The sequence below is a fragment of the Pontibacter sp. CAU 1760 genome, assembly GCF_054482735.1.
On the sequence record NZ_JBTLRL010000022.1, the window covers coordinates 1 to 41,975 of the forward strand.

Sequence of the window (41,975 nt, forward strand, 5' to 3'; positions counted from 1 at the left end):
GCTTTGGAGAAAGAAGAGCCTATCGTAGCAGACACCACTTCCGCCGCCCTTACTAAACTACTTACGTTCCGGCCATGGATCCCGTCAAACCTTACCCCAAACTCTGCTGATGCCCACATAAGCCAATTGTTTCAACCGAAACAATTCCACCCCGATTTCCTTCCTTTTTTCCCTACAAGATTAGCCTCGGAGGGGCAGGGGTGGGGCATTCTCTGTTTCCACTGAATATCAAACCTACAAACCTTCAGTTATACCTGCCTTAAAAGCACTATTGGGCTAACTTACTGGATGAATCGTATAATCTAATATGCTCCACAGGTGCTACGGCACATGAAGGTGATGCTTGTTAGAAGGTTTTGGAGTTGACACTGTATGCAGTTTCAGCCTTTGCCTCCCCGCCAACCGCTTATATGTTTCGTGACCATGAAACAGCCCCTTTTACTCTCGCTTATCTTATTATTAGTATTGGCATGTGGCCGTCCGCAAGTGCAGGAACCGGAGGCGGTTGCCACCACAACCACGGTGCCAAAGCCAATTACCATGTGCGCGCCGCCAGCCACTGTGGACACGCTCTGGTATACCCAAAACACCAAAGCGCCGCTTTTTGATGGCTTAGATGGTATAGATTTCAAGATTACCACCACAAACCCAGAGGCGCAGCGCTATTTTAACCAGGGGCTGATGCTGGCCTACGGCTTTAACCATGCCGAGGCGGCTCGCTCGTTTTACGAGGCTACCCGCCAGGACTCTGCCTGCGCTATGTGCCATTGGGGCTACAGCTATGTGCTCGGCCCGAATTACAATGCCGGTATGGAGCTGGATAACTTTACCCGTGCCTACCGTGCCGTGCAGAAGGCAAAGCGGTTTGCACCTAATACCTCCCCTAAAGAGCAGGCCCTGATTGCGGCGCTTGAAAAGCGCTATCCGCCCCAGCCAGTGGACGACCGCTTAGCCTATGATGTTGCCTATGCCGACGCCTTGCAGCAAGTGTATACCCGCTACCCCACAGACCCGAACATTGGGGCGATGTACGCGGAGTCGCGCATGAACCTGCACCCCTGGGACCTCTGGGAGAAAGACGGCAAACCCAAGCCCTGGACCGGCGAGATTTTGCAGGTGCTGGAAGGCGTGATGAAGCAAGCACCCCGCCATGCAGGGGCCAACCATTTCTACATTCACGCCACCGAGGCCTCGCATCAACCTGAAAAAGCCAACAAAAGCGCGCAACTCCTGGAAACGCTCGTGCCGGGGGCCGGGCACCTGCTACACATGCCTTCTCATACCTACATCCGCACGGGCAACTACCACGCGGGCACGCTTGCTAACCAGCGGGCCGTGCAGGCCGACAGCGCCTATACCTCTGCGTGCCATGCCCAGGGCGCCTATCCGCTGGCCTATTACCCACATAATTACCATTTTATGGCTGCTACGGCAACGATGGAAGGCAACGGGGAACTGGCGCTGTTTGCGGCTAATAAACTCGCGGAGCACGTGAACACGGAGGTGATGAAAACGAAGGGCTGGGAAACGCTACAGCACTATCATACCATCCCGTACTTTGTCGCTGTTAAGTTTGGCAAATGGGACCGCATCCTGCAGTTGAAGAAGGAGGACGTGGACCTGACTTATCCTAGCCTGATCCGGCATTACGCGCGGGGTATGGCCTATGTTGGAAAAAATGATTTGCCGAAGGCAAAAGCCGAACTAGCCCAATTGGAGAAACTGGCGGCAAAGGAGGATGAACTGAAGGAGATGACCATCTGGGAGTTGAACTCGATGTATGACATTGGCCAGATCGCGAAACTGGTGCTGCAGGGCGAGGTGCTTGCCAAAGAAGGGAGCTACGACCAGAGCATCCGGGTACTGCGGGAGGCCATCGCGATAGAAGACAACCTCAACTACAACGAGCCACCGGATTGGTTCTTTTCGGTGCGCCACCATTTAGGGGCCGTGCTGCTGGCGGCAAAACAATATCAGGAGGCTGCCAGCCTGTATACCCAGGACTTAGCGATGCTCCCTAAAAACGGCTGGGCGCTCAGCGGCCTGGCCCAGGCCTACGCCGGAACAGGTGAGGCCACAAAAGCCAGCGCAACGCAAAAGCAGTTTGAAGATGCCTGGCAATGGGCCGATGTGCAGTTACATGCGTCAAAAGTGCAGGAGCAATAAAGTGCTAACCTAAGAAGGGCTGTTTATACCCCAAACTGGCTCAGGTGATGGTTGAGGAGCTTGTATAACAGGTTGTTCCACTCCTGGCTGGTCAGGGGGCCGAAGGAGTGCGAGCCCTTGCTCTCGAAGTGCGCCGCTCCCAATTCCTGCGTTTTTTTGATGTAGGCGATGAGCCTGTTTTTCTCCACCTCAAAGTTTTTATTCTCCTTCACGATAAACTCAGGTGCCGTTTGGCTATTGCGCTTATAGGGTTTTTCGCCTACCACATAGCGTTTGACCAGTAGCCTCAGCAGCCGTTTTTAAAGGCATTCGGCTTGGGATGAATGTCGTCATAAACAAACTCATAGCTCACGTTGCAATGGGCCAGCATCTGGCTAACCGTCATTTTCCCCCAAAGCCTTTGCGTTTCTGGTGTCAGCTTGTTAATGCGGCTGATAAGCGTTGCCGTGTCTGCGGGGTTGAATACGCTTTTCATGATGGTATTGCTCGAGAGTAGCTGTCCTGGCTGTACTGGGTAATGAATTTATTCCGCGTCAGCCATACTGCTAAACTGTTTTATACAGCGCTCCTGCACTGTGCCCCACATGCATTTCGTTCAAATCAGGCGCTTTACTTTTACTGTTGCCGGTTACTTCTGTAGCGACAAAATGAGTGGCCTTTGCAGGCTATTCCCTGCAGTATTTGCATTCTCGTTCGCGGCTGAGTAAATTCCCTGAGCATTAGCGAGACGTTATCCAAACAGAGCAAACACTTATCCATGAGCAACAGACGCAAATTCATAAAGCTATCGGCGCTAAGCGCGACCATATTGGGTACTGGCTTCCGGTTCGAGAACGCCTTCGGCGGTAACTTAGGGGCGGCAAAAGCCAACAAGCCGATCGTGATCTCTACCTGGGACCATGGCATGCCGGCTAACGAAGCAGCCTGGAAAGTGCTGTCGGGGAAAGGGAATGCGCTGGATGCCGTGGAAGCCGGTGTGCGCGTACCCGAGGGCGACCCCAATGTGCGGACCGTAGGGTATGGCGGCTACCCCGACCGGGAGGGCCATGTCACGCTGGATGCCTGTATCATGGACAAGGACAGCAACTGCGGCTCGGTGGCGTTTCTGCAGCACATCAAGCACCCCATTTCGGTGGCCCGCAAAGTGATGGAAGACACGCCCCATGTGATGCTGGTAGGAGAGGGCGCCTTGCAGTTTGCCCTTTCCAAAGGTTTTCAGAAAGAGAACCTCCTGACACCCGCCTCGGAGCAGGATTGGAAGAACTGGCTGAAAGAATCGAATTACAAGCCGGTCATCAACATCGAGAACCACGACACCATCGGGATGCTTGCCTTGGATGCAAACGGCGACCTGGCCGGTGCCTGCACCACCAGTGGGGCATCGTTTAAGATGCACGGCCGTGTGGGCGATTCCCCGATCATCGGCGCAGGTTTGTTTGTAGATAACGAGATAGGGGCAGCCACGGCCACTGGTCTGGGCGAGGCCGTGATGCGGACGGTAGGAAGCCATTTGGTGGTGGAACTGATGCGCCAGGGCAATTCCCCGGAAAAAGCCTGTCGCCTGGCAGTGGAACGCATTATCGCCAAGCAAAAGGATGTAAAAGACCTGCAGGTAGGCTTTATTGCCCTGAACAAAAACGGGGAGTATGGCGGCTACTGCATCCATAAAGGGTTTAACTATGCCGTGCAGGATGCCTCAGGTAAAAAACTGATTGATGGAAAATACAAACTCTAATAAGGTGACGCTTGAAATCTGCATCGACTCTGTTGCCTCGGCCTTAGCAGCCGAGCAGGGAGGGGCCCAGCGGGTAGAATTGTGCGACTACCTGATAGGGGGAGGCACTACACCCAGCGCCGGTATGATTGAGGTCGTCCGGGGGAGTATAGCCCTTGGCCTGCATGTGCTCATACGTCCCCGCCGGGGCGACTTCCTATACTCTAGCCACGAGTTTGAGGTGATGAAACGAGATATAGCGGTATGCAAAGCGTTGGGTGCTGATGGCGTGGTGCTTGGGGTGCTGACGGAAGACGGGAAAATAGATGTCGCCAGAACGCAGGAGTTAATTGCCTGTGCTGAGGGTATGGCCGTTACCTTTCACCGCGCTTTCGACCTGACGCCTGACCCTTTTGAGGCACTGGACACCTTACTGCAGCTGAATGTAGAACGCTTGCTTACGTCGGGCCAGCAGGAAGCGGCCTTACAGGGAGTGAACCTGATCCGGGAGTTACAGGAAAGAGCAGCCGATAAATTGCTTCTAATGCCCGGAAGCGGGATAAACGCTGGCAATGTGCGTGAAATCGTGGATAAAACCGGTGTGAAAGAAGTCCATGCCTCTGTGCGCCGCAAAGTAGACAATGGTATGGTTTACCGGAAAGATTACCCGCCTATGTCGGGCGGCAGCCAATTGTCTGAGTTCGAGCAGCTTGTGGCAGATGCAGCGCAGATCACGGCCATGCGGGAAGTATTGCTGTAAAGGTTGTTGCGGCATTTTCAATCATTTCTAAAGGCTTGGGATATCTAAGCGATAAATTTAAAACAAGGTTTTACTTCAACCTTTAGGAGAGGTCCGAAAGGATGCACTTCACTTTTGAGTGATAATACCTGGCACACCAGTTTAAGATTTTCTATACCGTATCAAACCACCCCTACCCCTCCTTGTCCAAGGAGGGGAGTTTACTGTATCAAGTTTTCCTTTACTAGTTTTATAGAATTGGGGGGGTGGACGAGGTATAACTTTTCGGTTTCAGTCTGTAGACCTAAAGTCTCCCTACAGTTTGAAATACCTTCGCCTACACGTAATTCCCCTCCTCGGAGGGGTAGGGGTGGGTTGTTTTTTCACCACAACAACACATCACACTCAAATACACAAACGCTGTTTAGTAATGGAATTTGATTTCTCCCTGGGCTCAAAATGACAATAGAAACATGAGGGCTTGATGAAGAATTATATGAGTTACTAAAGAAATTGCCAGCCACTAAAATGCGTGGTATAACTTTAAAGTGCAAATTCATTTTTGCGGTGCCTGAACGTCCATAATCTTCACTAAATATAACTTGGCTTTGGCATGAGTTATAGTTGTTTTTGCACACATAAAGTGTTATAGTGTAAATTAAAGTTTTTAAATCACTATAATAAACGTTTAATTAGCGGGCTTGCTTTGCTGTAGGCAGGTCTGTTCTTCTTCCGTAGTGCTGCTTTGCTCCTGTGCCACTGGTTCCATACAGGTATAAGCAGCTGCACAAGGCCTTGTTATAATGCCAAACCAATGGCGGCGACATGCTGCGTGCTTTGCCTGATGCGCTGTGTTAATTTTTCTTAAAGTATACGACGATGATCGAGAATGCTGAGGAAGTGAAATATCGTTTCGCGGAGAATACGTGCTTCCTGTGTAATAAAGCAGAATGGTGGTTGCCTTTGCTCGTTTTGATGGTATGGCTCGGGGCCAACCCGGCGACTCTCCGGGCGCAGTCTTACAGCGGGCCTTTGGTTATCACGAAAGGCGGCACATACACGGGCAACTGGCAATCCAAGGACTCTGAGGTGCCTGCCGTGGATATCCGCACCAGTGAGCCGGTGGTGATTGTAAACGCGAATATCCGCGGGGCTGGCTACCTGATCAAAAGCTGGCAATATAGTGCAAACGTGACCGTGCGCAACACTAACGGGTATGGCCTTCCCCCAACACCCTGGAGCAATTACAAAAAGCCCCGCCGCTTTGTAACACTGAACAACTTCAAGAACCTAGTAGTGGAGAACTGCTACCTGGAAGGAACCGCAGGCATTTACCTGGGTACCGCGTACGAAGGCAATGGTTCTGCGAGCCAAACGGTCGTGATTCGCTATAACAAGGTAAAAAACATTGATGGCCGCGTGTACGGGAGTTATGAAAAGTCGCAGTTTGTCCAGTTCAACTTCTTGGGTAGTCTGCCAAACGCCGAGATTTCCTGGAACCAGGTTATCAATGAGCCAAACAAGTCGTTGGTGGAGGACAATATCAATATCCATAACTCGCGCGGCACGCCTGGATCACCTATCCGCATCTCCGACAACTACATTAAAGGGGCATACCCCATTCCGGCTAATGGCGCTTCCTATTCCGGAGGCGGTATAATTTCTGAGGGCGATGGCGATATCACGAACTGTACCGCCTATGTAAACGCCTCGGGCAACCAACTGGTGAACCTGGGCAATTACAGTATGGGCATTGCCGGCGGCAACAACATCCATTACTACGACAATCGGGCAATTAACTCAGCGCTGTTCAGCGACGGCACCCGCTTTGCCATGTATACCTCCGGGCTGTGGAGCAAGGATTATTATGGCAGGAACACAACGTTCAATAACCTGGTCAATTACAATACGGTGGGCGTGACATATTGGAACTCGCCCAGTAAGCGGAATGACATTTCGGTGGCGGAGAATGCCGTTTTCGAAAACAACACCTTTCTGCCCGGCGGTGCGGTTTCACAGAAGACAGAAGACGACGAATACAGAAGATGGACCAAGAAGCTACAGGCCAACGGTATCGTGCTGGGCCCCAGGAAAAATATCTCCACAACCAGTGCCCAGGCAATAACCAGCGCGCAAGCTATACCGGAAGAAGTGGGAGAGACCTTTTACAGCTACCCCACTGCCTTCTCTGACAGGGCCACCATTGCCTTCTCGCTGGAACGCCAGGAGTCTTTTGTGCTGGATGTGTATGACATGAAAGGCGCTTTGGTGAAGCAGGTCGCAAGTGGAGAGGCCGAAGCAAACCGACTATACCAGTTCGAACTCCTGCGCAGTGGCATAAAAGACGGTATCTACCTCACCCGCCTAACGACATCAAAAGCGGTAAAGAGTTTAAAGATGGTTATTACCAGGTAGCGTGCTGAACGGGTTATTGGGTAGCCTCGGTTTTGGGCTAATCAACTCCTGTTTGAACTGCTGTTTGTAAACCCACCCCTGCCCCTCGGAGGAGGGGAATTATCCTAGTGTAAAAAAAACTCCTCGCAGCAAGACCGTTTCATACTCGCCTTGCCTTCGCTCACGTCTCGCGAGAGTAAGGTATAATTGGGCCTCTGGCCCAGTCGGGTTACAAACCCGACATCGTTTTTAGACACCCCGAAAGCATTCGGGGCGCCAGTTAAATGGAAGAATGCAATTCCCCTCCTTGGAGGGGCTAGGGGTGGGTTCCTTTAACTTCTTCCCCAAAGTGAAAAATCCATTTGAGAATGGTATAAGCTAGTTCGCTGCCGTCTGTGCAGGCGACGCAGCCTGTTTTTGCTTTCCCTTTTTCTGAAACAATACAGCCTCTTTCCAGATTTCTACCTTCACGAAAGTGCCTTGCAACTTGGGGTTGCTGGAACTGATCGTGCCGGAGGCATTTAGGAAGATGTCGCGGGGCTGCCCCCTGCTTGTCAGTTTTGCGAAGAAGGCCCGAAACACTTCGCCTACACCCAAACCGATGGGGACGCTCACCACATCGCGGCCTTGGGCTACCTGGTAAGTGCGGTTTACAGTGCCGCATGCATCCAGCAGGTTCTCCACGCAGATATTGTAAGTCAAACCGCTTACTTCCAGTTTTTGCACATTCAGGTTCTTTACCTCTGCCAACACCTTCATCACAACTCCTTTACTCAGGCTGATGCCCGCTAACTTTACGTCGTGTAGGGCGGCTACAGGTGTATCAGGCGTGGGCGTCCGAAGCGTGAGTTGGAAGGTGGTGCGCTGTCCTGGCAGGTCCTCCAGTTGGTATGCCAACGTAATTGTTTCGGTCAGTTCCAGGCTGTCGAGGTGTTGATGCTGCTTTTTAAACCGCTGCCAACGCCCATAATTTATACCTAAGGTTATCCAGGCCGACTGCTCACCCTCTGCGGACAGCACTTTGCCGATAGGCTCGCGGCTTACCGCAAAAGTATCCGGACCGTTGCGAAGCGTCAGGAGCAGACTGTCTACCCGGAACGCGACGGGCAGCGGGTTCTTTACGTTGATTTTGAGATCTACCCAAGCGGTATCAAAGTGGAGGTATACATTCAGGCTGTCGATGTTGCTGATCTGGGGCACGAACTGACTGCCACTACCCATACCCTTGCTCATCTCCAATTCACCGCTGAAGTCAAAGTCCAGACGGGTGGGGCCAATCATGTCGTTGGTGCTTTGCAACAGGGCAGAGGCCTGCAGGTCGTAGTTCCAGTTGATGCTGCCCTTCAGCGCCTTGTCGAGCAGTTGGTTTACGTTTTCGGCGGTCAGGTGAATCGGCACCTCCACCGTGGCGTCTTCGCTGCTCACACTGATCGGGTCTGTGGTATGCCCGGTCAGGCGCAAATCCTGCCCTAACTGCAAGGTATAATCCAGGTCGCGGATCGTGAGGTTGGGCAGGTTGGAACTGAGCACTTTCAGGTGGAGCGTCAGAGAAGCCCCCTTCTCCGGGCTAAGCTCCCGCACGGTCAGGTCGGTTACCTTGATGCGGGCTTGGCCCTTTACCGGAACCTGTAGCTGCCGGGTAAGGTGCAGGCGCTGCCGTTTGGCATCAGGCAAGTTATAGAGCAAGTTCAAGTCGATGTCCAGGCTGGCTTTCTCCTGGCCCTGCACGCTTTTCATGAATTGGTCATAGGCGCTTTCATCCACCAGTAGCCGCAGGTTCAGCAACTGGTTGCCGGCTTTGTTCAGCACCTTTTCATAGTCTTTCTTGCCGCTCGCAATCACAAGTCCTTTGTGCCGGATAAAGTAGGTGGCGCTGTCGATGTAAAAAGGAAAAGGCGAGGGGTTGTGCACCACCACAGCGGCCTGCAACAGGGTTTGGGTATCGGTAGAATTCACCTCCAGGCGTTTGACCTGGCTGATGGATGGAAGGTAGCTGCCACCGGAGCCCATACCTCCCATTTCCAGCGTGCCCGTCTTTTCTACTGCCAACCGGGTCTCGTCAAACAACCGGTGGCTGCTTTTTACGAGGGCTTCTAACTTGGCGGTATACTCCCAATCATCATCCTCAGCCAATAGTTTACTGATTAAGGCAATGGCATCAGAGGTTTTTAAGTGCAGAGGAATTTGCAGTTGTCTGCCTCCGGACTGAATCCTGAAAGTAGAGTCTACGTTACCGGTTAAAGTCAGCGTGTCGCCTATCCGGATGCTATAGGAAAAGTCCTGCACCGTTGCGTCCGGGAGGTCTTTGTTGGCAGCATCTATCTTTAGCAGCAGCGAATACCCTTTTTCCGGGCTGAAATCGCGCACAAGCAGTTCCTGCATTTCCATAGAGGGGCCTTTGGGCACAGGCACTGTCAGGTGCTTCGTTAACGACCTGGACCTGGAACCAAATAGCGGCAAGCCAAAAAACACATCTGCTTTAACAGCTAGCCGGACACTGTCCTTGTCCTGCTGCTTCAGGTGCTGGCGAAGCTTGTCATACTTCAGCAAGAGCCGGAAGTCCAGCACCTTGTCGCCGAGGGCGGGTAGGGTATGGGTACTGGTCATTTGCCCCCAGCCGAGGCGGGTGCTGTCGCCTTGGATGGTATACCGTATGCTGTCGATGGAGATCGGGAGCGGAATTCTGTTCTGTACTTGTATGCCCGTTTTTACCTGGGCGGTGTCATTGGTGAGGTCCAGGTTCAGGTACGCGACGTCTTCTACCTTGGGGTAGTATTTTTATTCAGAATGTAGTAGAGGCTGCCCCCGATAATTGCCAGGATCAGGACAGAGAGGATGGCCCATTTGGTGGTTTTGTTCATGTAGCTAGCGCGTAGTCCTGCTCTTTTCTAACGCAAACACAGCGGCACCGTTGGTTTTGCCTGCTCAGACCTTGTCGCCGCAAGGAGGAAAAACAGAAACCGGCCACAAGCCGGGAGCAGGTATAGGGCCATTGTCGTTCCAGCCTGTGGAAGAAATCTGGAATGAGTATTTCCGTCTGTTGACCCGGACTTCTCGCCAAAGCTCGGCATAGCAGCTTTAAACTTTAGGCCGAGAGCAATGGAGCGGTATGGAAATGCCTGAAAACAGAAAACCCGCTACGGCATTGCTTTCGCAAACTGTAGCGGGTTTATACCCTGTGTGGGGGAGTGTTCTGTGCTTACTTCTTCTCTAGCTGGCGCTTCAATTTGTTTTCCACATTTTTCAGCAGCTCATACCAGTTGTCGCCTTCGTCCTGGGCAAAAACGTCGTTGCCGGGCACGCCCACACGCATGTGCACGCTTTTAGACTTTGTGGCATGGCTGGCTTCTTCTTTAAAATACACATCCACCGAGTCGATCTTCTTCATGTGCCGCTTCAGCTTCGTGATCGTCTCGCGCACCTGCTCCTGAATGGCATCTGAAATCTCTATGTCAACGGCCTGTATGTCCAGCTTTATTCCTTCAAAATTCTCTGTATAATTCATGTTATTTTCCTTTTTGATAAATGAAATCGCCAGCAGTTCCGCCAGCGGGGTTCAGCATTTAAACGTAAGGAGGCGCGTTTGGTTAACGGGTAGCCGGAATGTAAAAGGCCAATGTGAGCGTCTGTGGCTGTCGGTTTTCGGTTACTGCTGGTGTGGCCCGCGTTCCCATACCTCTTTGATGGGCTTACCTGCACTGCTGTGGCCGCTGTGTATCCATTTGCCATCTTCTACCGCATAATCGAAGGTCAGGTTGGCGCCAACGCGGCTGGAGTCTCTGGAGAAAAAAGTGATGTGCTCGGTGTATTTGCCGTCTGAGGCGGCATAGGTGCCGCCGCCTGTGCCCGAGAATTGCTTTGTCTCGGTGTTGAAGGCAATCCACTGGAAACGACCTCCTGTCAGGATCTTGAGCGTCTTTCGAGGGCCGCGCTGCATCGGGTGCATAGTGCCCGTCTCGTCGGCACGCGCCGAGATTTGCCAGGTGCCTTCCAAAGGAGCGGGGCCTTTGCTTGGGGCAGTCACCGGTTTCCAGGTTTGCTGCCCTTTACTACCCTTTTGGATATCCATCGTTTGTAGCTGGCCGTCCCGTAGGGTATAACCTCGGGTACGCGTCGTGCCGACAGCCGCTGAATCGAAGGTGTTATACATCAGGTGCTGTGTGAGCTTTCCGGCAGCTAAGGTATACGTGCCGCCGTACGTGCCGATAAACGCGGGCGCATCCGGGCGGAAGTATGCCACTGAGAAGTAACCGTCCTGCATCAACGCGACAGCTGTGGCTTCTGCCGGGATGTCGGTATATGGCATAACGCCCGAGACGAGTTCCCAGGCGCCCTGCAGCTTTTGCTGCTGTATGGCTTGTGTGGGTTGCGCCCCGCCGGTTCCAACGCTTTCGGAAGGAGGCAGTGCGGCTGTCAGCCACAGCAAAGCCCCGAGAATGGATGTATAAATCATGTGCATAGCCGGTAAGGTATAAGTGAATTCTTGCAAGTATCAAGGCACGTCTTCAGGGAGGTTATCAGCGGATCATTAACGCGCTACAACGGTGTTCGGAAGCGGCCGCCCTCATCAAATCAGGACTTCCCTGAGTATGACTTTTAAACGGGCACCGTAATTTTGGGTTGATGGGTATGTTCCATTGCACTCAGCTGTCAGCTTAAAAAGAAACCGATTTAAGCAACAGTTGGCATGGTTGCTATCCCTATCCCAGCATTACCCTAAACCAGACAACGTTGCTTTACACTGGCATTCAAACCAAAACCTTTTAGCTGAATCAGTGTCTCTTGTTAGGTATGAATCGCTTCCATTACTGCCTAATTTAACGAACGTTGTATTTGGTTTAAAGGCAAAACAATGAGAATTTGCCTTCAGGTTATAAATGTGTAGGCAACGCGGAGTTGGACAGCAGCGAATAGACTGAAAAATACGGAAAGCATGAAGGTGTTAAAATTTGGCGGCAAGTCGTTGAGCAACGGCGAACCCATTGAGAGTGTCATCAGCATCATCAAAAAAGAAGTAGCTACTGAGGCTGTGGCGGTTGTGGTGTCGGCAAGGGGGCAGAGCACCGACATCCTGCTGCGCCTGTACGACAAAGCCGTGCGCGGCGAGGAGTTTGCGGCAGACCTGCAAGCCTTTGCTGCGGTCCAGCATATCCAGGGTAGTGATATGGATACTTACCTGCAGGAACTGGAGGCCGTGCTGCAGGCGCTAAAGCTGATCGGGATAGAGAACGAGCGCGCCCGCGACAGGGTGTTGGCCTTTGGTGAGGTGATCAGTGCACAGACTGTGGTGGGCCTGCTCAGGCAGCAAGGCATAGCGGCAGTTTTTGTGGATGCGCGGACCTTGCTAACTGCCACTTGCAAAGACAAAGAGGCCACTGTTGATTTTGAGACGTCGGCGAGCAAGACCAAGGCTTTTTTCCAGTCGCTGCAACCACAGCAGGTGCCTGTTATTACCGGCTTTATCGCCGCTGACCCCGAAGGCAAAACCGTAACCCTGGGCCGAAACGGCAGCAATTACACGGCCACCCTCATCGCCAGCTTCATACATGCCTCCGAAGTGCAGAACTGGACGAACGTGGATGGTGTGTATACCGCCAGCCCGAAATACGTGAAGAACGCCCAGCGCATTCCTTACCTAAGCTACCGCGAAGCCAACGAGCTGGCCAACTTTGGCGCCAATGTGCTGCATTCCAAAACCATCCTGCCTCTTATGGAAAGCGGCATCCCGCTGAAGGTTTTTAATAGTTTCGCGCCGAGCCTGCAAGGCACCTTAATCGACGAAAAAGGGGCCGGGAAAGGCATCAAAGCGGTATCTACCATTGAGGAGGTGTCGTTGGTGAGCTTGGAAGGGCGCGGGTTGCTGGGCAAGGTTGGGATAGATGCCCGCATTTTCAGTGCCCTGAGCAGCCGCAACATCAGTGTGCGGCTCATCTCGCAGGCCTCCTCAGAGCGCGGAATCGGCTTTGTAATCAACCAGGAGGATGCCGCCAATGCCGAAAACGTACTGCAGGAGGAGTTTAAGGAGGAGCTGGAGAGCGGCGATATCTCCCGCATCCAGATAGACAGCGACAAAGCCATCATCGCGATTGTGGGCCGGCATAACTACGCCCTCGAGAAAGCCATTTACGGCCTGCGCCGCAACCGCATCTGGATGTACCTGATCAGCAACAGCATCAATGGCGAGCATATCTCCTTGGTAGTAGACCATAAATCGCTGAAGAAGGCGGTGAACGTGGTGCACAACCAGGTGTTTGGTGCCATTAAAACGCTGCACCTGTTTGCCTTCGGCAAAGGCACCGTGGGGGGCAAGCTGCTTGACCAGATCATTGAAACCGGGGATGAAGTGGTGAAGCGCCGCAACCTGATGATCAGGATTGTGGGCGTGGCAGACTCTAACAAGATGCTGTTCAACGAAGATGGCCTGGGCAAGAACTGGCGGCAGGAGTTAGAAGCCAGCACGAATCAAAGCGACTTCAGTGCGATTATCGAACAACTGAAAGCTTCCGGACTGGAGAACATCGTGGTCGCGGACAACACTTCCTCGCAGGCGTTGACAGAATTATACCCCGACATCGTAAACAGCGGCTTTGACATTGTGGCATCCAACAAAAAGGCCAACTCCATCTCCTACGACTTCTACCAGAACCTCCGCAGCATTCTGAAGCGCCGCGGCAAGCTGTTTTATTACGAAACCAATGTTGGTGCCGGCCTGCCCCTGATCGACACCATCAAGCACCTGCACAACTCCTCCGACAAGATTGAGCGGATACGTGGCGTGTTCAGTGGTTCGCTGAGCTATATCTTCAACAACTATTCAGTTACAGACAAGCCTTTTTCGGCCGTGCTGTCCGAGGCCAGGTCCGGTGGACTGACAGAGCCGGACCCACGCGAAGACCTGAGCGGTATGGATGTGGCCCGCAAGCTGATTATACTCGCCCGTGAGGTAGGGTTGCGGTCTGAGCTAGAGGATGTGGCCGTAGAAAGCTTGGTTCCGGAGTTTGCGGCATCGGCTAACACCTATGCTGACTTCCTGGAAATGACGTCGGAGGTAGATGCCTACTTTGCCCAGATCAAGCAAAGCCTGCAGCCGGATGAGGTGCTGCGCTACGTGGGCGATCTGGAGGTAGCCGCAAACAAGCTCACGGTTTCGCTGGTGAAAGCCCCGAAGAACTCACCGCTGGGCAGCATCAAAAACGCCGATTCTATCTTTGAGATCTTCACGGAAAGCTACGGCACCCAGCCCATCGTGATACAAGGCGCGGGCGCGGGCGCTGAGGTGACGGCAAGAGGCGTTTATTCTGACTTGTTACGAATCGGAGGGCAGTATTAACTTAATGGGCATGGCACAATAGGCCGTTCTACATGTGGTGTCTCTCCTTGAAAGATATACCACTCCGTCTGTGGTACTCCGCCTTGAAAAAAAGAGGGGAATGGTTGCGAGTGAAAATTATGGGAGGTTGACTTGCCGCGGGGAATAAACTATTTATACATGCCTGAGAGCCACTCAACAGGTCAAAATATAATGTTACCTTATGCAGGTATGGGCAGTTTTACGGTAAATTCTGTGAACTCGCCTTCTTCCGACTCCACCCGGATTTCGCCATGATGCCCTTTGGTGACGATGTCGTAACTCAGCGATAGCCCCAGCCCGATTCCCTGTCCGGCTGGTTTGGTGGTGAAGAAGGGTTGCATAATTTTAGTCCGGATCTTTTTAGGGATACCAAAGCCATTATCGCGGATGCGTATGATGACACCCTCGGGCTGCCTGGATGTACTGACCCGCACCAGGGGGGTATAGTCTGCCTGATTCAGGGCTTTCTGTTTCTGATGCACGGCGTAAAATGCGTTGTTAAACAGGTTGAGCAGCACCCTGCCCATGTCTTGCGGCACCACCTCCAGTTTTGGCAGCGAAGGGTCTAAGTCTGTCTCCATTTTGGCATTAAAGCTTTTGTCTTTTGCCCGCAGGCCATGGTAACTGAGGTGTAAAAACTCTTCGGCCATGGCATTCAGATCAACGGCCTCTTTTTGTCCCGTGTTGCTTCGGGAGTGCTGCAGCATCCCCTTCACAATGGCATCCGCGCGCTTGCCGTGGTAGTTTATCTTCTGCAGGTTTTCGGTCAGGTGATGTATGATTTCCTGCGCATCCTCTTGCTCAGGTTTCGGTAAACTGTGCAACGGGCCTTCCTGTAGCTCTTGTATCAGCTCCGTGCTCACCTCCGAGAAGTTATTGACAAAATTCAGCGGATTCTGGATCTCGTGGGCGATGCCGGCGGTGAGTTCCCCGAGCGAGGCCAGCTTTTCCTGCTGGATCAGCTGTTCCTGGATCAGGCGGAGTTCCTGCAGCGCCTCCTGCAGCGCATTCTTTTGCTGGGTCAGTTCTGCGGTCCGTTCGGCAACCAATACCTCCAGTTCTGCCTTCCTGTCTGTCATGAGCTTTAGTTCCTGCTGCTGCTTCTTAGAGTTCTCCCATCGGGCAAATATCCAGATGAAAGCCCCCACAATCGCGAAATCAAAAAAGCCGGACTTTGAAGCATAGAACGCCGGCACCACAAAGGCAGCGATGCCACTTAGAAACCCTGCCGCAACCAATGGGTAATGGGCCTGGATGTAAGGCCGGAACTCATACAGGTCAGGCTGTTGATCCAGGTATAGCAAGAGGCCGAGCAGGAGCAAACTCCCTATAAAAATGCTTTCGGCACCATCAAAAAAACTCGAAACCACCAAAAACAAAATGAGGATGACCCACCTCGAAAACGTGAGCAGGCTCTGCCATTTCATTTGGACGGGCGTATCCTTCAGCAGCTTCAGGAGGCGCCTTACCAGCAAGAATCCAGCAAGGAAGAAGAACAGATGCATGCCTGTGTCTCTTAGGTGAAAATGAATGGTGGATACCTTTGAAGACGCAGTGCCCTATTCCCAGCCTTCAGCAGATACACTTGAAGTTACGGAATGTAAATTAAAGTATATGAAATATGGTTATAGATTATTTTTAGGGAAATTGAAACCAGGATAACTTGCTTCAGGGAGTTTACTGCTTAGCCAACACACCGTTTCACGCTATTGGGCAATGGAATGCAGGAGTTGTTGCGTGCTCTTTCAACACCTAAACGGCGGTTGTTTTGCAGTTAATACTTTTGGAGTTCTTTCCTGAAGTTCAGCGGTGTCACCCCGATGAGATCCTTGAATTGTTTGTTAAAGTTAGAGAGGGTATTAAAGCCGCTTTCATAGCATACCTGGCTTATGCTGAGGTCCTGTTCATGGAGAAGCTTGCAGGCATGCCCGATCCTGACCTCGCTCAAAAACTCAGAAAATGATTTATTGGCCCTTGATTTGAAAAAGCGGTTAAAGGAGCTTTGGGACAAGTTGGCGATTGCGGCCACTTCCCCAAGGCTGATCTTACTTTGAAAGTTGAGCATGATGTGCTCATAAACATGCCCCATGCGGTCTGTGTCTGCTTCCGTGCTTTGGTTGATGTAGCCGACATGAGCAATCTCACTGCACTCGTCCGAATGGGCAAGCGTGTTCATAATACGGAGCAATTGAATCATGCTTTCCACCCCATGCAGATGCAACAGCTCTTCCATCAGCTGGCTTACCACTTGCAAGGTATTGCCTTTAAACTCCAGACCCCGTTGCGCTTTTTTGAACAAATGATCCAGCGTTTCCAGCTCTTCCTTTTCATAAATAGCGTTGCCCAGAAAATCTTTCTGAATATAGATAACGATTCCGCGCGTCTGCAGGAGGCTGTCTTTTGCGAGGTACTCATTGTCGCTACGCCAAAGGTGGGGCAGGTTAGGGCCTAAGAAAACAAGGTCGCCCTCTCTGAAACTGCGGATGCTATCCCCTATAAAGCGGGTGCCTTTACCTTCCAGCACCAGAAATATCTGGTACTCCGGATGGAAATGCCACTTCCTGTCAAAATAAGGGGCAGTAAGGTCTTTTACCAGAAAACTTTTGGTGCTTGGTATGGCTGACTTTTGAACGGCTGCTTTCATTAAAATCCTGAATTATATCTCAAGGAAGCTGATTATTTCTTCAAAATAGTAAAATACAGTCAGAAATAACTTTGAAAGAGTGAGAATTGTCAAATTATTTTCAGGATTATTGTTAAACCATATCAGTGAGCGTGTACTCACACGCTTATTCATCAGAAGCCTTGCGTTTGAGAGGCATAGTGAAGCTTAGTAATATATTAATAGCGGATATAATATATATTCCAATTACTAAAGAAACTGTTAGTGGTTTTTATTTGGCCTAATGGATAAATGTATACAAAACGCTTATTCAGCCTGTGTACTCTCTTTTAATTTTTAAGAAGGGTTTTCTAGCTGAATAGGAACATGGTGGCGGCAGCCAATCATTGCATAGAGACTTTAAAGTGTAATAAATACATATATAGCTTATGAAGAAGTTACTTTACCTGTTGGCTTTTGGCGGCACCTTCCTCGGTGGATGCGCACAGAAGACACAACCAGAACAAAGTGCTCAGGCGCTGGCCCCCGCCAAACGAGTAGAAATACTCTTCTTAGGGCACGATAGCAAGCATCATCATTCTGAGAAGTATGCGCCCATGCTGGCTATGCCTTTATTCCAGAAAGGGATAAACATCACGTACACAGACGATCCTAACGACCTCACAGCAGAGAACCTGGGCAAGTATGATGGCCTGATGATTTATGCCAATCATGACAAGATAACTCCAGCGCAGGAGCAGGCGATCAAAGGCTTTGTGGAAGGAGGCAAGGGCCTGATCCCGGTGCACAGCGCCTCATTCATGTTCAGAAACTCTGACTGGTATGTGAACACCGTAGGCGGGCAGTTTCAGCGGCACGATACGGCCACCTTTGTCGCAGACATCATCAAGCCAGAGCATGAGGTGATGCAGGGGCTTGCCGAATTCCCGACTTGGGATGAGACGTACGTGCACAACAAAATAAACCCTGACATGACCGTGCTGATGGAGCGCGTGCAGGGAGACCACCATGAGCCCTGGACATGGGTGAGAAAGCAGGGCGAGGGCAAAGTGTTCTACACGGCCTACGGACACGACGAAAGGACCTGGAGCAACCCCGGGTTCCACCGACTGATGGCACAGGGCATACTGTGGGCCGTGAACGATGAGGCAAGAGAACGGCTGGCACGTCTGAACATTCCGACGCCGACCTTCAGCGAAGCCGATGTGCCTAACTATGAGCGGCGTGACCCGGCGCCTAAATTTCAGCACCCACTTTCTCCTGAGGAGTCTCAGAAGCTGGTGCAGGTGCCGGTGGATTTCGAGCTGCAGCTTTTTGCCGCCGAACCGGATGTTATCAACCCTATCGCCATGGCCTGGGACGAGAAAGGCCGCCTGTGGGTAATAGAAACAGAGGACTATCCGAACGAGGTGCGTAACGAGGAGGGTACCGGGAAGGACAGGATCAAAATCATGGAGGATACAGATGGAGACGGCAAAGCCGACAAGTTCACCGTTTTCGCAGACGGTTTAAATATCCCGACCAGCCTGACTTTCGCCAATGGCGGCGTGATCATTTCCATGGCCCCGGATTTTGTTTTCCTGAAGGACACGGACGGGGATGACAAAGCCGATGTAAAGGAAAAGATCATTACGGGCTGGGGAAAGAGCGATACTCACGCTGGTCCCTCCAACCTAAGGTATGGCCTCGATAATAAAGTATGGGGGGTACTGGGGTATGCCGGTTTCAAGGGGACTGTAAGCGGTCAGGACCTTGCTTTCAGCCAAGGCGTTTACCGCTTCGATCCGGACGGCGAGAACCTGGAGTACCTGGGCAGAACCACTAACAACACCTGGGGCCTTGGCTTCTCGGAGGAGTTTGACGTGTTTATCTCTACGGCAAACGGCCTGCACAGCGCCTATTTCGCTATGCCGAACCAATACATCAAAAGAGTGCTGGTAGGCGGTTCCGGGAACACTGTTTTCAGGACAGACTCTCACTACGACATGCCGCACCTGACGCCTTATCTGCGCCAGGTAGACTATCACGGAAGCTACACGGCTGCGGCAGGGCATAACCTGTACACCGCCAGAAATTACCCCAAGTCTTACTGGAACAGGGTTGGCTTTGTGGCCGAGCCGACGGGTCGTGTTTTGCACAACGCCATATTGGAGCGAAAGGGCGCGGGCTATACCGAGAAGAACGGCTTCAACCTGCTGGCCAGCTCAGACGAATGGTTCTCGCCCGTACATGCTGAGGTAGGGCCTGATGGAGCCGTATGGGTGGCTGACTGGTATAACTTCATCATCCAGCACAACCCAACCCCTCGCGGTTTCGAGAACGGCAAGGGCAACGCTTACATCAACCCGCTGCGGGACAGCAAGCACGGCCGCATCTATAGGGTCGTATACAAAGGCGCCAAACCTTACGAGCCGATGCAGTTGTCGAAAGACGATACGGATGGGCTGCTGGCGGCGCTAAGCAACGACAACATGTTCTGGCGCACCACGGCACAGCGCCTGATCGTCGAAAACCAGAAGAAGGATGCGATTCCGGGACTCTACAAACTTATCGCCGACCAGAGCGTGGATGAGATAGGCCTCAACAGCCCTGCCGTGCACGCCCTTTGGACGCTACACGGTTTGGGCGCCCTGGACGGCTCAAACGCAGAGGCTATAGCGGTTGTCAGGAAAGCCTTGACCCATCCGGCTGCCGGTGTCAGGAAAAACGCGGTGCAGGTGCTGCCCGAAAACGAGAAAAGCCTCCATCACATCATAGAAGCCAACCTGATCAACGACCCCGACATGAACACCAGAATGGCCGCGGTGTTGGCCCTTGCCGACATGCCTGCCTCTGCTGAAGCTGGAAAGCTATTGTTTGAGGCGAGCAAAAATGCCGAGAACGCAGGTGATGAGTACATCCCGCAAGCGTTATTCGCGGCGGCACTTAAGCATCAGGCAGGTTATTTCGGAGCGGCTCCGAAAAACGAGCACCTGGGGCACAAGCCGGATTCTGTCCTGACCCTTTCGGAGCGGATCGTGAAGAGCGCCAACCAAGAGCAGTATGCCCTGGACAGGAGATCTCCCATCATGTTCCCCCCGGATGTTACCGGGAAAGAGGTTATCGTGAAGGCTTCTGTCGGGCCGTCAAGCAACGGGATGGAAGGTGTGATTGTGGCACAGGGAGGAAAAGAAGCAGGGTATAGCCTGTATGTGCAGGATAATAAACTACACTGGCTGGTGAAGCAGGGCGGCAAAACCTATGAAGCTGTTTCTTCTGCAGCCTTGCCGGAACAAAGGTTCAACGTAGTGGCCAGTCTCTCCGATGGCGGGTTGATGCGTGTGCTTGTGAATGATAAGAAAGTTGCGGAGGGCAAGGCCCCGGCACTGTTCGCCTCGGCGCTGCCTGTGGCGGATGTGCGTGTAGGCCGTGACTTTGATGATGAGAACAGAGTCGGAAACTATCCTGAAAGGTTCTACTTCAGAGGTGATTTTGGAAGGGGAAGTTCTTTAGAGCTTAAGAAGCCAGCGGCTAAAGCGGCTGCCGTATCCACCAAGAAGAAAGCAACGGCCCCTGCAGCAAAAACGAGTACTAAGACGGCATCAGCCGCTTCGGCCAAACCTGCCACAGCCAAGGCGTCAACCACTTCTTCAGCCAAGGCTGTTACCATCAACATCAAGGTGGTGGAGCACGAGATGAAGTTCGACAAGGAGACTTTTACAGTGAAGGCAGGCCAGAAGGTGACGCTCAATTTCTCCAACCCGGACTTCATGCAGCACAACTTCGTGCTTGTTATGCCCGGGTCGTTTGAGAAGGTAGGCAAGGCCGCCGACGCACTGGCCAGGGACCCGAAGGGGGCTGAGAAGAACTATGTTCCCAACATGACGGAGGTGATCGTGGCTACCACGCTGGTGGACCCGCAGGGACGCGAAACGCTGGTGTTCACTGCGCCTGACAAGCCGGGCGAGTACCCCTTTGTCTGCACCGTGCCCGGACACTGGCGCCTGATGAACGGCATCATGAAAGTAGAGGCAAGCAACATATAATAAAGACGAAGCACCTTGGGCAGCTATCGCGCTTTCAACACCTCCCTGCTGGCGCAGGCGAGCGTGGAGGGGCAGGATGCGCGGCGGCTGATGCAGGAGAATCCAAGGAAGAGGCTTTACAAACTGTAACCCTATTTCTGGTCATTATGCTGGCAGGGTTTCTTTTCTGATGTTCTGCGGAGGCTATACGGTAGTAGCCCTGTAGGATAAGCGGAAAGAGGCACCGGCGGTACGATAGCCACATAGGGTGCAAAACACAAACGCATGAGTTTAAAAGACATAAAATTCGGGGTGAGCACCTGGCTTTGGACTTCCCCCTTCAGCACCGATACCGTTTCGCTTTTCCCAAAGATCAGGGAGATGGGCTACGACATGGTGGAGATACCGGTGGAGGACCCTGCCCTGATAGATGTGAGAAAAGTGAAAGAGGCGCTCGCGAAAAACGGGCTGCAGCCAATTATCTGCGGGGCCTTTGGCACCAACCGCGACCTGACCCACGACGACCCGGCCTATCACCAAACCAGCTTTGCCTATATCGAGGCTTGCCTGGACATTTGCATGGGCTTGGGGGCCAGCTTCTTTGCGGGGCCGATGTACTCTGCCGTGGGCAAAGCCCGGCTGGTCTCCCCGGAACAGAAAAGAGTAGAGTGGGAGCGGGCAGTGACAAACCTTCGGAAAGTATGCGAAATGGCGGAAGCCCGTGGACTGGAGATCGCCCTGGAGCCACTTAACCGCTTTGAGTCGGACCTGGTGAACACCGCCGAAGACGTGCTGCGGCTTGTAAATGACATCAACAACCCGGCAGCCAAGGTGCTGCTCGACGGATTTCACATGAACATCGAGGAGCCGGACATTGAGCGTGCCATCCGGCTTGCGGGCGACAAACTCATCCACCTGCAAGTGTCGGAGAACTACCGGGGTACCCCAGGCACGGGCCAGACCCGCTGGGATGCGTACCAGCGGGGCCTGGAGGCTATCGACTACAGAGGCGCTGTCTCAATAGAGAGCTTCACGCCGGAAGTGAAGGAGCTGGCCGGGGCCGTGTGCATCTGGCGCCCGCTGGTACCGAGCCAGGACGGCTTTGCCAGGGAGGGGCTGCAGTTCCTGAAGCGTTGGGCAAGAGGCGCTGAGCCCGCTCACCGCGAGGCAGCCGGGGAGGTAAGTGCCTATACAAAGTAATCTATCTGTAACTGTAAAAAATAACATTCATTATGAGCCAGAAGAAGATAAACATAGCCATCGTCGGGCTTGGCTTTGGAGCCGAGTTCATTCCCATCTACCAGAAGCACCCCAATGCGAACATGTATGCCATCTGCCAGCGCACCCAAAGCAAGGTGGACGAGATCGGCGATGCCTTCGGGATTGAGGTACGGTACACTGATTATGAAGCGCTCCTGAGGGACCCTAACGTAGATGCCGTGCACATTAACACGCCCATCCAGAGCCACGCCGAGCAGTCGATAGCGGCCCTTAAGGCCGGCAAGCATGTGGCCTGCACTGTGCCCATGGCCACTACCGTGGAGGAGTGCCGCCAGATAGTGGAGCTGGTGCAGGAAACAGGGCTGACCTACATGATGATGGAGACGGTGATCTACAGCCGCGAGTTCCTGTTCGTGAAAGAGATGTATGAGAAGGGAGAGCTGGGCAGAATCCAGTTCCTGCGTGCCTCGCACCAGCAGGAGATGGCCGGATGGCCTGGCTACTGGGAAGGGCTGCCACCGATGCACTATGCTACCCACTGCGTAGGCCCGGTGCTGGCGCTGCCAAAAGCGGAGGCCGAGTACGTGTCCTGCTTCGGCTCCGGCCGGATAGACGAGGAGCTTATTCCAAAGTACGGCTCCCCGTTCGCCATCGAGACCTGCCACATCAAGTTCCGGAACTCAGACCTATCGGCGGAAGTGACGCGCTCACTGTTCAACACGGCCCGCCAGTACCGCGAGAGCTTCGATGTATACGGCTCCAAAAAGAGCTTTGAGTGGACGCAGATAGAGCACGAGGACAGTGTGATGCATACAGGGGAAACGCCGGAGCGGGTGAAGATTCCGGACTACGCGCACCTGCTGCCAAACGAGATCCAGTCCTTCACGACAGCCGGTGTCTACGACTCAGACGATAACCAGCACCTCTCCTTTATACAGGGTGCCGGACACGGCGGCTCACACCCACACCTGGTGCACGAGTTTGTGAGCGCGCTGGTGGAAGGAAGAGAGCCATACCCCAACGCGCGGCAGTCAGCCAACATCACCTGCGTGGGTATCCTGGCGCACGAGTCCGCGATGCAGGGGGGGAAGATCATGCAGATGCCGGAGTTTACGCTCTCGGCAAAAGAAGCCGCGGCTGATCTGGCTGTTAGTTAAGCAAGAGCAGTCTTCGAAATCAGGCATGATAAACCACTGAAACAGGTGCCGTTGGTTCAACTGCCGCAACATAATTGTAGTTAATAATTCAACATGACCATATGAAAAGAGTTACTACACGTTTTTTGGGAAGATACAGCCTAGCCCTCGCGGCCTGCTGCGTGTCTCTCCCGGGAGTAGCACACAGTTACTCCAGTGCCAATAGGGTTGAAGCTGGCCATGCGCTGGAAAATAACTCACTGGCACAGTTTTTAGAGGATGCTCTGGCAAATGCAGCGCATGCGCTGCCCGCAGACACTCCGGAATCTGCCAGGCAGGAAGTAGCTGTGACAGGTAAGGTGACAGATGAGAATGGCACAGCCTTGCCCGGGGTAACCGTGCTTTTAAAAGGGACCAACAAGGCTGTTCCTACAAATGCAGGCGGCACCTATACGATGAGTGTTCCTAATGGCAATGGCACGCTGGTCTTTTCCTACATCGGGTTCGAGTCGCAGGAGGTGCCCATCAACGGCAGGTCGACGATCAACGTGGCGATGGGGGTGGATGCAAAGGCCCTGGAAGAAGTGGTGGTAGTGGGGTATGGCACGCAGTCGAGAGGCACTGTAACCGGTGCGGTATCACAGATCGAATCGCGGGACATCGCCCGAACAACCGCCACAACGGCAACAGGCGCGCTGGTGGGTAAGATACAGGGGATCACGGCCCGGCAGGCAGATGCAAGACCGGGAGCAGGCACCAATATCCAGGTGCGGAATATGGGCAACCCGTTGTATGTCATAGATGGCATTACCTCAGACGCAGGACAATTCAATAACCTGGATGTCAATGATATTGAAAGTGTTTCAGTATTGAAGGATGCCTCTGCGGCTATCTATGGTTTGCGTGCCGCAAACGGAGTTATCCTGGTTACCACTAAAAAAGGAAAGGCAAATCAGAAGCCCAGGATCAGTGTAAACACTTATTATGGTTTACAGGATTTCACGCGTTACCCAAGACCAGCCAATGCCTACCAGCACATGCGTGGCCTTGTGGAAAACGCTCAGAACCTTGGCCGCCCGGCGCCCATCACACCTGAGGAACTGGAAAAGTGGAGAGTAGGCACCGAAAAAGGGTACCGCAGCACAGACTACTACAGCATGGTGATGGACGAGGTGGCACCACAGTATTATGTGAATGCAAGCGCTTCGGGTGGATCAGAAAACACCAATTACCATTTCTCCGTCAGCCATATCAACCAGGATGCCCTGATAAAGGACTATAACTTTAACAGAACAAACTTCCAGGCGAACATAGAGACGGGCCTTGCAAAGGGGCTGCGGGTTGGCACGCAGATTTACGGCAGGGTAGAGGATCGTTTCCAGATCGGCGTACCTGGCCTGGACGACTACTTCAACCCGTTCCTGAGTATCTTCACGATGTGGCCGACGGAAAGGCCTTATGCCAATGATAACCCCAATTACATCAATCAGACGCATAACGTAAACGTGAACCCTGCTACCTATGATAAGGACATCACAGGGTATATAGATGAAACCTGGCGTGCCGCAAAGGGTAACTTTTATGCCCAGTATGATTTTGACTTTGGTCTGAGCGCCAAAGCAACTTATTCCTATAACTTCACGAACTTCGATTTTGACGGGTTTGAGTATACCTACAACGCCTATACCTATAATGAGGCTACCGACACCTACGAGATGGCGGGCGGTAACCAAAACCCCTGGAGAGAGCGCCGCAAGCGAAACATTGTGGATAAGTTTGCGCAGTTCCAGCTGAACTACAACAAGCAGTTCGGAAACCACGGGGTGTCGGCTGTGGCAGCCTATGAGCGGCAGGACAACGACAACAAATACATGATTGTGCACACCGTGCCGCCTAACAATTATGTGCCTATCATGTACTTCGCTGACCAGGATTACCTGTTAGACCAGTGGAGCCAGTCTGCAAGGTTAGGCTACATTGGCCGTGTTAATTACAACTACAAAGAGAAGTACTTGCTGGAGTTGCTGGGTCGTTACGATGGATCCTTCCTGTTTGCTCCCGGTAAGCGCTTCGGATTGTTCCCGGGTGTTTCCGTGGGTTACAGAATCACGGAAGAGAATTTCATGAAGGATAAGGTTAGCTTCCTGAACGACCTAAAGCTCAGAGCATCGTGGGGTAAAACCGGTAGCGACATCATCAGTGGCGACAATTATGTGGTTCCTCCGTTTAGCTACCTCGGAGGGTATACCTTTAACGTCGGCAGTGCCGTGTTTGATGATAGTTATTACTCGGGCCTTGCGCCACGCGGTTTGCCCATCACCAACCTGTCCTGGATCACAAACACCACCCGCAACATCGGTATAGACTTCACTGTCTTCAAAAACCTGCGCGGTCAGTTCGATGTGTTTGAGCGGAAGCGTGAGGGTTTGCCATCCGGAAGGTATGATGTGCTGCTGCCAAGTGAGGTGGGGTATGGCCTGCCAGCCGAAAACCTGCTTTCTGAGGCAAACCGTGGTGTAGAGGGTGCTTTAAATTATGCCGGCACCGCAGGCGATGTAAGCTTCTCTGTGGGCGTGAACGGTACTTTTGCCAGACGCTACGACATTGCGCAGCAGTACAAGCCCCGTTTTGGCAATTCCTGGGATGAGTACCGCAACTCCTGGATGGACCGTTGGGGGAGCGTGAACTGGGGCTACCAGGTGGTGGGCCGTTTCCAGTCTCAGGAAGAAATAGATAACCACCCGGTCATTATCGATGGGCAGGGTAACAGAAACCTGCTTCCGGGCGACTTTATCTATAAAGACGTGAATGGCGATAACATCATCAACGGCCTGGACGAAAGACCTATCGGGTACCAGCAGGGAGCCAACCCTTATGTGAGCTTTGGTATCAACACCGGTATGCAATACAAAGGGATAAGCCTGATGATGGACTTCGCAGGTGCTACCATGCAGTCGTACCGACGCAACTGGGAGTTGATGTATCCTTACCAGAACGATGGTACGTCACCAGACTTTATGCTGGAAGACCGCTGGCACCATGCGGATCCGTTTAACAGCGACAGCCCTTGGGTGCCCGGAACGTATCCTGCCATCAGAAGAGAAAGAGCCGGCCATAACTACCGCCACAGTGATTTCTGGGTGACCAACGTGCGCTACATCCGGTTAAGGAACCTGGAACTGTCCTATAGCCTGCCGGAAAGCATCATCAGCCGGGTAGGTATGTCCGGCCTCCGCGTGTACGCCAACGGTACCAACCTGTTCTCGATCGACAACACGAAAGAGTTTGGCATCGATCCGGAGATTTCTTCTGGCAATGGTCTGCAGTACCCGCAGCAGCGAATTTACACGCTTGGTCTTAACGTAAGCTTCTAATCGACAAAAAATGAAAAGTATCTATAAAGTATTGATTTTTGGAGCGGCCCTGATGTCTTTTACGGCTTGCGAGGACGAGGAATTCCTGGAGAAAGATCCGCCGACCGTCATTCAGGAAGAGAAAGTTTGGAACGACCCGAAGATGATTACCAGCTTGCTGGCTAATTATTACGACCGCCTTCCAACCTATAACTCAACCGCCTCTAACTGGCAGGCCTTTGCCGCCTACGACGAAGCGATGTGGTCTGGTAACGGGGAGGGATCAAACAACATCTCGACCTACAGCCCCTTTACCTGGACAATCTGGGACTATGGCCTGATCCGGGACATTAACCTGGCGCTGGAGAACATAGACAAGTATTCAGCGACACTGCCAGAGGCCCAGAAAGTACAGTTTAAAGCAGAGCTCCGGTTCTTGAGGGCTTTTGTGTATTTCGAGCATGTGAAGAGAATGGGTGGCGTGCCTATTGTAACTCAGCAGCTCATTTACGACTTCGGCGGTGATCCTTCGTACCTGCAGCTTCCGCGCAATAAGGAGCACGAGGTGTATGATTTCATTGCCAGCGAGCTGGATGCCGTTAAGGATGACCTGGGCAATATAGGCAGCATCCGGAGGGCGAACAAATACACAGCGCTTGCCCTGAAGAGCCGGGCCATGCTGTATGCTGGTTCTGTCGCGAAATACAACAACCTGGGGGGCGCGCCGGTAGCCGCCACTCCTGGAGGGGAAGCCGGCATTCCGGCCTCCATGGCAGACGGGTATTATGCCAAGTCGCTCGAAGCGTCCAAAGAGATCATCAACAGTGGCCTCTACAGGCTTTACAAAGGGAATACGAATAACCTGGGAGAGAACTTTTTTGAGGCTATCACCAAGAAGCAGGCAAATCCGGAAGTTATCCTGGCGCAGGACTTTTCCACGGCGAGTGACAAGCGGATCGGTTTTACCTATGATAACATTGCCCGTGGTATTCGTGAAGATAACCTCTCCTCCTCTATTATTACCCCTGTCCTGAACCTGGTAGAGGATTTTGAGTACCTGGATGGATCGTCCGGAGAACTCAAAACCAGAACTGCCAACAACAGCGACTACATCTACTACGAGGAGCTGGATGACATCTTCGAAAACAAGGATGCCCGCCTGTATGGCACAGTCATCTATCCGGGTTCTACTTTTAAAGGACAGGACGTGGAGATACAGGCTGGCGTGAAGGTATGGAATGGGGCTGGGTATGAAACCGTGGAGGGGAACCAGCTTGGTTCGGATTATAGTGATGGCGGAACCCTTGTGGGGAGCTCAGGGCCACACCGCTCTATCACGGAGGTATCCAATTCGGGTTTCTACCTGAGAAAGTATATCGACCCTACCCCAATGTCCAGCACCAGGGGTGTCCGCAGCGAGTTATGGTGGATCAGGTTCCGCTATGCCGAAATACTCCTGAACGCAGCGGAGGCAGCCCTTGAGCTCGGCCAGGCAGGCGAGGCTGTGGGGTATGTGAACACGGTAAGGGAAAGAGCTGGATTCGGCGAGAACAGTCTGGAAACATTAACCGTGGAGCGGCTTCGGAATGAGCGCCGTGTAGAGCTGGCCTTCGAAGACCACAGAATATGGGACGTGAAGCGCTGGAGAATAGCGCATGAGATCTGGGACGGAAGCCCGAGCAACCCGGATGCCGTGCTGTATGCCCTGTACCCTTACCGCATCATCCGTCCCGGCCATCCGACACACAACAAGTACGTGTTTGAAAAACTTGTGGCGCCAAGGTTCGGGGCTCCCCGTAACTTCCAGGTTCCGGCCTACTATGCAGCCATACCACAGGATGTGCTAAATAATAATCCAAAACTTGTTAGAAATCCATTCCATTAATTCAAGGATATGAAATTTAGACTGATAACATTTCTCATTGCCATGGTTGTAGTGCTTTCGGGGTGCGAATACGATAACCATGAGCCGCCAAAAACGATGCTGACTGGCCAGGTGGTTTATCAGGACCAGGCTATTGGGGTAAGGTCCAGCGGAGTGCAGCTGGAGTTGTGGCAACCAGGCTACCCGGTCCTGCAGAAGATACCTGTTTATGTAGATCAGGAGGGAACGTTCTCGGCCATGGTGTTTGATGGCAACTACAAGCTAACCCGCTTAAGAGGCAACGGGCCCTGGGTAGACAACACAGATACCATTAATGTGCAGGTGAAAGGCAACACGATCATAGACGTTCCTGTACAGCCTTTTTACCTGATCAAGAACGCTGTCTTCCAGAAAAACGGCAACGCCATCACGACCACGCTGAATGTGGAGAAGCTGGTGCCGAATGCCAAAATCGAGCGTGTTACGTATTACCTGGGCTCCACTACGATTGTAGATGCCAACAACTTTGTTGCCGTAACAGACATTTGGTGGCCGAGCGAGGAGGCCATTGCTGGTCCTTTGAGCCTGAGCCTAGAGGCGCCAGCGAGGTTATCCTCCAAAGGCTATGCGTTTGCCAGGGTTGGCGTGAAAATAGCGGGCGTGGCAGAAATGATCTATTCCCGTGTTGAAAAAGTAGATCTGTAATAGGTTTAGCTGTCACATAACAAAATAAGGTAGTTCAGGTAAGTTGCCCCCTCCAGGGAAAGCTTGCCTGAACTACCTTTTAATGTTATGCCTGAAGAAACTTTGCCGGCAAAAGTGACACGGGATATAGAACCCTTTGCGCAAGCAGGACGCGCTACCCAAAGAAATCAGGTAACTTCAGGAATCACGGTACTGGCTTTGTTTGAATGCACCATCATAAGAAATAAGAGATGAAAAAAACTTACTTACTCCTTGTGCTCGCCTTGCTGGTGCAGGGGAGCGTACTACAGGCTCAAAATTCCGACTGGAAAATTGTGGCGGGGAAGATCACCTCGCCGTGGGCAGACAAAGTAAACCCCTCTAACCCTTTGCCTGAGTACCCGCGCCCGCAGCTGGTACGCGAGAACTGGCAAAACCTGAACGGGCTTTGGGACTATGCCATCGTGCCGAAGGCGCAGCAGGGAAATATGCCCACTTCCTTTCAAGGCAAAATACTGGTGCCTTTTGCAGTGGAGTCCGCATTGTCCGGGGTAGGCAAAACCGTGGGCAAAGACAGCGTGCTTTGGTACCGAAAAAGTGTCAGCGTGCCATCCAAACTGCGCAGGCAGAACGTGCTCCTGCACTTCGGCGCTGTAGACTGGCAAGCCGATGTGTATGTGAACGGGCGCAAAGCAGGCACCCACCAGGGCGGCTACGACCCTTTCTCGTTCGATATCACGCCGTACCTGAAAAGCGGGAGCCGGCAGGAGATCGCCATCAGCGTGTGGGACCCCAGCGACGACGGGCCGCAGCCGCGCGGCAAGCAGGTGAAGAAGCCGGAGTCTATCTGGTACACTCCCGTTACCGGCATCTGGCAGACGGTATGGCTGGAGTCGGTGCCCAAAACATACATCGCCTCTACCAGACAAACCCCGGACATCGACAAAGGCACCGTTACCGTGGCAGCCGATGTGCAGCAGTCACAGGCAAACGACAAACTCAGGATAACTGCCTGGGACGGCAAGAAGAAAGTGGCGGAGCAGGAGGTAAGTGCCAGCGCACCGGCTGAGCTGCAGATCAGTAATCCAAAACTGTGGTCTCCGGAGAGCCCTTTCCTGTATGATCTGCGGATAGCCGTGGTGCGGAACGGGAAAGTGCAGGATGAGGTGAAAAGCTACTTTGCCATGCGCAAAATCAGTATGAAGCCGGATGGCAACGGTGTGCAGCGCATGTTGCTCAACAACGAGTTCGTGTTTCAGTACGGCCCCCTGGACCAGGGTTGGTGGCCAGACGGCCTATATACAGCACCAACTGAAGAAGCTCTTGTCTTTGATATCGACAAGACAAAGGAAATGGGCTTTAACATGATCCGGAAGCATGTGAAGGTGGAGCCTGCCCGCTGGTACTACCACACCGACAAAACAGGGATGCTGGTATGGCAGGACATGCCAAGTGGCGACATGGGCAACAGGTGGGAGCAGCGCCCAGGCGTAACAGGGCGTGGTACCGAGAAAGACCGCACGCCTGAATCGGAGAAGATATTCCGTACTGAGTGGGCCGAGATAATGGATGATCTGCACAACTTCCCCAGCATTGTGGTATGGGTGCCATTTAACGAGGCCTGGGGCCAGTTTAAGACAGAGGACATCACAAACTGGACCATGGAGCATGACCCGTCCCGGTTGGTGAACAGCGCCAGCGGAGGAAACTTCCACCCCGTGGGCCAGATCATCGACCTGCACAACTACCCGGACCCGGTGATGCCGCGCCCCGATCTGTTTGGGCAAAAGCAGGTGATTGTGCTGGGGGAATTTGGGGGCTTGGGCTTGCCAGTGGAAGGGCACACCTGGCAGCAGAAAGACAACTGGGGCTACCAGAGCTTTAAAAATCCCGATGAGCTCTTTGCGCGATACAAAGGCTTTACCGAAAGATTGGAGGACCTGATCCGGCAAGGGCTTTCGGCAGCCATTTATACCCAGACAACGGATGTTGAAATCGAAACGAACGGCCTGATGACCTACGACCGGAAAGTGATCAAAGTGCCGGAAGAAAAGCTAAAGCAGGTGCATGCCAAGCTGTATGATCCGTCATTGGTTAAGATGAAGCAATAGAGGAAGGCGGGTAGGGAGCGCGCAGTTACGCACATGCGCACCCTCCCCTGGCTTTGTCTCCCGATGGGTGCTTATAAGATCAAATAGAAGGCTATACCCTGTTAATGCAAGCAAATGGATACTGCTGATGACCGCAACATGAAAAAAAGATTGAAAACGCTGCTAGGGCTGCTTTGCTACCCACTCCTGCTGGCGGGTTGTACCACCGCTGTATCGCCGGCAGCAGAGCAGGAGAGTGAACAGCTGGCCGCAGCGGAAGCGTACTTCACGAACCCTATCGCCGAGGGTGCCGACCCCTGGGTCTTCAAAAAAGACAGGCTGTATTATTTCTGCAGTGTGGGCAATGGCGGCATTTACGTCTCTAAGTCAGAGAAACTGACAGCGCCGGGCGAGAAGGTGAGGGTATGGACCACCCCGGAGACAGGCTGGAACAAGAGCAATGTATGGGCGCCAGAGTTGCATTTCCTCAACGGTAAGTGGTACATCTACTACGCAGCCGCCAAAAAGGAGGGAGCACCCTTCCTGTACCAGCGCTCGGGTGTGCTGGAGTCGGAGGGGGATGACCCCTTTGGGCCTTATACAGACAAGGGCATGCTTTATACCGGCGACAGCATCGGGGATGCTGCATCCGCCGCCATCTGGGCCATTGACCTGACGCCGCTGCAACTCAACGGACAGTTGTACGCCATTTGGTCGGGCTGGGAGCAGGCGGCGGAGACAGACAAGACAAAGCAGTACCTTTACATGGCCACCATGAGCAACCCCTGGACCATCAGCAGCAACAGGGCCCTGATCTCCTCCCCCCAAGAGCCTTGGGAGGCAGGCGGCCCGCTGGACCTGAACGAGGGGCCACAGGTGCTCAAGCACGGCGATAAGGTATTTCTCATCTACTCGACCCGGGAATCCTGGCTGAAGGAGTACCGGCTGGGGCAGCTCACCCTCTCCGATACGCTGCGCAACCCGATGGATGCCCGGAACTGGGAAAAGACTGGGCCCGTTTTTGAGGGAACCGACCAGGTGCTGGGGGTGGGCCACTGCAGCTTCACCACCTCCCCTGATGGCACGGAGCACTGGGTTTTGTACCACTCTAAAAAGAGCGAAACGCCAGGTTGGGACCGCAATATCAGGGCGCAGAAGTTCACCTGGACAGCGAATGGCTCCCCTTATTTCGGAGAGCCCATTCCGGCTGGTGCGCCCCTACCGGTGCCCTCGGGGCAGGAAGACTAGCGTTGACTTCCGACAATTACTTGCATTTAATACCACTATCAGTTGGTTCACGCGCATGGCATTTTACCTATCTGCGGATTCCCCTCCTTGGAGGGGCAGGGGTGGGTTCTTTAGAACATCTTTATGCGCAATATTCAGTTAATAATGGTATAAAACACAGGCATTTCGTTTTCTGTCAAAGCACCGTTTTACCAGTTTTCCCGGCAGCCCCTACCCGGTATAGCGCAAGGGAACAGCTATGGGAAGCGATTGCTTAAAGATAGCAAGCCTTAAATTCCTGACTTCATATTACAGCAGGTTCAGCTTTATACCCCCGTTGATGACCCTGCCGTCTACGGGGGCATAGATTTCGCTGAACTCCGGGGTTCGCATACTGCCGGTGTAAATGCTGCCGAACCTGCTTTGCCTTGTATCAAAAATGTTCTCGAAGTTGAGGAACAGGGAGAAGCGCTCGAACATCTTCTCGATCATCACCCCGTTTATCCAGTAATCCTGGCCTATGCTGCCGTCGGTGAGCCGCTGAGGGGAGAAATAATAGGCTTCCAGCCCAATGCGGAAGTTGTCCTCCTTTTCCAGCATCAGCACCGTGTTCACCCGGTGCTTTGGCGTAAGCGGCATGTCGTTCACTGCTTGGTTGTAGTGCTGCCTGGCATCGGTATAGGTATAGCCAAGGAATAGCTTCACCCATTCATACCCAAACTTCATGTTTGTCTCCACGCCCTTGGTGTCCACATACCCGCTGGCGTTCCGGAACGCATAGAGGTTGTCTGGTCGGAGGGTGAGGATGAGCGGGTTGTTAAGGTAGGTGTAAAAGAACATGTGGTTGATGCTGAACGTGACGTCTTCCCCAATCAGGGTGCTGTAGTTGATGTCGGCGTTCCCGCCTATGGAGGTTTCCACTTTGGTTAGTTGGGCGTTTAGCGGCAGGATGTTCTGAAAGGTAACGTTCTCCGCCTCCTGCGTAAAAATGGTGGGCGTTTTGTAGCCCATGCCGCCCCCGATGCGGGATGACAGGCGGTCTGTGATCCTGAACAGTGCCGAGACACGCGGCAGCACGAACAGCCCCGCTACCTTCATGCCCCTTTTCGGGTTCACGTAGTCAGTCCGCAGGCCGGTTTCGAGTACAAACCAGTCTGCTGGCGTGAACGTGTTCTGGGCAAAGGCACCGAGAATGGTATTGTTGTAGTCCCGTGCACCAAGGGCATCCGGCTCCTGTTCCGTGAAGCTGTCCGTCCAGAGGTTGGCGCCGACCACCCAGTCCGACTTCTCATTGTTCTGGCTGTAAGCCACCTCGCTGAAGCTGGAAACCTGCTTTCCGTGAAAGTCATAGGCAGGCACCAGGATATCCCGGCTAAAAAAGCTGACGCTGTTTTTCACAGACAGGATAGCGGAATCAGCCAGTGTGTGCTCTAAGCTGAATTGCGTGGAATAACGCTTGGTGTCGTTTCGCTCAAAGTAGAAATCGCCTTCCTCCCCATCGATGTAGCGCAGATCTCCTCCCAGGCGTTTCTCCTGTGTGGCGTTTACGCCAAGGTATAGCTGCGTGCGCTCGCTCGGGTAAAAGTACAGCCTGGGGTTCAGGGTATAGCGCTCAAAATCGGGGATAGCCGAGAAGCCTATGTCGGCAGGGTCATAGGCCTGGTTGGTATTACGGGAGGCAAACACGGTGACACCAAATTTGCCCAGCTTTTTGCCGTAGAAGCCGCTTAGGTCTAGCCCATTGGCACTGGTCAGGTTCGCCATCAGGGAAAGTTCTCTTTCCTCGGCAGGCTTTTTGGTAATCAGGTTTACTAGCCCGGCAATCGCCCCGCCACCGTAAAGTGTGGAAGAACTGCCCTTAATGACCTCCACTTGGTATAGGTTGAGCGGTGGGATCTGCATGATGCTTAACCCGCTGGAGAACCCGGAGTAAAGGGGAAAGCCATCCTGTAAGATCTGGGTATAACGACCATCCAGGCCCTGAATCCGGATGTTGGCGCTGGCGCTAGTGGCAGAGGTCTGCTGTGTCTGGATGCCGGTACTCTCGCTGAGCAGCATCCGGATGTCGCCCGGTTTCATGTTGGCCTTCTCACCCAGCTCTTCTAAAGTGATGGCTTCCACACGGGTGGGAATGTCCTCGATGGTGCGGCTGCTTCGGGTGGTGGAGATTACTACTTCTTCCAGTGCTTCGCCGTCCTGCTGCAGCAACACAAGCAGTGGCGCTGCCTGCGAAAGGGGGAAGGTAAGCGTGTCGATCTGGTCCTGGTAGCCTACATAACTAAATCGGATGACTTGACGGCCTGCGGGGATACCCGTGAGTGCAACGGCCCCGGTGGCATCTGTGGGTGCTCCAATGGCGGTGCCAGCCACGGATGCGGTGGCCCCGATCAAGGGCTGCCTGGTTTCACCATCCCGGACGATGGCATTGAGCGTGTGCTGGCTGTAGGCCAGCGTGCTGCCCAGGAGTAGGAGCAGCAGAAACATGTATTTTTTCATTTTAAATAGTCTAATGCGGTATAGAAATTACGTGCAGGCACACATTGTGCTGCAAGCATTGTGGCATTGCCACGGAGAGGAACATTAGGCTATCTTAGGCGGTTGCCAGATGGCGTACAGCGGGTGCGGGATGAGGTATAGGGTATAAGCCGGAACTTGACTGACCGGCTTTATCAAAAAAGAAGCTAGTCCGATTTGAGGATTGGCTATGGTGAAGCCAACGCAGGCAGCGCAGCTATAGAAGGGAGAGCAAGCCGCTGCCCCATCCTCGTGGCTATCGCGTTGCTCAGTGGCCACCTCAGCTACGTCGCAGCCCGCGTCAGCACAGCAGGGCATCACCGAGAGCACGGCTACCAATACTGCTAACATGACGCTTAAACCTTTCACGACGCAAAGGTAACAGTATGCCTACTAAGGCGCAAAACAGCACGTGGATTCCCTCGGCTTGGCATGTGCTGTTTTGCGCCTGACTAGAACTCCAGGGTATGCTGGACTGACATGAATATGCCGTTCACTAAACCATGGAGAGAATGAAAAAAAAATTAACCTGACACTGCTGCTACAAAGATTAGCAATAGTGTCAGGTCAAGTAGTGGAAATTACAGACTATTCGTAGCAAGTAGAGTGTTTAATCTCTAAATTTTGTTTATTAACTTCAATCATTGATTTATTCTTAAATACTTCAGGCAAAAGAGTGAGTAAATATTTTATTTAGTTTTTAAAGAAGTTTTCTATTCGTTTTTCTGTGTTAGCTGGTAGATCGGTATTGTAGAAAACTTTGTTTTCTATTTTCATTTCATCAAACCATTTGCCTAAATAAGCACGAATTATATCCTCATCGTTTTTATTTGTAGGTGATGGATTAATCTCTAGTACAAGTATATCCAGGTTTTCAAATGTTTCGCCGGAATGGATCAAACCGTAATTTCCTTTTTCAAATTTGTCCTTCCAATTAGAACTGTTTCTAAAACCTTCATTTTCAAAAAAATTGGCAGTGATAAAGGCTGTTTTATTTTCTTGCCTGTCTTTAGATTGAGAATGATATAAGTAACCATCTGTTACAATTACTAAAACATTCCTGTATTGAGGGTCTGGATCAATACTTAAGTCCTTCGCATCATACTTAAAGAAGCGCCATACATCAGAACCAATCCAATTCTTTGTATTTATTGATTGAGCATATATTTCTTTCAAACCTTCTTCAAAATCAGAACTGATATTATCGTAAACTTCCTTTTTTCTTTTATTATCTAACTTAGATAAATCAACAGAAAGCTTGTTTGCAATATTATTTACATTTGGGTCTGTAGGAGCAGGGGCAAATAAGACCCTGATTTTATCATTGGCCTGATAAGCTCCTTTTGCCTTCATATTAGCTTTAAAAATCTCCGTTATTTTATTAACTATTTGAATATCTCTTTCACTCTGGCTTGGTTGCATCGGCTGAATTACCCTGTCCGAAAGATCTAAAATGATACTGATGTTCAGCATCTCTGGCTGAGTTGTACTTGCGGTGGGAGTAACAGATGTCTCGGTTTGTTCAACATCGCCACCACAACTGTACAGAATGAAAGCTAGCAATATTAATGTAATTTTATTTTTCATGCTCTTTAGTTAATGCTTCTACAGGTCTAACATTTACATTGATAAATTCAGATACTAGGTTGTGTGCATTCTTACGATCAGCTTCACCCCGATTATTGAAGTTCAGGAACTCCAGCCATCCATCTAGGAAGCGCATTAGTGAGTGCTCTAACTCCTTTGGCTTAATGATCTCGGAGTGCTCCAGTATTGTTTTGAGCTTTTCTATCTCAGTGTTATTTGTCCCCATTAGGTAATTAAGTTTGTCTGATTCGTCATCTAGCTTTTGCACCTGCTCTTCTTTCTTTGCTATTTCTTCTTTCTTTGCGTTAACAATTACGCTCAGTTGATCCAACTTACCATAAGCTTCCATCACAAAATCAAACACGAATCCCCATATAAGGTACACCACAAATCCTGCAAAGATGATAAGCCAAAAATTAACAGACTGTAAGGCCATAGACACAGTATAAACAGGAACATCGTCAAAACTATTCTCAGCTTTTATGTTGTAAATCTTTTCTGTAATCTCATAAGCCAAGATGCAGTCAAAAATAAAAGTTACCGCGACCAGCATTGCTATTTTTGGGTATTTGCCCCAACCTTTTACTTCTTGAAATTTGTGGATTAGGTATCCCAGACCCAGAAATACAAATGGAATGGTTAATATTAGAATTAACTCTGTGAAGCCATCCTGATATGCCGTAGTAAGTGCTTTTGGGTCAAATATAGAATTTACTACTCCCAGTTCACCTACCGAAAACTCTTTGAAAAATGCCGAAAAAGAAGCAGAGCTATAAAAGATGAAAAGATAAACTGTTAGAAAAATAAGAATGGTAACACCTACAATAAAGCCTGCCTTACCCACCTTATCTCCAATAAACTGCTCTGGGTTCTTTCTTACTTCACGTATTTCTTCCTGCAGATTTTCAATTTTCTCTTCTATTTTCGGAACCTCTACATTTTTGATCTTTTCAAGCCGATGATGGAACACCTCATTCTTCATCATGTATTCCTTCAACTTTACTCTGTAAGGCTGTTTCGCTTTTTCTTGTTCAATCTCATCTTTGCGTAAGATTTCCTTATGGTTATGATAGATCTTGCCTATACAGGTTATCAAGCCTGCTTCTGAAGCACCATGGTTCTGAGCTTTTGATTTACCCTCATCATACCAGTCTACTAGAACAAAATCCTGATAAGAAGGCGATTGGTCTACTGTTTCAGTTGGTACAGGACTGTCGAACATTCCTTTAAATAATTTAACCATGCCTATAAAGTTTGTTTAACTTGTTCAATTATTGTATTCTTATCTGTTCCGTTGATCGCTTCCTGAATTAGAAATTGCATAATTGCAGGTATATTTTGCTCATCGAAACCAAACTTAATGCAGAACTTTTTAAGCGTTAACTCTTCTTGCTCGTCAATTTTTCCATCAGCTAGAATCATGGTTACATAGTCATATAGGTATTCGATTTTAGTTAATGTGTCCTTCGGAATAGTGAATCTTACGCTATCTGGATGAAGAATAATTCTTTCAATTTCTTCCTTGTCGATACCTCTGTTCTGTCCTAACTGAAACAGCATTTCAAGCTCCTGACTATCAATTTGTGTATCTGATAGAGCTAGGAAATACAGATTTAAAAAGTGGCTTTTCAGTTCAATATTAAGTGTATTTGTTTGCATAACTTTCATTTAAGGTTGTAAATGATTAAACATAATCTACTTGAAAAATGGAATTCTATTTTTAAGGGAAAAGAATGATTGTATAGAAAAAAGTGTTGATGGCTTTGTTTTTATAAAATTCCCTTACTCTTAAGATTATGAATCTAAAAATAAATAAGAGTAGAGTAATTAATTTATTGTAAATAACATCATTAAATTGTTCTAATTTAATGATAATATCTATATAACCTAATATTTTTTAGTTTTATATTTATTTTTATCATAAATAAAGTGCTATGTATTTTCTTGTGTTGAAAAACTTAGTTATACCTACTTTTAAATGTTTATTTATTTAGCTAAGGTATGTTAATGCTCATTTCAGAAGAGATACTGTAGTAAATTGAATGCTGTTCTAGTCGCTAAAATGTCATAGAGCAATCTTTGTTGACTAGTTTTTTTAGAATTGGCTGGCTCATAATCATTACTCAAAGTACTCTTCAGTGTTAACCGTTGCGACTTTACTATACCCAGAGACATTTACTGTTTTGCCCATTCTTAAGGAAAAGAATTTTCTGATGTTTTGGATAAAGAAGCAAAGGAGTACAAGTATTTAAAAATCAATACAGAGGTTGGGCGCAATAATGCAGTAAGAGAACTAAAGCGAAGATCCAATAGCGTGAATGCCTTATTTTAGGGTTTCTTTCAAGAGAGAAACGAGAGGAGCAAAGGATGATAGTATTTTACTTAATATTGTAGACCTACGCTCTGATAAGACTTCCATTTTGAGGGAAAACTCCAGAAATGAAAATCACTTAACTTTAAAATAAAAAAATTTGGTTGTGGTCTACAATGTATGAAGCTGGAATATTCATGACAGCAAAGGTGTTTACAGGAAGTTATGTGCGAGATAACTATCCGGATAAACTGCCCCTACTGCCACAGTATGAAAATAGTCAAAAACGGGGTAAAGCACACGGGCAAGCAGAACTTCCTGTACCGGGGCTGCGGCAAGCAGTGTAAGCGCTGGAGATCAGCAGGTTATTAACAGATGACTGGCTGGCTTTCACCAAAGTGCTACCCCAGGAGAGCATCGGATAGGCAGAGCCTACACCAAAAACATTGAAGGGGTGAACCTGTGCCCTGAGGACAAGAAACAGAAGTCTCGTGAGGAAAACTGCCTGCTTCTCCAAAATAGAGTAGAGCCACTACAATGCTATGAAGCTAATATTCTATTACCGAAATCATCATACATTATAGACCACAGCCAAAAAATAAAACATTTATATCATCTTCCCACCGGAAGTATAAAATTTATATTCAAATTCCGGTGGGAAGGTAACGTGGGGGCACTCATGCAACTATAGGATCACAAGGGCTATGTCTCTTGTGCAATGGAGGTCCTTTATTTTGTATCAGGAAATACAGGGTACCGGCCGGGAATTCTGTTTTCCCCGCAGTAGTTGGAGGCATCGGCGATGGAGACTACGATGGGCAGCTATGTGCCCGCCTCAGGCTCTCTTGCAGCCTTCTTCTCAGCGATATAGGATTTCGTAATAGGGGTATCGGCTCTACTCCGCACTACACTGACTAGTGAGGTGCGACTCCAAAAAACACCCGCTCCAGGAGAGCAAAGAAAGCACAAACCGAAAATTCCTACTCAGCGAACAACGTGTGCCTTTGCTCAATGTTGGTGGTGGAAACAAACAATTCCTTCGCCGGTATCCTTACCGAAAGTTTTTCATCAGTCAACTCCACCACCTCGAACTTAAAGCTCTTTCTAATGCTTGGATCTCCCGCAACATTGCTGAACTCGATGTACTTGCTGTCACTGCTAAGCCTCCAGTTGCCGCTGCTGTACACATAGGGGTCTGCCTCGTTGCATTTGCTTGCCCCCTCGTTCCACTCAAAGGTCCCATCCCTCCTGAACACCCATAGGTCGTCTACATAGCAAGGGATGGTGATGGCAAAAACAGTACCGTCCCCACGAAGGCCGGACCGGTAGAAATCAAGCCACTCCTTTTCGCTCTCCCCGGCCAGCAACCGTTCCGCGAAACCGTAGCCTGGATTGTATTCATGCGTATCATCAATGCAGCCGGTCATACCGGCAAGCAGGCTTGCGCACATTACCAATACTGTTCTCATAACCGTTAAACTTTAATCTTCGCAATTGAACGTGTTTATCTGCGTACCCGTAAGTTCATCGACACCGTCCCCCCCGATATTGGGGGCCTGAAGCAAGGTGGTGTTTTTGGCGGCGTATCCTTCTTCGTTGTACTCATAGGAAGATGAGGCTGTAAACTTCAAGCCGCCGTCTTCATTGTTCAGAGTCCACTGCGTGGGGTTGTTGGCGCTCAGCAGTTGGTATTGGTAGAGGAAATAGCCCGACTCACTTGCAAACATGAGATACTTGAGCCATTGATTTCCCCCGAAGATGTTCGGCTTATTATCGTAACTAATGCCTTCGTAGAGGGGCTCTTCCTGGTCGGACTGTGTAATCGTTTTTACATTCCCGTTCCCGTTGTAGGTAATCCGGTAGACGCGGTTGAAGTGCACTGACTGAAACACACCGGTTTTGTCAATCTCCGCCAACCTTCCCCTCTCATAGGAGTACAGCTCCGTCTGGACAAGGTCCCCCTGGTAATAAAGCCGCGAGGAGGAGGGCAGATAGCTTCTGTCACTGTACCTGAACTCGCGGTAGTAGCTGGTGGCGCCGGCACTGTAATCCGCTTTGATTAGCCTGTCCCTACTGTCATAAGTAATTATGGTGTTAGTTGCCGTAACAGGATCTCCTTGAGCGTTATAGGTAAAGACATAGCTAAATCCCATAATATCATCAGTAGATTCTGTTACCAAGCAACTCCCGTTCGGATGATTGTAGCTAGGCGGGAGATAAATATCGTCCCTGTCGCAGGACATAGACACGACGGTTAGAGCGAAAAAGAGCAGTAACCTACTCCATAAGGTTTGTTTCATAGTATTGGGGTTCTAAGTGTGTATGAAAGCTTATTCAGCTAATCCAGGTTGCAGCGGCAGAGCCGCGCCAGGCACATGTATTCACTGTGTCTGCCAAAGAAGGGGATAATGAGTATCGAAAAGTACAAAGGCACTACTTTTACTTCTTACTTATATATGTATAAGTATTTGCAAGTTATAGTATTGTAGTCTTCAGCCGTGGAACAATACACTCCTTCTATTGTACTTCGGTAATGCTAAAAAGTAGTATTATTTTAATTTTAATTAGTAAAGTTCATGATATGTAATGCCAAGTGATATATTATACTGGTTGCGTGCTCCCCACGAGATAAGCCTAGTGGAGCAGGTGCTGGAGGAAAAGATTCATAGATAAACCGCCAGAGCGGCTAAAGCAGCAGGGCATCCAACTGATTTCCCCGCACAGGCACAACAGGACAAGAAGAAGACGCAAGACGGAAGAAAGCTCAGGCCCTGCAAAAGAAGATGGAAAGTAGAGCGGTTCTTCGCCTGGCTTTTCAATTACAGAAAGTGCGTTGTCAGGTATGATTACAAAAAAAAAAACTACATTCTCATCAGAAGCTGTTTTAAAACCTATTTAAATCTTTTTAACATAACAGCTATCATGGCCAAATAAAGCATGCTTTGGGCATTGACTCTGTTTTTCTCATAGTCTTTGCTCAAGCGTCTTGCGTGCAGC

27 protein-coding genes and 1 pseudogene are annotated in these 41,975 nt (G+C 50.9%); 14 read left to right on the forward strand and 14 right to left on the reverse strand.

Annotation, left to right across the window (positions count from 1 at the left end):
- Positions 1-423: 423 nt before the first annotated feature.
- Complete coding sequence (locus tag ACXYMU_RS20135; RefSeq protein WP_458988226.1) at positions 424-2,166, forward strand: tetratricopeptide repeat protein; 1,743 nt, start codon at positions 424-426, stop codon at positions 2,164-2,166.
- Positions 2,167-2,189: 23 nt separating this feature from the next.
- Here the strand turns inward: ACXYMU_RS20135 and ACXYMU_RS20140 are convergent, their stop codons facing one another.
- Both ACXYMU_RS20140 and ACXYMU_RS20145 read right to left on the reverse strand, forming a co-directional pair.
- A complete protein-coding gene (locus tag ACXYMU_RS20140; RefSeq protein WP_458988227.1) occupies positions 2,190-2,432 on the reverse strand; it encodes a hypothetical protein in 243 nt (80 codons plus the stop codon).
- Between the two features lie 20 nt (positions 2,433-2,452).
- Positions 2,453-2,641, reverse strand: coding sequence for a hypothetical protein (locus ACXYMU_RS20145; protein ID WP_458988228.1), 189 nt, complete (start codon positions 2,639-2,641; stop codon positions 2,453-2,455).
- Between the two features lie 282 nt (positions 2,642-2,923).
- On the opposite strand from ACXYMU_RS20145, the gene ACXYMU_RS20150 reads away from it, so the two are divergent.
- The 3 genes from ACXYMU_RS20150 to ACXYMU_RS20160 all read left to right on the forward strand — a co-directional run bounded on the left by ACXYMU_RS20150 (position 2,924) and on the right by ACXYMU_RS20160 (position 7,034).
- Complete coding sequence (locus ACXYMU_RS20150; protein WP_458988229.1) at positions 2,924-3,901, forward strand: isoaspartyl peptidase/L-asparaginase family protein; 978 nt, start codon at positions 2,924-2,926, stop codon at positions 3,899-3,901.
- Positions 3,882-4,640, forward strand: coding sequence for a copper homeostasis protein CutC (locus tag ACXYMU_RS20155; protein WP_458988230.1), 759 nt, complete (start codon positions 3,882-3,884; stop codon positions 4,638-4,640). The genes ACXYMU_RS20150 and ACXYMU_RS20155 overlap by 20 nt, the downstream gene beginning before the upstream one ends.
- Positions 4,641-5,498: 858 nt before the next feature.
- The gene (locus ACXYMU_RS20160) at positions 5,499-7,034 is read left to right on the forward strand and encodes a T9SS type A sorting domain-containing protein (RefSeq protein ID WP_458988231.1); all 1,536 of its coding nucleotides are present in this window, start codon (positions 5,499-5,501) and stop codon (positions 7,032-7,034) included.
- 357 nt (positions 7,035-7,391) lie between these two features.
- Here ACXYMU_RS20160 and ACXYMU_RS20165 read toward each other — a convergent pair whose 3' ends face one another.
- From ACXYMU_RS20165 to ACXYMU_RS20175, 3 genes are all read right to left on the reverse strand, one after another.
- Positions 7,392-9,758, reverse strand: a complete 2,367-nt coding sequence (locus ACXYMU_RS20165; RefSeq protein WP_458988251.1) for an LEA type 2 family protein — start codon at positions 9,756-9,758, stop codon at positions 7,392-7,394.
- A gap of 454 nt (positions 9,759-10,212) precedes the next feature.
- A complete protein-coding gene (hpf, locus tag ACXYMU_RS20170) occupies positions 10,213-10,518 on the reverse strand; it encodes a ribosome hibernation-promoting factor, HPF/YfiA family (protein WP_458988232.1) in 306 nt (101 codons plus the stop codon).
- A gap of 141 nt (positions 10,519-10,659) precedes the next feature.
- Positions 10,660-11,472, reverse strand: a complete 813-nt coding sequence (locus ACXYMU_RS20175) for a membrane or secreted protein (protein ID WP_458988233.1) — start codon at positions 11,470-11,472, stop codon at positions 10,660-10,662.
- A 474-nt stretch (positions 11,473-11,946) separates the two neighbouring features.
- Between ACXYMU_RS20175 and thrA the strand changes: the two genes are divergently transcribed.
- On the forward strand, positions 11,947-14,343 hold the full coding sequence (gene thrA, locus ACXYMU_RS20180) for a bifunctional aspartate kinase/homoserine dehydrogenase I (protein WP_458988234.1): 2,397 nt from the start codon (positions 11,947-11,949) through the stop codon (positions 14,341-14,343).
- A 200-nt stretch (positions 14,344-14,543) separates the two neighbouring features.
- On the opposite strand, the gene ACXYMU_RS20185 is transcribed toward thrA, so the two are convergent.
- Both ACXYMU_RS20185 and ACXYMU_RS20190 read right to left on the reverse strand, forming a co-directional pair.
- Complete coding sequence (locus tag ACXYMU_RS20185) at positions 14,544-15,869, reverse strand: sensor histidine kinase (RefSeq protein ID WP_458988235.1); 1,326 nt, start codon at positions 15,867-15,869, stop codon at positions 14,544-14,546.
- 269 nt (positions 15,870-16,138) lie between these two features.
- Complete coding sequence (locus ACXYMU_RS20190; protein WP_458988236.1) at positions 16,139-17,008, reverse strand: AraC family transcriptional regulator; 870 nt, start codon at positions 17,006-17,008, stop codon at positions 16,139-16,141.
- Between the two features lie 407 nt (positions 17,009-17,415).
- Here ACXYMU_RS20190 and ACXYMU_RS20195 point away from each other — a divergent pair, with 407 nt between their 5' ends.
- The 8 genes from ACXYMU_RS20195 to ACXYMU_RS20230 all read left to right on the forward strand — a co-directional run bounded on the left by ACXYMU_RS20195 (position 17,416) and on the right by ACXYMU_RS20230 (position 32,587).
- Positions 17,416-21,012: a PVC-type heme-binding CxxCH protein gene (locus ACXYMU_RS20195; protein ID WP_458988237.1), complete on the forward strand. Its 3,597-nt coding sequence runs from the start codon at positions 17,416-17,418 to the stop codon at positions 21,010-21,012.
- Positions 21,013-21,276: 264 nt separating this feature from the next.
- On the forward strand, positions 21,277-22,191 hold the full coding sequence (locus ACXYMU_RS20200) for a sugar phosphate isomerase/epimerase family protein (protein ID WP_458988238.1): 915 nt from the start codon (positions 21,277-21,279) through the stop codon (positions 22,189-22,191).
- A gap of 32 nt (positions 22,192-22,223) precedes the next feature.
- Positions 22,224-23,369: a Gfo/Idh/MocA family protein gene (locus ACXYMU_RS20205; protein WP_458988239.1), complete on the forward strand. Its 1,146-nt coding sequence runs from the start codon at positions 22,224-22,226 to the stop codon at positions 23,367-23,369.
- A gap of 284 nt (positions 23,370-23,653) precedes the next feature.
- On the forward strand, positions 23,654-26,722 hold the full coding sequence (locus ACXYMU_RS20210; RefSeq protein WP_458988252.1) for a SusC/RagA family TonB-linked outer membrane protein: 3,069 nt from the start codon (positions 23,654-23,656) through the stop codon (positions 26,720-26,722).
- Positions 26,723-26,732: 10 nt separating this feature from the next.
- Positions 26,733-28,586, forward strand: a complete 1,854-nt coding sequence (locus ACXYMU_RS20215) for a RagB/SusD family nutrient uptake outer membrane protein (protein WP_458988240.1) — start codon at positions 26,733-26,735, stop codon at positions 28,584-28,586.
- A gap of 9 nt (positions 28,587-28,595) precedes the next feature.
- Positions 28,596-29,270 carry a DUF3823 domain-containing protein gene (locus ACXYMU_RS20220; protein ID WP_458988241.1) on the forward strand — a complete coding sequence of 225 codons (675 nt, stop codon included), beginning with the start codon at positions 28,596-28,598 and terminating at the stop codon, positions 29,268-29,270.
- Between the two features lie 230 nt (positions 29,271-29,500).
- Complete coding sequence (locus tag ACXYMU_RS20225; RefSeq protein ID WP_458988242.1) at positions 29,501-31,360, forward strand: glycoside hydrolase family 2 protein; 1,860 nt, start codon at positions 29,501-29,503, stop codon at positions 31,358-31,360.
- Between the two features lie 138 nt (positions 31,361-31,498).
- The gene (locus ACXYMU_RS20230) at positions 31,499-32,587 is read left to right on the forward strand and encodes a glycoside hydrolase family 43 protein (protein ID WP_458988243.1); all 1,089 of its coding nucleotides are present in this window, start codon (positions 31,499-31,501) and stop codon (positions 32,585-32,587) included.
- Positions 32,588-32,875: 288 nt separating this feature from the next.
- Here the strand turns inward: ACXYMU_RS20230 and ACXYMU_RS20235 are convergent, their stop codons facing one another.
- The 5 genes from ACXYMU_RS20235 to ACXYMU_RS20255 all read right to left on the reverse strand — a co-directional run bounded on the left by ACXYMU_RS20235 (position 32,876) and on the right by ACXYMU_RS20255 (position 38,335).
- Positions 32,876-35,062 (reverse strand): TonB-dependent receptor, encoded by a 2,187-nt coding sequence (locus tag ACXYMU_RS20235; protein ID WP_458988244.1) that lies wholly within the window; start codon positions 35,060-35,062, stop codon positions 32,876-32,878.
- Between the two features lie 84 nt (positions 35,063-35,146).
- Positions 35,147-35,431 (reverse strand): hypothetical protein, encoded by a 285-nt coding sequence (locus ACXYMU_RS20240; RefSeq protein WP_458988245.1) that lies wholly within the window; start codon positions 35,429-35,431, stop codon positions 35,147-35,149.
- 342 nt (positions 35,432-35,773) lie between these two features.
- A complete protein-coding gene (locus ACXYMU_RS20245; RefSeq protein WP_458988246.1) occupies positions 35,774-36,667 on the reverse strand; it encodes a hypothetical protein in 894 nt (297 codons plus the stop codon).
- On the reverse strand, positions 36,657-37,910 hold the full coding sequence (locus tag ACXYMU_RS20250) for a hypothetical protein (RefSeq protein WP_458988247.1): 1,254 nt from the start codon (positions 37,908-37,910) through the stop codon (positions 36,657-36,659). Before ACXYMU_RS20250 ends, ACXYMU_RS20245 begins: the two co-directional genes overlap by 11 nt.
- 2 nt (positions 37,911-37,912) lie before the next feature.
- Positions 37,913-38,335, reverse strand: coding sequence for a tellurite resistance TerB family protein (locus ACXYMU_RS20255; protein WP_458988248.1), 423 nt, complete (start codon positions 38,333-38,335; stop codon positions 37,913-37,915).
- An 868-nt stretch (positions 38,336-39,203) separates the two neighbouring features.
- On the opposite strand from ACXYMU_RS20255, the pseudogene ACXYMU_RS20260 reads away from it, so the two are divergent.
- Positions 39,204-39,505, forward strand: a pseudogene (locus tag ACXYMU_RS20260) (IS1 family transposase).
- Positions 39,506-39,958: 453 nt separating this feature from the next.
- Here ACXYMU_RS20260 and ACXYMU_RS20265 read toward each other — a convergent pair.
- Positions 39,959-40,447 (reverse strand): hypothetical protein, encoded by a 489-nt coding sequence (locus ACXYMU_RS20265; RefSeq protein WP_458988249.1) that lies wholly within the window; start codon positions 40,445-40,447, stop codon positions 39,959-39,961.
- Positions 40,448-40,459: 12 nt separating this feature from the next.
- Complete coding sequence (locus tag ACXYMU_RS20270) at positions 40,460-41,278, reverse strand: hypothetical protein (RefSeq protein ID WP_458988250.1); 819 nt, start codon at positions 41,276-41,278, stop codon at positions 40,460-40,462.
- Positions 41,279-41,975: the final 697 nt, after the last annotated feature.

What these genes read in the sequence shown, in the direction of transcription:
- ACXYMU_RS20135 (WP_458988226.1), top strand. Translation starts at nt 424, where the DNA reads ATGAAACAGCCCCTTTTACTCTCGCTTATCTTATTATTAGTATTGGCA.
- ACXYMU_RS20145 (WP_458988228.1), bottom strand. Translation starts at nt 2,641, where the DNA reads ATGAAAAGCGTATTCAACCCCGCAGACACGGCAACGCTTATCAGCCGC.
- ACXYMU_RS20150 (WP_458988229.1), top strand. Translation starts at nt 2,924, where the DNA reads ATGAGCAACAGACGCAAATTCATAAAGCTATCGGCGCTAAGCGCGACC.
- ACXYMU_RS20155 (WP_458988230.1), top strand. Translation starts at nt 3,882, where the DNA reads ATGGAAAATACAAACTCTAATAAGGTGACGCTTGAAATCTGCATCGAC.
- ACXYMU_RS20160 (WP_458988231.1), top strand. Translation starts at nt 5,499, where the DNA reads ATGATCGAGAATGCTGAGGAAGTGAAATATCGTTTCGCGGAGAATACG.
- hpf (WP_458988232.1), bottom strand. Translation starts at nt 10,518, where the DNA reads ATGAATTATACAGAGAATTTTGAAGGAATAAAGCTGGACATACAGGCC.
- ACXYMU_RS20175 (WP_458988233.1), bottom strand. Translation starts at nt 11,472, where the DNA reads ATGCACATGATTTATACATCCATTCTCGGGGCTTTGCTGTGGCTGACA.
- thrA (WP_458988234.1), top strand. Translation starts at nt 11,947, where the DNA reads ATGAAGGTGTTAAAATTTGGCGGCAAGTCGTTGAGCAACGGCGAACCC.
- ACXYMU_RS20185 (WP_458988235.1), bottom strand. Translation starts at nt 15,869, where the DNA reads ATGCATCTGTTCTTCTTCCTTGCTGGATTCTTGCTGGTAAGGCGCCTC.
- ACXYMU_RS20190 (WP_458988236.1), bottom strand. Translation starts at nt 17,008, where the DNA reads ATGAAAGCAGCCGTTCAAAAGTCAGCCATACCAAGCACCAAAAGTTTT.
- ACXYMU_RS20195 (WP_458988237.1), top strand. Translation starts at nt 17,416, where the DNA reads ATGAAGAAGTTACTTTACCTGTTGGCTTTTGGCGGCACCTTCCTCGGT.
- ACXYMU_RS20200 (WP_458988238.1), top strand. Translation starts at nt 21,277, where the DNA reads ATGAGTTTAAAAGACATAAAATTCGGGGTGAGCACCTGGCTTTGGACT.
- ACXYMU_RS20205 (WP_458988239.1), top strand. Translation starts at nt 22,224, where the DNA reads ATGAGCCAGAAGAAGATAAACATAGCCATCGTCGGGCTTGGCTTTGGA.
- ACXYMU_RS20215 (WP_458988240.1), top strand. Translation starts at nt 26,733, where the DNA reads ATGAAAAGTATCTATAAAGTATTGATTTTTGGAGCGGCCCTGATGTCT.
- ACXYMU_RS20220 (WP_458988241.1), top strand. Translation starts at nt 28,596, where the DNA reads ATGAAATTTAGACTGATAACATTTCTCATTGCCATGGTTGTAGTGCTT.
- ACXYMU_RS20225 (WP_458988242.1), top strand. Translation starts at nt 29,501, where the DNA reads ATGAAAAAAACTTACTTACTCCTTGTGCTCGCCTTGCTGGTGCAGGGG.
- ACXYMU_RS20230 (WP_458988243.1), top strand. Translation starts at nt 31,499, where the DNA reads ATGAAAAAAAGATTGAAAACGCTGCTAGGGCTGCTTTGCTACCCACTC.
- ACXYMU_RS20235 (WP_458988244.1), bottom strand. Translation starts at nt 35,062, where the DNA reads ATGAAAAAATACATGTTTCTGCTGCTCCTACTCCTGGGCAGCACGCTG.
- ACXYMU_RS20240 (WP_458988245.1), bottom strand. Translation starts at nt 35,431, where the DNA reads ATGTTAGCAGTATTGGTAGCCGTGCTCTCGGTGATGCCCTGCTGTGCT.
- ACXYMU_RS20245 (WP_458988246.1), bottom strand. Translation starts at nt 36,667, where the DNA reads ATGAAAAATAAAATTACATTAATATTGCTAGCTTTCATTCTGTACAGT.
- ACXYMU_RS20250 (WP_458988247.1), bottom strand. Translation starts at nt 37,910, where the DNA reads ATGGTTAAATTATTTAAAGGAATGTTCGACAGTCCTGTACCAACTGAA.
- ACXYMU_RS20255 (WP_458988248.1), bottom strand. Translation starts at nt 38,335, where the DNA reads ATGAAAGTTATGCAAACAAATACACTTAATATTGAACTGAAAAGCCAC.
- ACXYMU_RS20265 (WP_458988249.1), bottom strand. Translation starts at nt 40,447, where the DNA reads ATGAGAACAGTATTGGTAATGTGCGCAAGCCTGCTTGCCGGTATGACC.
- ACXYMU_RS20270 (WP_458988250.1), bottom strand. Translation starts at nt 41,278, where the DNA reads ATGAAACAAACCTTATGGAGTAGGTTACTGCTCTTTTTCGCTCTAACC.